We start from the raw sequence: 55,027 nt of genomic DNA on the forward strand, positions 1-55,027 counted from the left end.
TGGACCGGATTGCAGAGAGGGCGGACAAAGTGACTACGGTCTCCAATGAAACAATTGCCCAAACAGCAAAGGGAAACGATACGATTGGTCACGCCATTTCCCAAATGAAACTGATCACTGCGAATTCAGAAGAAACTTCAACGGTAATCAAGGGTCTTGAAGAGAAATCAAACGAAATTGAAAAGATCCTTTTGATGATCAACGATATTGCTGAGCAGACTAATTTGTTAGCCTTGAATGCAGCGATTGAAGCAGCAAGAGCAGGAGAACACGGAAAAGGGTTTGCGGTCGTTGCAGATGAAGTGAGGAAGCTAGCGGAACAATCCGGAGATTCTACCAAGCAGATTTCAGCGATCATCCAGGAAATTCAGGAGAACACTATGAAGGCAGTAGACTCGATCCAATCCGGCAATGATGCTGTAAGGACAGGTACTGAATTGGTGAATGAAGCTGGTGGATCGTTTGATGATATTAAACGATCAGTAGATTCCATCGCTGATCGTATGAGTGAAGCATCCCGTTCCATCGAGCAGATGAAGGCCAACACCGCCAATCTGGTTGCATCGATGGATAATGTATATGAAGTGACGGAGCGGACGTTAGGCTACTCCCAGGACGTAGCGGGAGCGGCAGAAGAACAGACGGCTTCGATTGAAGAAGTGTCATCAGCTACTACCGTACTGGCTGAGATGGCACAGGACCTTCAGGATCTGGCGAGAAAGTTCAAAATATGAAAAAAAGATGTTTCCAGGGCGACTGGAAACATCTTTTTTATTTCGGTTGGTATGCGTTAAGGATTGCTTTGATTGCCTCATCACCAAATCCCTCTGAAAATTCGAGTTCGTGAATCTGGTTGGAGATTTCAGTGTGGACGATTACATGTTCACCATGCTTGTAGCGTGTGAACGTCTGACCATTTATCTTCATACTGCCGATGGCTTCATGTTTGTGTGTCGTATGGTACTCGGGTTTCATGTTGGTAGCCAAGTCAGCTCGGTATTGATGGATATGGACCGTTCCAGTATCTCCTTCCTTATGTTCAAGGGAGGAAGCATAGACCTGGTGAACGACCTTACTTTCAGGATTGAATTCAAGTTCAGTCAGTGTCACACCCGGGACATCGTACAGCGAATAGAAAGAAGATATCTTGTAAAGGATGTTCTGATAAACTTCCTTCAGCTTTTCCTGATCGTCATGAGCGGAAAAGACGCTTGTGTGGAATGGTGTCACACCAACACTTTGTTGCTGCTCCTTGAATTCAGAAAAAGATGCCACTGTATCTTCGACTGCCTGATTAGAAAAACGGGTGGCCACCTCGACTTCGTGTTCGGCATTTTCATGAACGACCGCAAGCGGTGTATGCTTGTATAACGCTTCTGCCGTGGTCCTCGCAGGTATATCCGCAGCTGAATGAATATCAGTTCCAGCTGTGTCAGGGTAATACTGGAGTAATAACAAACTGCAGGCTGCCACTACAGGAACGGCAGTCAACCGTTTCACCCATCTCCCACGTTTTTGGGCAGGGGATGCAGCGTGGACAGCATCCATGATGTTCTGGATATTCTGCTCGTCAAAATCGACTTTGCTATATTTCACTTGTTTGTTTGATTTTTTCAGTCTTCGATCGAGTAGATCACTCATTCAAAAAGCTCCCTTCTGAGGTCAATTGATGCTGGAGTATCTGTCGGGCTCTTCGGAGTCTCGTTTTCACCGTATTTGGACTGACTTTCATCATATGTGCCAGCTCATTTATATCGAACTCTTCGTAATAATAAAGAACGATCACTTCACGGTATTTGTCTTCGAGTCTCAGTACTTGCTCCATCAATTGATGATCTTCGCTCTTATGGATGACTTCCTTTTCAGGAGTGTCGTCGGAAGAAGGTATATAGTTGAATGGGTTCGCTTTGCTGACAACCCTGCGTATGTAAGAACTTTTCAGATGATCCTTGCATGCATTGATGGCGATTTTATACAGCCAGGTTTTTATGGATGATTGGCCCATGAAAGAATCATATTTCATATGTGCTTTGATGAACGTTTCCTGCGTTATATCTTCCGCGGTTGAATGATCCTTGACATAGGAATAGGCTAGCCATTTAATGTCATGGCCGTACTGGCTGATCCATGATTCGATCAATGCTTCAGTATCATAACGTTCATTCGTATCGTAGGTGTATGGATGGTGCAGCTTTTCTTTCTTGATCATTTTGTTCCACCTCATTGATTAGACGACACTCCCTTCGTTCAGGTTTGAATGAATCTACTCTATGAAAATACTAACACGTAATGGTAAAAGTTGTAAGGTTTCCTGGGGAATCTTAAACGGATATTTTCATTCATCATATTTTCACATTTGGAAGATAAGATGGGGGGAGTAGATGCGGAGGTAGTTGATGTGATAAGTTCAATCGTTTTATCACCAGTGATCGGAATGAGGATTGGGGCTGTGATTTTTGCCATCTTATCTTTTTGGTTGTTTGACCCATCGCCGGTAAGTAGAAAGAAACAGAAGCTGGATGAATTCCTGTCAGTGATAACCACCTTCATTCTCTTGTTCTGGGCGATGAAGCTTGTAACCACATTCCCTTTGGTTCTGGAATACCCGCGTTCAGTCTTATCCTATCCAAGCGGCTCTACAGAATTGTATTTTGCTGTAGGCATCATGCTTATCCTCTCCATCAGGAATTACTTCAAAAATAAAGGTGCAACTGTCTTCACCTACGCTTGGTGGATTCTGTTTGCAGGAGCTCAGTTTTACTACCTGTTTTTTGAAGCGGTGTTCGGCGGGCATCTGGATCTGGTACATATGGCCATAGCGGTCTGCTTTTTTGTCGGCTTGGCTTTGTTCAAACGCACTTATATCATTGTCTTGTCCATGTTCTTGGTGGTAAGTGTTGTTTCTTTTTTCGGAAGTCCTTTAGAGGTAATAGGACAGCGTGTTCATGCAGGTTTCTATCTATCTCTTTTTATTGTCAGTGTCTTGATTGAAATACATAGAAGAAGGAGTGCAGGTTGATGGGTGCTGTTGCAGATTTATCGATTTGGGTGGCGTTCGGTGCCGGGGTGATTTCCTTTTTATCCCCATGCACGCTGCCGTTGTTTCCGGCGTATTTGTCGTTCATCACTGGAATGAGCGTGAAAGAAATCCAAGGGGATCAAAGGCCGGGGGTAAGGAAAAAGATACTGCTCCACTCGGTCTTCTTTCTCGTTGGAGTATCGACGATTTTCATCAGTCTCGGCATAGGTGCCTCTTACTTAGGAAGCTGGCTGCAAAGTCTGATGACCGGACAGTCCGGACTGTTATTCCAGCGGATTGCAGGAGTGTTTATCATTGCAATGGGGCTCTTCGTAGGTGGCTGGCTGAATTTCAAGTGGTTGATGAAAGAAAAACGGTTCATGAAAAAACGATCCTCTTCCATCGGTTATGCAGGTACGGTTTTCGCCGGGATGGGATTTGCAGCAGGGTGGACGCCGTGTATCGGGCCGATTTTTGCATCCATCCTAATGCTCGCAGCTTCTGAACCGACCCAGGGTATCTTCTACACCATCCTTTACGTCATCGGTTTTTCTGTACCGTTTCTTGCCTTTTCAATCTTTGTGGGATCGACGAGGCTGGTGTTGAAGTACAGCAATGTGATTATGAAAAGTGGAGGAGCCATCATGGTAGTAATGGGTGTGCTGCTCTATACCGGGCAGATGGCGCGTATCTCTAATATCCTGCTGCAGCTTGTACAAGATACGTGGCTTGCGAATCTTGGGACTTTATTTTTTTAAGGGGGAAATCCATTGAAGAAATTCATTCTATTGGTGGTAGTAGCAGCGATGTTTGCATGGGCTGTCTATGATAATATGAGTAACAAAGAAGAATCAACTTCAAGTGAAGATGATCCATCAGGAACTAAAATGGTAGCAGAAGGACCTTCCACCGGTGAAGCGGATATCGGACTGGATAAAGGACAGACCGCACCTGATTTCACGTTGGAATTGCTCTCAGGTGAAACGGTAAGCTTGTCCGATTACCGAGGAAAGAAAGTGATGGTCAACTTCTGGGCAACGTGGTGCCCACCTTGTCGTGCTGAAATGCCGGACATGGAAAAGTTCTATAATGAAACGGAAGTCGAAATCCTGGCAGTGAACCTTACTGCTACTGAGTCCGATCCATCTAACGTCGGTGCGTTTGCAGAGGAGTTCGGGTTGAGCTTCCCGATTTTACTGGATAAGAATTCAGCAGTAGCTACAACGTATCAGATTCAACCGGTACCTACATCCATTTTTATTGATGAAGAAGGAAGGATTCAGTCCATTGCTCTAGGGGCAATGAATTATGACATGATGATCCAACGTTACGAAGATCTTTAGGAGGTCTTGAGCCTTGCGTCCAACGGTAATGATTGTGGAAGATGACCAGAAAATATCGAATTTGATTAAATTATATTTGGAGAAAGACGGGTACAATGCCGTACAAGCGTATGATGGGAAAGAAGCGAAGCAGCTATTCCTCGAACATGACCCGTGCCTGGTGATTCTCGATCTGATGCTGCCTTTCATCAGCGGAGAGCAGTTTCTGGAATGGGTCAGAGGAAGAAATGCAGAGGATCCTGCTGTCATCATTTTATCTGCCAAAGCCCGTACCCACGAAAAAATCAATGGTCTCCGACTCGGTGCAGATGATTATATGACGAAACCATTCAGTCCGGAAGAATTGATGGCACATGTAGAAGCGGTTCTTCGCCGTACGGGTAGAATGTGTCAAAAAATCGCACATAAGGGGCTGGTGATCAAACCGAGAAAAGGGGAGGTCCTGCTTGACGGTGAACATGTGGAACTGACCAATTACGAGTTCAACCTGCTTTATCTTCTGATGGAACATCCTGGACAAGTGTTTACGAGAGAACAGTTATTGGCAAGGATCCACCCGAACGATGAAGCGGAAATCATGACAAGAACGATTGATGCCCATATGAAAAAACTACGCAGGAAAATTGAAAAGGATCCGTCCAAGCCTTCAAGGATCATTACAGTCAGAGGAATGGGGTACAAGTTCATTGATTCATAAATGGAAAGAATGGCTGACATCAAGAATATGGATCAGGCTGACAATCATCAACATCATGCTGCTCGCTGTTTTCATTCTGTTCAGCGGTCTCACCATCTATAATGCAGCCTGTATGCTCGCTGATGATATCGGGAATATGGAAGCGGCTAATGAATTCTCTTTCCGGTCTACATTGCTCGATTATTTTTGGGTGATCAGTGTGCTTACAGTTCTTGTCGGCAGCCTTATTTATATGCAGGTGATCCGAAGAGGATTAAAACCCATCCGGGAGCTGGTTCATTCGATGGAGCGCCTGAAATCCGGAGAGTATCCGGAAATATTGAAGAACAACTCGAAGGATGAAGTCGGTCAGCTTGTCAGTCACTTCAACCATCTAATCATACGATTACAGGAGAATGAAGAGACGAGGAACCGTCTGATCAGTGATATGTCCCACGAATTGAGGACGCCACTTTCCAATCTTCAGGGTTACCTGGAAGCGCTCAATAAAGGTGTCATTCAAGGCGATCCTGCAATTTATCAGTCTTTAAGCGAGGAAGTGGAGCGGGTCACCGGACTCGTCCAGCAGCTGGATGTCATTAAACAATGGGATGCAACCACCTTTGAATCGTTCACATCGATGGAGAACGCGGATATCAACGAGCTGTTGCATCAGGCTGTCCAGCTGTTCTCGCTGGAATTTGAAAGAAAAGGGATCACATATGATGTAGATGCGACACACGAACAGTTGTGCATTCATCGCCAGGGGATGCTCCAGGTTCTAAGTAATCTGCTAAGCAATGCAATTGAATATTACGGTGGAGAAGGACCTGTCCGGATCAAAGGAGAAAGCGAGCAGGACAGATACGTGATAACTATCTCAGGAACTGGGAAGTACATCCCGCCTGAAGACAAAAAGCGTATCTTCGATCGGTTATATAGAGTTGATCCATCACGTGCCCGTACCACTGGCGGGTCAGGGCTTGGTCTTGCCATCAGTAAAGAAATTGTCGAGCGCCATGATGGAACGATCAGCCTGATTACGGATGGAAGGTATCACCGCTTTGTCATCCGTCTTCCTTTTGGAGAGGATACTTGAAAAGAAAAGGCGTTTTTTCTCGAGGAATGAAGCATAATTGAACATTTTATGGTATGATTATGATGATATGAAAATAAGCTAAGATAGACCGCAGCTGCAACTGCGGCCTTCGATATCGATTCCCCCAGGGGATCGGCCATTCAGAATAGACCTCTCCCAATCAACTTGTCCAAGGGTTAATCGGGAGGTCTATTTTTTATTGGTCATTTTTATGACCAGGGTGAGTAACGTAATGATAAAGGTGCCGAATGCAAGCATCACCATCAGGACTTCATACGTACCCATAGGCATCACCCCCTTTTTTACAGATGTGGGGTTAGCCGACCTTGCCCGATAAGAACGATATCTATGTACAAGGATACCACATTTTACATAAAACTAGAACATGTGTTCGTAAAATGATTAAAAAAGAGTACGAACAAGGTCCAAAGTCCCTGCACGAACGATTGGATTATAAAAGAAGAAAGCCCAAACAATCCATTTGCGACTGTTCGGACTTTCTTTTTTATTTGCTCTGTTAAATGACCGCGTCTTTGGAGGATGTTTTTGCAGAACTTTTTGCATCTGGGAAGATCAGACTGAAGACGATTCCGAAAAATGCTGCAATGAAAAAGGTCGTGAACCTTGATGTGATGATGGTATCAAGTGGAGTACTGATCCATAGTGCTGTAAAGACAAATCCGGAAATGATGGTAGCGACTACTCCAATTCCCGAATATCTTTTCCAGAAAAATGTTAATATGATGGCGGGTGACAACGTACAGCCGACTCCTGCCCACGCCCAGCTCACTACAAGGTAAAGGAGTGATTCGGATACAAGCGCAATCACCATCCCAATCAAACCACAAACGACGATGACGATTCGGGAAGCGCGAACTAATTGTTTTTCACTAAGGTTCAACCCTAGAGCTTTATGGAGAATATCTTCACTGACAGAACTTGTAACGACTAGTAGCTGGGAATCTGCTGTAGTGATGATCGCTGCGAGAATTCCGGATAATAAGAGTCCTGCGATCCATGGTGGCATCAATTCCATCACCATAAATGGAAGGATCGTTTCTACATCTCCAAATGAACCTTGACTGTAAATGGTGATCGCAGTGATTCCGATCATGAATGCTCCGCCGTAAGCGAGTATGGTCCAAATGATGGCCACGATGCTTGCGGTGTTGGCTTCTTTCTCATTTTTCAATGCCATGAAACGCGCACTCAATTGTGGTTGACCACCAAGAAAGCCGAAAAACCAGGAGAAGTTATTGAAGAAGAGTACACCGATTGCAAATCCTGTTGCTCCCCCGAACCAGGCATCATGCGTGTTTCCTGCATCCGTCAGTGCTGTTGTAATCGAGAGGTCGTTGGCATTGATATAGAAGAGCGCTACGATAGGAAGGGCAACAAGGGTGATGAGCATCATGATACTTTGGATCATATCTGTCCAGACGACAGAAATGAACCCTCCAGTAAATGCGATGACGATGATGACGACAGTTGCCAGGATGATTCCGGTCGTTTGATTTAAGCCAAACGTTGTGAAAAGCATTTTACCGGCACCGGCCATTTGAGCGCTGATATAAAACATCAGGAAGCTGCTGATCAGGATGGTTGCCAACCAGCGGATCAGGTTGGCGTGGGCTCCGAATCGCACAGCCAGGTAGTCAGGAAGTGTCAATACGTCATATTTGTCCCGTTCTATCATGAATTTCTTAGCCAGGAATAACCAAGCGAAAACGATACCAAGTGCTATCCCAGCAGCAACCCATATACCAGACAATCCTGTGGTAAAAACAAAGCCCGTGTATCCTAATAACAACCAAGCCGATTCACCGGTGGCACGCTCGGAAAAAGCAAGCGTCCAGCCGGGAAGTTTCTTACCTCCCAATAAAAAAGAGGAATGATTGATATCGGTACGACTGAAATAAAAACCAATTCCTAGAATCACAAGGCAATACAACACAAATTCCACTGCAATAATTGTATTCATGATAACCTCCTCATTTTTGAAACCGCTTACAAATTAAAGGTCGACGGAATCACCTATATTCCGTTCCCTGGCAGCCTCATACACGTTACGCGCAACAAAGGCATCGAACAAAGCCATGCCCGTGGATTTAAATAGAATCGTATCCTGATTTTCGGGATGCATCAATTCACCCGTTACAATTTTTGAAAAAGGGATGATGCTATCTTTTGAAAGCCACCCTGCAGATAGTGGGGTTATGAGGTCGCCGGATTCATGGATGGCGTCCTCGCTGTCGATGTAGATGGAGGGACAAATATCATAAGCAGCTTTAGGGAATTCCTGCATCGAAGGTTGAAAAGAGCCGATTCCTACAATCAGCTTTCCTTCAAGCAAGCTTGCATCATCCGGGAGTACAGGTTCGTTGGAGGAAGTCGCGGTGATGATGATATCTGCCTGTCTGATCGCTTCTTCGGTTGTCTTTGCATGGTGGATGGCGATGTCCTTTCCCAGAGCTTCCTGTAACCTTCCGATGAAAGCGGGGACCTTTTCAGCGGAGCGATTGAACAAGTAGATATCAGTCAATGTGCGCTCTGCGCATGCAGCCAGTAATTGAAAGTATCCTTGTACTCCTGTGCCGATCAATGCTGCGGATGATGCCTCTTGTTTGGAAAGGTGACGGATGGCAGAGCCGCCAATAGCACCAGTGCGAATCCCTGTCATATAAGCGCCGTTCATCATGGCAAGAGGCGTCCCGTTTCTTCCATCATTCAATAAAACGACGCCCTGAATGACCGGTGTATCCTTGTTGTCCGGGTAGACCGTCACAAGCTTGTTGCTAAGATACTCATCGGTAAAACAGGGCATCATCAAATATGTGTTTTCTCCATGTTGCACATGAGCCCGGGTGGGCATTTGATAGGTGTTGTTTTCATAACAGCGATAGGCATCATCGACCGCATCAATGACCTCTGACATGCCGATTGCCTGTCTGATATTCTGTTCGTTCAATACCAACATGATTGTTCACCTCCATTAAACAATTGCTCCTTCGACCACAAGGTTCTTTTCTGCGAATCTCTCAATCCTGAGAGGGGAGAGATCGAGGGTGTGGTAGCGCTGATGCAGAATCAGTTCTGCCAATCCTTTTCCTACTGCCGGAGCCTGCTGCATCCCATGGCCGCTGAACCCACATGCCATGTAATAACCAGCCACTTCCGGATGCCCCCCTATAATGGCGTTTTGGTCTTCTGTATTGTGGCTGTACAGGCCAGCCCATCCGCTTGTAACTTTGGCGCGCTCAAAGTTCTTTACCCGGTGAGCGAGTATCGGCCATAGCGTTTCAAGGAAGAAAGATCGCTTCCAATCAAAGTTGAAACTAGGGGTGACGGGCTCTGAGTATCCTGCAATCAGTTCATCTCCTTCATGTCGGAAATAAACGCCTGTTGGATCGATTGTTAAAGGAAGGGGCTTGGATAAGGGCTCAGCTATGTCGAATTTGATGACCTGCCGTTTAAGTGGAATGACAGGGACCTGTACACCGAGTTGACTGCTCAATTGGGCAGCCCATGGACCTGCACAGTTGACGACGATCGGAGATTGATAGACATCCCCAGAAGTAGTCCGAACACCGGTTACCCGTGACTTGTCTTTCGTGATTTCTGCTACTCCATCGTAAATATAGGTAGCCCCAAGCTGTTTGGCTTTCTTTATGTAGCCCTGCATGACGGAGTATGGATCAAGGTACCCATCTTCATGACAGTACAGTCCGTACGTCAAATCTTCTGTGTTCAGTTCTGGTATGATGTCCAGCAAGTCTTTTTCCTCTAACAGCTGGGAGGGAACACCGTATTTCTGCTGTCTTGCTTGTTGTTCTTCAAGTGAAGTGCTGGATGGGGAGTCGGAAAGGAATAAGTATCCTCGTTGTTTGAAGTCGATCATTGCAGGTTCGCCATCTATTGCCATATCTTCAGGGAATGACTCGTATTTTTTTAAGCTGTAACGACTGATCTGGATGTTGACGTCGGTCGTGAACAGCTGACGGATCCCTCCGGCACTTCTAGGAGTGGAAGCGAATTCGTACATTTTATCCTTTTCAAAGACGAAAACGTCACCGTCATACCCCTCTTTCAACAGGTGGTAGGCAACACTCGATCCCATTACACCTCCTCCGACGATGATAATGTCTGCCTTGTGTGACATATAGACATCCTCCTTCCTTTGAGCTGCTTATTACCTTTATATACGTTGGAGGGATAGAAAGTCCATGTGCAAATTACATAAAAAGGGAATAGATAGGATTGGAATATTCAAAATAATCAGTATAATTGGAAATAGATAGACATGCAGTTAAGTTGGTGGGGAGGAGGAAGTGGCCTGTGGAGAGTTATAGGCAATTTGCACAAAACCTGATCAATGAAGCCTCAGAAATTTTATCCTTTCCGATCAGCTTGACGGATGATGAAGGGATGATTATCGGTTCAACTGTAAAAGAGAGAATAGGGACTTATCACTCTGCATCCATTGAGGTCATTAGGGAAAAACAGCCTGTCTGCTATGAAGAAGCGGATGTGGAAGGGATGCCAAACGTGTACCCGGGTGTTGCTGTTCCGTTGATTTTTGAAGAAGAAGCAATTTGTGTGCTTGGCATTGTGGGTAAACCGGCGGAAGTCCTTCCATATGCAAAGCTTGTGAAGCGGTATGCGGAGATGGTATGGCATGAAACGTACCAGAATCGATTGGAAACGCTCGAAGCGAAGAAAATCGATACCTTTGTCCAGCACCTCTTATTCGATCCAGAGCCAGATGTTGCTAGAATAGAAGATTATTGTAATTTGTTGGGTATCGAAGCGAATGTGCCGCGTTGTTGTATCATTATAGAAATCAATGGACAGCAGAAGGGGAGGGAAGTGGCGTTACATGAATCGTTGACCAGCCGCCAGGCATATCGGAATGAATGGTTGAAGGAGAACATAAGCAGGACGTTATGCAACCATGATCAAGACCTGATGACTCAGCTGAATGCAGAGCAATTACTTGTATTCAAGGGTGTTGGGGATTCAGGAAGCGGGAGGCTGAAATCAATTGAATCCGAGTGTCAGAGCCTGATCGAATCGCTTCATTCGAATGGATGGGATCAAGTGGAAGTTTCCATTGGAGATGTGAAGCGCACGATTGGAGACATCGGTTCCTCTTACCATAATGCCAAACATTTGATGGAAGTGGGGAGGAGACTGCAGGTCCCTACTATGATTTACTCTTTTCATGATTGGGGACTGCTTCTTCGCATGGTTCCTTTTTATATCGAACCTTTCCTGAAGCGGAAATTGATCAATCGTCTGGAGCATTTGGTAGGGCACGATGATTTCCAAGTCCTGGCGCAGAATTTCTTCAGCTATTGTGAAAACAATATGAATGTGAGTAAAGCGGCGCGTGAATTATATATTCATCGCAATACGCTCATCTATCGACTCGGAAAAATCGAGGCACTGACGGAACTCGATCTGAATTCGTTCGAACATTGCACCATTCTGTATCTTACTTTGAAGAATACTGGTGTACATCTCGAACATGGAAGATAACAGGGTATTAGGTCAAGTAGTAACAGCGAAGTATGTTGGCGAAGCGGAGGCGAAACAATTGATCAATAAGAAGGACCCGATACAATTCCAATGATTGTAGCGGGTCCTTTTGATATGTTCGAGATTTTTAAGTGGATTTCGTTTCTCTTGAAGATGGTTTGATCGAGTCGAGCCGGTGCAGTAGACCGACGCCGAAGTCGGCATTCACTTCCGGATAATTTTCGTTGAAAATGCTCCTGGAGGACTCATATGCAGCCGATCCATGCTCGGAAAAGTCAAGACCTGCAATCTCCTCTTCCCTGGAAACTCTGATACTTGTAAAGCGGGTGATCAGGAAGAGGGAAAGAGCTGTAGTCCCCATTGTCCACACGATGACAGCCAGTACGCCTGCAGTTTGAATTCCGAGAAGACTCAGGCCATCCCCGTAAAATAGTCCGCCCTCTACAGAGAAGAACCCGATTGCCAATGTACCCCAGATCCCGCAGATTCCATGGACGGCGATTGCGCCTACAGGGTCATCAACCTTCACTACCCGGTCAAAGAATTGAACAGCTTCAACAAGTATGAGGCCAGCGACAGCACCTATGATGATTGCGCCGATCGGAGACACGTTGGCACAACCTGCTGTAATACCTACCAAACCTGCCAATGCTCCATTTAAAGTAAGTGAAGCGTCAATTCGTTTAAACTTCAACTGAGAGTAGAGTGCTGCTGCAATGACTGCTGTTGAAGCGGAAAGCAATGTCGCTACGATAACCTGAGGCACAAGTGTTGGGTCGGCCGCCAGCGTGCTTCCGCCATTAAAACCGAACCAGCCGAACCAAAGAATGAACACACCCAACGCCCCGAGGGGGATATTGTGACCTGGAATTACGTTGACCCTTCCGTTGGTGTATTTCCCGATTCTTGGTCCGAGGAAGAGGACGGTGACCAATGCACCGAGTGCTCCGGTGAGATGGACAACTGTGGAACCTGCGAAATCGACGAAGCCTAGTTCACTCAACCATCCGCCGCCCCACACCCAATGTCCGACTACCGGATAAATGAATCCGGTAATCAACACAGTCAACAATAAATAAGCTCCGAGCTTCATGCGTTCAGCAACAGCACCTGAGATGATCGTGGCACATGTCGCGGCGAATACAGCTTGGAAAATGAAGAAGCCGATGTCTGATTCCTTACCGATCAGGAAGAAACCATCTGCACCGAACAATCCTTCAGCACTTGCTCCGAACATAATTCCATATCCAAGCACGAAAAACAAAACAGAGGCGATCGAAATCGTCATCATATTTTTCATCAGTATATTCAACGCATTTTTCGATCTCGTAAACCCTGTCTCCACCATTGCAAATCCTGCATGCATGAAAAATACCAGAAAAGCAGCGAGCATAACCCAAATCATATCCACAGAACTGATGACCGCCTCTAGTTCTGTGTTCGCCTGTGCGTGTGAAATGGTAGGAATTCCGACAAGACCAGCAAATAAAATCGCAATTTTCTTTTTCATAGATACGCATCCCTTCAAATTTTTAAATTAACGCCGTTCTTCCTTGTTCGCCAGTACGAATCCGATAGACTTCTTCAATGGAAGAAACAAAAATCTTCCCGTCACCGACTTGATCGGTACTGCATGTGGAGAGGATGATATCGATGATCGTGTCAGCCTGGTCATTATCGACGACAAGCTCTACTTTCACTTTGGGGTACAGCTTTATCTCGAATTTACTTCCTCTGAAAATTCCTTCCTGTCCTTGCTGTTGGCCACAACCAGCTACTTCAGAAACCGTCAATCCTCCGATTCCTTCATCATCCAGTCGTTGTCGCAGTGCTTGAAAAGCTTCCGGACGAATAATTGCCTCAATCTTCTTCATTACTCCAACCCCTTATGTTAGGTTTTATAACATCATATGTAATATAATAGTGAAAAGTTTCTGAAAAATCAACCTATTTAAAAATTTATGTTAGAAAACCTTACATGGCGATTCGTAAAAAAAGAAGTATTGCTCCGGAGAACAATACTTCATTATCACTTAAAGGTCATCGAATCCGTTTTCATCTGATACCTTCGTATATTGTCTTGATTTCTGTTCAAAGAAATCGGATTTACCTTCGTCAACGTCCTGATATACTTTTATCCATCTTAAAGCATTTCCTGTATGCTCAGGGAAGGGCTTTTCTGCGCCGAGCTGTTTGCACCGCTTATTTGCCATGAAATAAATATAGGATTTCAGATCTTCAAACGGAATCCCAGGAAAGGAAGTGCCGATGATGCTTTCTGACCAAAGGATTTCAAGCTCCGCCGCTTTCGAAAACGTCTTTGTTACAAAGTTATGGTAATAGTCCTTGTCCAATTCCGGATGCTCATTCAATGTCTCTTTGAAAATATTCGCAAACAATGTGACGTGCAGCTGTTCGTCGCGATTGATGTAATTGATCATCGTACTCGTGGACACCATTTTTCCGTTCCTGGCTAAATTATAGAAGAACGCAAATCCAGTATAGAAAAACAAGCCTTCCAGTACGACATCATATACGATCGATTTCAGGAAGTGATCCAAGGATGGATCGCGTACGAAGTCCTCATATCCTTCCGCTATGAAATTGTTCCGTTCCTTGATGATCGGATCATGCTTCCAAAAATCGAAGATCCGTTCCTGCTCCTGCTGTTCTACTAGGGAAGACAGTACATAAGAGTAGGATTGATTATGGATGACTTCCTGGAAAGCCAGCACCTGCATCAGCGCAGATAGACTGGAGTCCGTCAGATGATCTGCAATTTTACCGGAATAATCCGTCTGAATCGAATCAAGAAAAGCCAATAATCCTATGATTTTCTTGAATGTATCCTGCTCCATTTCCGATAACTGACTCCATTGCTTTAAATCTGTACCCATGTTGATTTCATCGGGCACCCAAAAGTTCGCCAGCATGTTTTTGTACATGGGATATGCCCAGGAGAATCGAATATCGTCCCAGTTGAGTACGTTGGAGCTCTTCCCATTTACTATTCCGGTTGATGCGTTAGGAGCATCGTAGTCGATCAGCTTACGTGTTTTCAATGATTCCATCGTTGAACCCTCCTTAAGATGAGCAGCTTTCGCATTCATAGTCCGTGTTTTGTCCAGAGGTCGATCTAGTATAATAAGTCGTCTTCAGCCCGTTTTTCCATGCGGAGAGATGCAATTCCAACAGCTCTTTGGCTTTGATTGAATTTTTCACGTAAAGATTGAATGAAATCGATTGGTCGATATACTTCTGTCTTATTCCATTCGTTTTGATACTTGCGAATTGATCTGTTTCATGAGCAGCTTTGTAGTACCAGAATGTCTCCTCATTCAAATCAGGGGCTGTGACTGGTATTTTATAATCCTTTTTCTCTTCGGCGTAAGCCTTTCTGTAAATGGGATCGATACTGGCCGTACTACCTGCAATCAACGATGTGCTCGCATTCGGGGCAATGGCCATCAAGTAACCATTCCGCAATCCGTCTGTTTGTACTTGGTCTTTCACACCTTCCCAATCCAACTTTCCTTTCTTAGTCAGCTGCCTTTTTTCGAAGTAAGCTCCAGTATGCCAATCCGATCCTTCGAACATTGGGTAGGATCCTTTTTCTCTTGCCAGATCGGCGCTCGCTTGTATCGTAAGAAAATTGATGGTTTCATAAAGTTCCTCGGTAAGCGTGTTCGCTTCATCTGACTCCCATTTGATTTTCTTCTTGGCGAGCAGGTGAGCCCAGCCGAATGTTCCAAGCCCGATTCCGCGGTATTTATGATTCGTGACTGTTGCCTGCAATACCGGGATGGTGTTTCCGTCAATGACATTATCCAGCATACGCACCTGGATAGGGATGAGTCGTTTTAGAATCTTTTCTTCAGCAGCTCTTCCGAGATTGATGCTGGAAAGGTTGCAGACGACGAAATCACCTGGTCGTTTAACCGAGTAAATCAGACCTTCCGAAGTGAAATAATCCTCCTGGATGGTTGCGGATTGATTTTGTGTGATTTCTGTACATAGATTGCTGCAGTAAATCATTCCTGCCTGATTGTTCGGATTCATTCGGTTGACTTCATCTCGATAGAACATATACGGGGTTCCCGTCTCTAACTGACTGATCATGATGCGCTTCATGATGTCGATGGCAGGAACGGTATTCCTGGAAAGGAGAGGGTGGTTCACGCAGGCCTCGTACTTTTCGCGGAAACTGCCATTCCCTTTTTGTTCATCGTAAAAGTCCTCCAGTGAAAATCCCATCACTTTCCTTACTTCATGGGGATCAAACAAATGCCAGTCTTCTCTGTTTTCCACTGCCTCCATGAATAGATCCGGGATACATACGCCTGTAAAGATATCATGTGTACGCTGCCGCTCATCGCCATTATTCAATCGGCTGTCCAGGAACGGGAAGATATCTTTGTGCCACACATCGAGGTACACAGCTACCGCACCCTGGCGCTGTCCTAACTGGTCGACACTGACAGCGGTATTGTTCAACTGTTTCATCCAAGGAAGCACACCTGAAGAAACACCTTTGAACCCTTTAATGTCACTGCCTCTGCTTCTGATTTTTCCGAGATAGACACCTATCCCGCCGCCGTGCTTGCTGAGCGTAGCGATGGAAGTGTTGCTGTCAAAGATTGATTGCAGGTCATCTTCGACCGTATCGATGAAACAGGAGCTTAGCTGCCCGTAAGTTTTACCTGCGTTCGTAAGCGTGGGTGTAGCTACTGTCATATATAGATTACTCAAAGCCCAGTAAGCTTCTTTGACGAGAGAGATTCTTTTCTCGTCATTCTCTTTTGCCATCAAGGTCATCGCGATGATCATGAAACGTTCTTGTGGAAGCTCCAGTAATGCTTTTTCTTTATTTCTGGAAAGATAACGGTCCGTTAACGTTTTCAAACCGATATAGGTGAAAAATGTATCTTTTTCGGGATCTATTACTTTTTCTAACGCTTGCACATCCTCGGTGGAGTAGGTTTCCAGAAGGAAGGGGCTGTAGATTCCTTCGTTGATCAAACGTTTGATCAACGTGTGAAATCCGGTGTACACGTATGACTGATTCCTGTTTTTCTTCGTTTCTTCATAAATCTTGGTGCGTAACAAATCCGCTGCTACGAACGTCCAATCTGCCTCCCTCTCATTTATGTAGGACAGTGTTGTAAGTGTGAGCAGATGAATTTGCTCTTCAAATTCCAGTTCCTCCAAGTTCATGTTCGTCAGTTCCTGTTTAAAGGGCGCTGTATCCAGGGAAGGAAACCTCTTTTGCTGCACGTCGATCCAATCCGACCACCTTGCTTGAGGTGCTGCTGTCAATGTATTCACAATAAATCACTCCTTGAAATGTTTTTAGGCAATAAAAAAATCCGCTCCCATTGAGCGGATGAAACCATGGAATAATAAAGATGAATCGATCATCAAATACAAACGTATTATCCCATCGTTTCACCTTCTCAATCCCCGAAGAAGTAGAAACTTCCAACGAACAGTGACAGGTCTCCTGACTCACACCTTCATCTACTTCGACCCTTCCCGTACATGTTGTGTACAGTGGTTTGTCGGTTCGGCGGTGATTACAGTTGCGGGGGCAGTTCCGGATTTGCACCGGCTTCCCTATTAAGCCTATAGGCATCACATGCTCGCTTTACTATATATAGATGTTAAATTCGAAATGATTGATATATATTGTGTCACCTATGATATATCTTTTATTGATAGACTGCAACCGTTATTTTTGAATAGAAGGGTTTTCGCTAAAAGGAGCGAATAAGGAAACAGAAGGATGACAAGGAGGAATACGGTTTGACGGATAATTTTCAATGGCATAGAGAAGCAGAACGGAAATGGGATGAACGAGCCGATTTCTGGAATCAGAAAAGTAAAGCAATGTGGGATGAAGGAAGCAGAAAAACGATCATCCCTTTTCTTGAGAAGCATGTAGCAAATGGATCGTCTGTTGCTGATATCGGCTGTGGCGATGGATACGGTTCCTATAAACTATACAAAGACGGGTATCACGTTACAGGTGTAGATATTTCGACTGAAATGGTCGAGCTTGCAAAAAAGAGACTCGAAAATGAATCGATGACATTCATTCAGGGGGATTTCGTTGATCTTCCATTTGAAGCGGAGAGCTTTGATGCGGTGATGGCGATCAATTGCATTGAATGGACGGAAGTACCCGTACAGGCGCTTAACGAGGTGAAGCGGGTGCTTAAGCCAGGTGGGAAGTTATGTATCGGAATCCTGGGACCGACCGCAATGCCGAGGACGAACAGTTACCGGAGGGTTTTTGGTGAAGAGGTAATCTGCAATACGATGATGCCTTGGGAATTCGCCTCGATGGCAGAAGAAACAGGCTGGCGGATTGTTGATGGACATGGTGTATATAAACGTGAAGTCACGGAACAGCACCTTGAAGACCTCCCGGAAGAACTGAAACAAGCACTGACATTCATGTGGGTATTCATACTTGAAAAATAATCGCCCCCGCACATTTGTCTGTTTATTCCTGCAGAGGTTAAGGGAAACTACCCATATAGTTCATATAATGAAAGGGGTAGTTGAAGTTGAATCAGCAAGAATTGAAAGATAAGATACTTGATGTGTTAAGTGGAAATAAAGTAGGAACACTGGCGACGGTGAAAAATGACAAGCCACACTCCAGGTTCATGACGTTTTTCAATGACGGGCTCACCATCCATACACCTACAAACAAAAAAACGCACAAAGCGGAAGAAATCGATGCAAATCCATACGTTCATATTCTGATCGGGTATGAAGGAGAAGGATACGGCGATGCCTACCTTGAAATCGAGGGGAAAGCGACGATCAGAGACGATGCAGAAGTGAAGGAGAAGCTCTGGAGTGACAGGATGAAACGCTGGTTCGACGGTCCGAACGATCCCGAATATATCGTTTTGGAAATTGCGCCTGAGCAGGTTCGTTTGATGAACGCAGGAGAAGATACACCTGAAACATTGGAACTTTAACTAAAGAGAGGCTTTTTTGGCCTCTCTTTTTGTGTGCAGTTTTTTTCTGGCGAAAATGAGGACTAATCTGGCGATACTCAGCGTTAATCTGGCGAAAATCTGAATTAACTGGCGATAGTCGCAACTAATCTGGCGAACGTCAAAATCCAACTAGATTCGACACATCCACCATCCGCCATCAAGCGTGAAGCGAGTGTTGGATCATTTCGTGAAGCACATTGATCACATGTTCATCATCATGCGAGTAATAAATTGACGTACCTTCCCGGCGTGACTTCACCAATCGAAGGTTTTTAAGAAAACGTAACTGGTGGGAGACAGTAGATTGGCGAAGCTCTAATCGGTCGGCGATTTCTGTCACCGGATATTCTTTCTCGAATAATAAGTTCAATATCCTAATCCTTGTAGGATCGGATAACGCTTTGAATGTCTGGGATACGAGGAATACCGTTTCCTCATCCAATTCATTGGAATGATTTTCATCCATCTTCTGTTCCCCCTTGTTTATCTTTTTCCAACATCGAACAGTATTCATCTTCATATTCAATCTCAATGGTTATATGATCGAGGTGGATGTCTTTGATGATTTCCTTTATCTGTTCTTTTACGTTGCAGACATCATCTTTACCAGCATCTCCGGAAACGACGACGTGAGTGGAAAAAGCGTGATGATCCCCGTCCAATGACCACATATGGGTATGGTGGGTAGAGATAACACTTTCCAGATTCGTCATTTTTGCGATGATATCCTCCAAATCGATGTTGTCAGGTACAGCCTCAAGGAAAAGTCGCATCGTTGAAACCAGATTTTTCACTACGTTGTACAGGATGAAGAGCGTAATACCGATGGACGCAATCGGGTCGAGGATCGGCAGGTCGGCGAAATGCATCACGATACTTACAACCAATACTGCAACCCAGCCTAATACATCTTCCAGCAGGTGCCAGGTCATGACTTTGGAGTTCATTGATGATCCTCCTCGCAAACGGAAAACAGCGGCTCCGTTCACGATGATTCCAAGGATGGCAAGAGCGATCATGCCTGATGTATTCGGCTGTTCAGGATTCAACAGACGTGGAACGGCTTCTGTCAGGATGAAGACAGAGCCGACAATGAGTACGACACTGTTGATCAAAGCTGCCAGCAGGGAAAACCGTCGATAACCGAAGGAAAATGTATCGGATTTACCTTTTTTAGAGTACTTCTCGAGGAACCAGGCTAAACCGAGGGAAAGTGAGTCTCCAAGGTCATGCAGTGCGTCAGAAAGGATCGCCATACTATTTGTCAGGATTCCTCCGACGATTTCAATGATCGTAAAGAAAAAATTCAATAGAAAAGCGACTTTGATATTGCCGCTCGTATCGTGATGATGATGGTGGTGATGAGACATAGGATTCGACCTCCTTTTCGTTATAATATGTATATATGAATATGTGTGCATATATAATGATAAATATGAGAATGTTTTTTGTCAAAAATATTCTGTCATTCCCTTTTGCAATAGCGATTCGATTCCTATATGCTGTAGATACCTTATTATTCTAGGTAGGTGAAAAGATGTTCAATCGTGAACTCGTAAAAGGGAGTACTTCATTGCTGGTACTGCACTTGCTCAATGATCGCGACATGTACGGTTATGAACTTGTCAAGCAGATGGACAGCAGGAGCAACCATACCTTTCAGGTGAAAGAGGGTACGCTTTATCCAGCGCTTCATAAACTTGAAAAACAAGGCTACATTGAATTCTATTGGCAGAAACAGGAGAAAGGACCTGCAAGAAAGTATTACAGAATCACCGATGAAGGGAAAAAGGTTCTGCAAGAGCGTACGAATGAATGGCACCGTTATGTTCAGGTAATGAATCAATTGATTGGCAGAGATTCTTCATAAATCAAGCAAAGCGCTCGATCAATCCTTGAGCAATCATTCCAATAAACAGCTCCAGTAGACTGAAAAAATTTTGTCTATATACATAAAAATACTATGTATTTTGCTGGCTATAATTATAAAGTCCCTGACATCCATGACCTTAAGAGACGACAATGGGTCTTGAATGACAAGGACTCCTGGCAGTCTTATAATGTAATAAAGCAGAGAGTGGAAGAAACAATTCGAATATCTTCCACTGGAATGAAAGCTGGGAGGTGTAAAGGATCGAAGTGAAACAGGAATACATCCAGATGGAACGAAAAATTGAACAGGGTAAGCAGCTATATCTCAAAAAGACACATGAAATCGTCATCAATGAACATGAAATCACATCAGAGAATTATCGTTTCAGCCTTCATCAAGTATATGACGTCTCATTCAAATCTACGGAAAATGAGACAGGGCTGTTATACTTGCATACTAACCAGGGAGTATTGACATACGTAATGGAAGACTACCCTGAAGCATTCATCAAGGCTTTCAACAAATTAAAGGAACGTCATTGATTTTCCTCGATCTTCAATAGGCTCTTCTCGAGATTGTAGTAGCTTTTGATCTTGTTTGTATGAAATGCCAGTGTATAAAGCCTGCTTAACAGGAAGTGGCGATCAAGGTCATAAATGAACTCGGTCGATATATGGTCGACGGTATTGCAAGCGAATTCCCAGATCCGATCGTGCTTCGACTCGTCAATATTCTGTGCGACCAAACCGAGTACTGAAATGATTTCCGTAATGATCGGATAATTATCCTGGGCGTAATGGCGAATGTAGCCGAATCCCCTGTAAAGGTAGTAACTGAAATCTTCGGACTCCATCACCACTCGTACATGGTGGTCCTGATCTCCGAGGTAAGGAGTGAAGGAAATGTAACTCTCAACGGAAACGAGCAGTTCTCCCATTTGATGAATCGTGTTGATTGCGGTTTGTGGATCATTATTCCCTAATCCTTTGATGGCAATTTCAGAAAGCTTCGTCATCCCCATCTTGATATCCTGCATTTCTGTTTCCTTATGTCCGATCTCGATCATCTTACAATACTTCATCTGATCGATGTTCTCGATCGAAGGTCCCCAGTAGGAAAACAGTCGGTTCCCTTTAAGGATGAAATCTCCGACCTTTGCATGCATCTGGATGATGATCCCATCTTTTCTTGCGCTTTCAATGATGTTCCGATAATCAATAATTTGCAGATAGCCGGATTTCACAGCTTCCGTCGTATGTTTATTTTCCATATGTTCTTCCAGGAGGCTTCCTGGCGATTCGATGCGATATCTTTCCAGTTCATTTTTCAATGATTCTTGGACGATGCGTTTGGAGGTAGTGTTCATCGAATAAGTGATATTGTGGACCTGCATCCATGTTGTTGCATGGTTGATGAAATAGATGAAGGTCATCGCAGTGAAAAATGCTAGTCCTACTGTGGTCAAAGGTATGGCCGTATAATAGGATTCCGGACGATTGGCTATGAAAAGGAATACAGCAAGCACATAAACGAAACTACCGTTAAATATGCCGAGTGCGTGCTGAGTGTTTCGGTCTGAAATGAAATTCAACAGCATCCGTGGAGAGAACTGGCCACTGAACGTAGTCAGAACCACAAGCACGGAGTTCAGCGTGAAGGCACTGAGCGTCAATATCCCGCCAATCAGTGTGCTGACCAGAACCCGGGTAGATTGTGCCTCGGATTGAAAGAAAGTGTGGGTGTACTGAAAAATCTCCACTTTCAGGTCCAGGAACAGGGTGATGGCGACCAACACTAGCGAACCAAGTACATAAACGAGCGGCATATACCATAATGTGTTCTGGATCTCATGCTTTCGCTGCCGCCTGGACATTTCAAAATATTTTCTCAATGAAATGGGGAGTAATTTAAGAATCAATAGGAAGACCTACTTTCTGATTATTATTGCTATAAAATAATCTATCTGTCACTTCCCATTTACTTTGCCCGTAAAACTGGAAAATGAAGCGGAAAGGAGTAGGAATAATGGAATGGATCATAAAACGCTTTGATGAACTGAGCACGCATGAACTCTATAAGGTACTGAAATTACGCGTTGATGTCTTTGTAGTCGAACAGGAATGCCCATACCCTGAGCTTGATGGGTGTGACGAGAGTTCTCTTCATTTGTGGGCACGTGAGGGAGAGCGGATCATTGCTTACTGCCGACTGGTTCCGGGAGGTGGAAAGTACACGTACCCTTCGATCGGCAGGGTGATCGTACACCCGCAACATCGGGGGGAAGGTGTTTCCAGAATGCTGATGGAAAAAGCGATGCAAGTACTTCAGCAAGAGTGGGGTACGGAGCAGATATTCCTTCAAGGTCAGGAACATCTGGCCGGTTTTTATCGCTCATTCGGGTTTAAGGATATTTCAGATTCTTACTTGGATGATGGTATCCCACATATTGATATGCTGTGGGAAAAAGGTGGCAGGTGAAACTTTTGTTTACCTTTAATCGTAGAATGGTATTAGAATGATAGAGGAGGAATGCACTATGGCAAACAGCGAAGGTTGTATCAAGTGTGGAAGTACCGATGCAGGCACAAAGGATGTAGCAATGACAGGCTCTGGTCTAGCGAAGATGATGGACGTCCAGAATAACAAATTCACCGTCGTCTATTGCAAGAATTGCGGTTACTCCGAGTTTTATAATAAGAAAGCTTCGACTGCAGGTAACGTCTTCGATTTCTTCTTTGGGGGATAATCTGTAAAAAAGCATAATACCTAACATTAGCCCGGACAATTTATTGTCCGGGCTTCTTCTATTGTATGAAAAAATTTAGAGGCTTTTCTTAAGCTTGTCAGGGTGAACAAAGCGCTTGCACATTTGTTGTTATTCATAAAAGTTCTTCCTGCGTGCTAGAATAGGGGTATTCAAAGACGAGAAAGGACTTCTTCCAATGTTTGAACTTCTGCTTCCCATGATCGAGCGGCTGGGCATCATTGTGATGGTCGCCTTCATCATCACGCGTTTCCGCTTTTCGAGAGCGATGGTCGATCGGAAAGATGTCGACCGCAGGCAACAATATTCTGCGATTCTGTTCTTTGGTGTGTTCGGAATCATTGGAACTTATACAGGTATTACGTTCAACACGGAATCCGCGGAGTTCGGCAACTGGGTGACCGGTCTCGCCGAATCAGAAGCAATCGCTAATTCTCGTGTTATCGGAATCATAACTGCAGGTCTACTCGGTGGTTACAAGGTTGGAATTGGAGCGGGTATCATTGCAGGGGTACACCGATATGCACTCGGTGGATTCACAGCAGTCGCCTGTGGGATTTCCGCAATAGTCGCCGGGATATTATCCGGATTTTTTCATAAAAAGACCAAGCCTCTGAAATGGAGTACGGCCTTATTTGTTGGCTCATTAGCAGAAACGGTTCAGATGGGGATCATCCTCCTTGTGGCCCGTCCGTTTTCACAGGCGATGGACCTTGTGGGAGAAATCGGCATACCGATGATCATCGCCAATGGTGTTGGATCGGCATTGTTCCTGCTGATCATCCGGAATGTATTGAATGAGGAAGAAAAGGCAGGCGCACTCCAGGCTCAAAAAGCCTTGAAGCTTGCCGAATCTACGATTGCCCATCTGAGAAAAGGCCTGAATCGAACATCTGCAAACCAAGTATGTGAAATCATTTATAAAGAGGTGAATGCCAGCGCAGTCTCCATCACCGATAAAGATCAGATCCTTGCCCATGCGGGGATGGCGGATGATCATCACAAGCCAGGCCACAGCATCCAAACGAAAGCGACGAGAGAAGTGATTGCGACAGGAGAAATGATTGTAGTGGGCCATGAAGAAATCCATTGCAATGTTTCCGGATGTCCGCTTGGCGCAGCGGTGATCGCACCATTGAAGCAACGACAGCAGGTGGTTGGGACGTTGAAGTTTTACGTCCATTCTGAAAAAGCGATCACCAACGTGATGCTCGAGCTTGTCCAGGGGCTGAGTGCCTTGCTTGGTCAGCAACTGGAAATAGCAGAAGCGGAAAAAGCGCATCAACTTGCGAAAGAAGCAGAAGTGAAAGCGCTACAGGCTCAAATCAATCCGCATTTCTTATTCAACTCTCTCAATGTGATCGTATCACTGATTCGATCGAAGCCTGATATGGCAAGGTCGCTATTGATTGCATTGTCGAAGTTTTTCCGGCAGAATCTCAGCGCAACTACAAAAACGTGGACAACCTTGGAAGAGGAGTTGAAGCATGTAAAAGCCTACTTGCTCATAGAAGAGACCCGGTTCGTCGATAAGCTTCATATCACTTATGAAGTTGATCAGGATGCACTCCATTTGAAAATCGCTCCACTCACGTTGCAACCGCTGGTGGAAAATTGTATCAAGCATGGGTTGAAAGATAAGCAGGCAGACTGTGAAATCACTATCTCCGTCAAAAAACACCAGTCAGGGGCACAGGTTGCCATTCGTGATAACGGAAGTGGCATCTCAGCTGATGTAGTTGATGTGCTTGGTAAGCAGAAAATGGATTCTGGACAAGGAACGGGGATCGGAATGTATAACGTCAATCGGCGACTGGTGCAGATGCACGGGGAACGTGCTGCACTTAATGTGGAAAGTGGAGGGCTGGAAGGAACGGAAATCTCCTTCTTCCTTCCTGAGGAAAGAGAGGATGGGCATCATGAGTGAAAAAATCACCGCACTGATAGTGGATGACGAACGGTTCAGCAGGGAGGAACTGTCTTTTTTGTTAGAGGGCTTTGAGTCGATTCAAGTGATCGGGGAGGCGGATTCCGGTGAATCGGCTGTAATGAAAACGATTCAGCTCCAGCCGGATGTACTGTTTCTCGATGTGGAAATGCCTAAAATGAATGGACTGGAAGTTGCGAAGGCAGTACGGGAATTGAAAAAAGTGCCCCGGATCATATTTGCAACCGCTTATCCCGATTTTGCAGTCGATGCCTTCCGTCACGAGGCACTGGATTACCTGCTGAAGCCGTATGAAGAAGAACAGGTGGCGGAAGCTGTTCACCGACTGATGAAGTATTTTGATCACAGTAAACAGACGATTGTATCTGCACCTTCTCCGTCAAAGCTTGCTATTGAAGGAGAAGACGAAATCATCTACCTCGAGCCGGAGGATATTTATTATGTCTTCAGGGACGACCGGATTACGAAAATCGTCGGGGAGAAAAGAGAGTATGAGACGAAGCTTCCATTGAAAGATGTTGAACAGCGCCTGGCCGGGTATTCTTTTTTCCGTATCCATAAAAGCTACCTTGTGAATCTGGATTATGTGGACAGACTGATCCCCTGGTTCAACGGTGCTTATCAGCTGCAAGTGAAAGGGAAACATGAACAGCTGTCAGTAAGCAGGAACTATGTAAAAACATTAAGGAAAAGATTGGAATTATAGCGTGCATGTGAATCGTGGATGACAACATCTTAGTTGTTTTTTTCGACATGTTACGCATGAAACCGCCTTCACAAATAGGTTCGTTGCTATTCTTAATGTAAGCGATTACAAAGAGAAGCTTTTATGTGAGGGAGGAATTCATCTTGATTACTTTTATTGTGAGTATTGCATTATTGATTGTCGGATATTTCACTTACGGTAAGTATGTCGAAAAGGTATTCGGAGTTAAAGAACGCCAAACTCCAGCCTACTCCAATGGTGATGGAGTCGACTATCTTCCAATGGGTGAGAAACGTAATGCATTGATTCAATTGTTGAACATTGCGGGTGTCGGTCCAATCTTCGGCCCAATCCTGGGTGCCTTGTATGGACCGGTTGCGTTCCTATGGATCGTACTAGGTGCGATTTTCGCAGGAGCGGTTCACGATTACTTGACTGGTATGATTTCAATCCGTAACCGTGGTGCCCATTTGCCGGAACTTGCTGGTAAGTTCCTTGGAAAAGTGATGAAACACGTCGTCAATGGTTTTGCTATTTTACTTTTAATTCTTGTAGGTACGGTGTTTGTCACAGCTCCAGCGGACCTGCTACACAACATGACGAGCAGCTGGCTGTCATTGCCGATCATTTTAGGCGCGATCTTCGTCTATTATCTGCTTGCCACTTTGCTTCCGATTGATAAGATCATCGGTCGTTTCTATCCGATTTTCGGTGCTTTACTGTTGATCAGTGCAATCGGCATCGGGGTTTCCCTGATTGTGACTGGTGCGCCGATTCCTGAGTTGTCATTCACGAATATGCATCCGGATAACGCGCCGATCTTCCCATTGTTGTTCTTGACGATTTCCTGTGGTGCACTAAGTGGATTCCACGCAACACAGACACCGATCATTTCAAGAACGACACAGAAAGAAAAGTCCGGTCGCCGCATCTTCTACGGTATGATGATTGCGGAAGGGATCATTGCGATGATCTGGGCAGCTGCCGGAATGAGCCTGTTCAACGGATCCAATGGCTTGAATGAAGTGCTTGCGGCTGGCGGTCCAGCTGCAGTTGTAAGCGAAGTTTCGATCATGATGCTTGGCGCAGTAGGTGGAACATTGGCTGTCCTTGGTGTCATCATACTTCCAATCACATCTGGCGACACAGCCTTCCGAAGCGCACGTATGATCATTGCCGACTACTTGAACATTTCTCAGAAAAAAGTAGCTAGTCGCCTTTGGATTGCAGTACCATTGTTCGCAATTTCCTTTGTGCTGACTCGAATCGATTTCACGTTGCTATGGCGTTACTTCTCATGGGCGAACCAATCGACCGCAGTCATTGCACTATGGGTCGGAGCGATGTATCTCTTCCTTTCGAGAAAGAACTACTGGATTGCGGCTATACCCGCTACGTTCATGACGATGGCTACCTTCACGTATATTCTTAATGCGCCGATCGGTTTCAGTATGCCATTGCAAGTAGCTTATATCGTAGCTGGAATCATTACGGTTGCAATCGTTACACTATTCTTTGTAGCGGCACGCAGAAGTATCGGTAAGAATATTCCACTTGAAGAAGAATTGACTGCTGCCTGATGGGCTGCTGTAGTCCGAACAACTATGAACACGCTGCGGAAAAAGAAGCGGAAGTCAACGAATCAGGAATGACAAAGGTTCCGTTGCTGGTCAAAGCTGTAAGTCTCGGTATTGTCATTACAGCGATAAGCTTATATTTCTTATGAAAGGTGTCTCCTCGGAGGCACCTTTTTTCGTTATGAAAAGAAATACCTGCCCATTTTTCAATTTCTCCTTGTAAAACGACATTAGTGTCGTTATAATAAAAATAACAAAACGACAAAAGTGTCGTTTAAATCTGAGGGGGAAATGAAATGAGCACATTGTTCAAGAACAAAGGGTATGTGACTTTGATGGTGGCGCAGGCGATTTCAGGAATAGGTGACTGGTTGAGCGTCATAGCAGTCATCACGTTGGTAGGGTTGAAGTGGGAAGCGACTCCGATGGAAGTATCGTTTATCATCCTTTGTCTTGCTGTTCCGATGGCCTTGCTTGGACCAGTAGCAGGTACGGTTGCTGACCGGTTCAACAGGAAGAATCTGATGATCCTTTCTGATGTAGTGCGTGCAGGATTGATCATGGTGCTGACATTTGCCCATGCGATTTGGGTCGTCTATCTTTGCCTGTTCTTCGTAGGAATTCTTTCGGCAGTATTCATCCCTGCCAAAAACGGTAAATTGAAAGAACTCGTCGACCAGGAACAGATGAAAGAAGCGATGTCGGTTTCAGCAATGATTGATTCAGGAACAAAAGTGATGGGGCCGATTGTGAGCGGGGTGCTGGTCATTGCTTTAGGTGCTCAGCTTGTCTTTATCATCGATTCAATGACATTCATCCTGTCCGCGATGCTGATTGCATTATTGCCAGTGCCGACTAAAATAATGGAAGCAGGAGAAACGGGGGAAGAACCGGAGCGCCCATCTTTCAAGAAAGAGCTGGTGAAAGGGGTCTCTTTTATTCGAACGGAAAGATTCATTCTTACCGGCTTGTTCTTTATGGCGATGTCATTGCTGCTTCTTCAGTTGTCGGATTCTCAGATCATCGTTTTGATACGTGAACTCACTGCAGCCTCACCGGATCTATTCGGCTATACCGTCGCCGCATCCGGGATAGGGATGTTCATAGCTGGACTGATCTTATCCAAAAAAACGGATTATAATGCACTGGTAGCAATGCTGCTTGGGGTTTGTGGCATCGGTCTCAGCTTTGGTATGATGGGGGTATTGACGAACTACGATGTAGGTCATTCGCTTGTGTGGATGATAGCACTCGGTCTATTTGCCGGATTATCGGCCAGTTTTGTGTTCATACCATTCCAAGCGACTGTTCAAGTGAACACACCGGTCGATATGACAGGGAGAGTGTTTGGCGTCATCAATAGCGTCACGACGACAGCAACAATCATCGGACCGTTATTGGGAGGCTGGCTCTCTACATGGGTCGGTGTCGTCCCCACCTTTATCTTGACAGCCTCCTTACTTATCGGCTTTGCAATTGCAGGGCTGCTTACAAGGAACAAGCTGGAACGGAGGAATCAACATGTCACCGAAAGTGAGCAGGGAGCATCTGCTGCAACGTCGGGCTGATATCATGCAGGCGGCGGAAAAGGTATTCATAGAGAATGGATACGAGCGGACTACGATGAAACATATCATGGATGAAGCTCAAGTGAGCAGAGGCGGATTATATCAGTACTTTTCCAATAAAGAAGATCTATTTCAAGCTATATTGGAAGAAGGGCTGGAAGAAGAGGCTGCAGACAGCATTCAATTGCTTGAAGGTCGGGAAGGACAGCATTGGGAATTGCTGCTTTCCACTTTGTTCGGAGAAAGTATGAAACCGGATGATCAAATGGATCCGCTTGCTCCCAGCAAATTAGAATATTTCATTACCGGAAGAAATGACGAGCGACGAAGAGAATATGGAGAAAAGCGTTACAAGATCGGTGTGAACGTTTATGCGGAAATCATCAAGGCTGGTCAGCAAAGCGGGGAGTTTCGTTCAACGTATGATCCTGAATTGCTGGCACAGTCGATCATCACGTATATCGATGGATTGGCGCTCGATCACGCCATTCTTCCCGGAAAAGTCGTCAAACTGCAACAGCAATCCGAGCTGTTTGTAGACTATTTGAAGAACATATTAGGGGTAGACGAATGAAGCTTGCAGAGCATATTGTTCTGCAGGCTTTTTGTGCATAAGAAATCGGTTCAAAGGGTATGGTTTAGGAGAAAGGATGAGTGACTATGGAAATCAAACATGAAGAGGCACGTTTTTATATAGGGGCGATCGCTCACCCTGATGCGGAGCTTACATACAGGAAAGATGAAGATGGCGATATCATCATCGATCACACGATCGTCAGCGAGAAATTACAGGGACAAGGGGTAGCGGCTAAACTGGTGGACCAGGCAGTCGAGTTTGCGCGGGAACAGAAAAAACAGATTGTCCCTCAATGTTCCTACGCGCTGAAAAAAATCGAAGCGACACCGGACTATCATGACGTCTGGAAGGGAAAGTAATGATATGGAAACGACCATCCGTAAACCCGAAAACAAAGACCTCCTTGGGTTCACGCGTTGTGCTATCGATTATCTCCAGTTCATGACAGGTGGTGCTGGAACGGAAGCGCTGCGGGAGCGGAAGTACTGGGCAGCTGACCGTCTGATGGACGAAAGTGACCAGCAACTGCTTTTAGTAGCAGAAGTTGACGGGAAGGTGATCGGGTATATCTATGGGATAGCTGAAGCTGATACAAATGTCGCTCAGCTTCTGGAAATGGAAGTAGATGCAATTTACAGGGGAGAAGGAATCGGCAGAAAACTCTTTGCCCAAGCGTTGAGGGAGTGGAAGAACCAAGGAGTGGATCGTCTCATTGCCGAGTGCAAATCTCCTTATTTAGAAACGTTAGGATTCAGTAATCATAGTTTCGAAATGAAGAATGCATGAGTTCAGCCGCTGAATGCTGCTGGAGGGGGAGTGGACCGATTGAAAAAAGCGATGATCATTGCAAATCCATCATCCGGAAAAGAAGAAGCATTGGATCATATCGATCGTATTGAAGATGTACTTTCAGAAAAAGGATATCAAGTAACTGTCAGTCAGACGGAAAAAGAACTGGATGCCACCCATTTTTGCATGGATGCCTGCAAAGATGAATTTGATATGGTGGTTTCTTTAGGAGGGGATGGCACCCTTCATGAAACCATCAATGGGATGGTCGATCAGCATCACAGGCCAAGACTGGGAATCGTCCCCCTCGGCACAGTGAACGACTTCGCGCGAGCATTGAATATCCCGTTGGATCCGGAAAAGGCGATCGATGTGCTTCATTCCGACCAAACGACTCGTGTAGATATCGGTAAATTCAATGATCGCTATTTCGTCAATATCGTAGCCATCGGTGCAATTGCGGAAGCCACCTATGAGGTGTCGCCTGAGCAGAAGACAAGACTCGGTCCTTTAGCGTATGTGCTCGAAGGAATCAAAACATTGGCATCTGACAACTCCTATCCATTAGACGTGGAGTATGATGGGAAAAAGTGGTCTGGAGAATCTTTGCTCTTTCTCGCAGCACTGACAAAGTCTACCGGAGGATTTGAGAAGCTTTCACCAGAAGCGAAAGTCGATGATGGTGTCCTGCACTGTTATATCATCAAAAAGGTGAACCTGATCAAGCTGGGACCAATTGTAACCTCCATCCTCAGAGGGGAATTGAAAGAAAATGACGCCGTCGAATACTTTACTGCCAAAAAGGTGAGGGTGTCATCGGAAGAAGCATTGGTGACCAATGTTGATGGGGAAGAAGGAGATCGCCTTCCTGTCGATTTGGAAGTGAAACAAAGTCACCTTGAAGTGATCATACCCACTTCGTAATTTACTAATCCAGGAGCAATAAAAACTAATCGCACAATAAGAAAGACCCGATCAAATTCGAATTTGATCGGGTCTTTTAAATTTATTGGTGTTGGCTGAGAATGTACAGATGAATTTTTGGTTTATGGAATACGGTCAAATTTAAGCGTAGTCAACATGCGTAGACTCCTGCGGGAATAGCACGAGTCCGATGGCCCCACAGGGAAGCGTTTTTTGCTTTCCGAGGAGACTGAGGCCGTGCCCGCGGAAAGCGAAGTATGTAGACGAAGCGGTGGGTTAAGAAAATTAAAGATGAATTATCTACTCCGTATCCTGAAGATTAGTTCTTTTCTATCGATAAAAATGATATTTTTTAGATTAGAATTAAAACTTTCTTTGACCAGATTTCGTTTTGATAGATAGAGAGGGGGGGATCAAGGTGACAGATGAAGAGCTGTTAAAGGAAATACAAGCCGGCAGTGAGGCTGCATTGGATGTGCTGATCCGCAGGTATTATAACGAAGTCTATGCGTATATCGTCAGACGCACGCGGCAGGAGCATCTTGCCTATGACCTCACCCAGGAAGTTTTTACGAAGATGCTGCATGCCATCTCCACATTGGAAATGAAGAAGTCACTTCGCGGCTGGCTGATGACGGTCGCCTTGAACCACGTCAGAGACTACTATCGATCAAAACAGGCAAAGACGATTCATAAAGAGCGGGATTTGGAAGAAGAGATTGTGAAGGACTCACATCCGAACGTTGCTTATCTTTTTGAGAAAAAAGAAACAGCGAGAGAAGTGCAGGAAGCTGTCCATACGCTTCCTGATTATCAATCGGAAGCGATCGTACTGAAATATTTCCATGAATTTAAAATAAACGAAATCGCGGCGATGACGGATACAACAGAGTCGACCGTCAAATCAAGACTGAGGCAAGGAATGAAAAAGCTGGCGAAAGTATTGCGGAAGGGGGATGAGGAAAATGAGCAACGAAGAACGTGAATTACAAGCGCTCGAGAGTGAATTGGATGAACATCTGAGTGAATGGCATGTAAAGGCACCCGATGAAGCAAAAATCAATGAAACGATTCTTGCCTTAAGGCAGCATATGCCGCAAGTGAAAGATGAACCAGAAGATATTGATGAGAGTACTTCGATCTTCAAACAAGCATTATTGGAGTTGAATCATAGCTGGAAGCGCCTTTTTGCATCCCAGCTTGTCATCCTTTTAGTCGGAGTGGCGATGATGATCAATGGGAATGCCGGGGATCTGCTGGAAACGTTATTTTCATTGGGGCCGCTTGTTCTGATGGTCGGATTATGGCACGGCGTCCAAATTCAGCGTCACCAAATGGCAGAATTGGAGCTGACATTCAAATATGCAGCCAATCAGCTGTTTTTAGCAAGGTTCATGGTAGCTGCGATGATTCATTTGATATGTGTTTTACCAGTATTAGTCGCCTCTTCTACAGAAGGGCTGCAGTTCTTCTGGCAGGCTGTGTTGAGCTGGCTCATTCCTAGTGTGTTCCTGGCAGCTGTTTTCCTCATGTTGACTACAATTCTGCCGAAACACTGGGCAGTGGCACCCGCAATCATGGCTGGGTGGGTAATGGTTTCTTTTTATCTCATCATCGATAATCAAGTGTTTTCAGCCTTTATCTATCAATCATCTTTCTTTGTGCATGTCGGTGCAATCGCGCTTGCATGTCTGAGTCTGATTGGCGGGCTGTACTTGGCGAAAAGGAGAATGACGCATGCATTTGAGCATACAATCACTGACGAAGTCTTATAAAAAACAGGAAGCATTATCCGATGTGTCGATGGATTTGGAGCCTGGCATTTACAGTTTTCTCGGAGCGAACGGCTCGGGGAAGACGACATTGATGCGCATCATCACCACTGTCCTCCGTCCGACATCCGGAAAGGTTCTTCTTGATGGGAAGGATGTGTTCGGGATGGGCGAGGAGTACCGCACGTTGATCGGTTATGTCCCTCAGCAGGTCGGATACTATCCTTCTATGAAGGTGCAGCCGTTCCTAGAATACATCGGTGCGTTGAAGGGCCTTACGCCGAAGCAATGCAAAGAAAAAGCGGAGTACTGGCTAAAGCAGGTGAACCTCTATGATGTGCGGAAAAAGAAAATCAAGAAATTATCCGGCGGGATGAAGCAGCGGGTAGGTATTGCCCAGGCGATGCTGAATGACCCGAAGATTCTGATCCTGGACGAACCTACTGCAGGACTCGACCCGAAAGAACGGATCCGATTCAGGTCTTTAATTGCCAATTTGTCAGTCAATCGGATCGTACTTTATACGACGCACATCGCCAGTGACCTTGAAGGCATGACGGATTACGTCTGTATTTTGAAAAAGGGCAAACTGGTGGACTTGGACCGTCCTGAAGAAATACTGGAAGAGCTGAAAGGAAAGGTATGGCAGGCATATGTCTCCGTTGATCAGCTTGATGAACTGGAAAAGAACTATAAAGTTGGTTCGATTGATAAGGTGAGCGGGGATATTCGCGTCAGAATCTATCATGATGAACAGCCCATTCCTGAAGCAGAAGGAATCGAGCCATCGATTGAAGATATCTATCTCTATTATTTCGGAGAAGAAGCAATGATAGAGAAAGTGTCATGATAGTAGGTGTAGAACGATGTTGAATGTACTGAAATGGGAGTTCAGAAAGCAGTTCACTCAGAAAAGAGTACTGATTTCCATTGTGGTAATAATAGGGTTTTATCTGGCAACGATGCTAGGAGGAGATTTATATACGACCGATCAGGAATATTTAGTTGAGCTCGAGGGTGAAGTTTCTCCGGAGCTAGTTGATAACCCCGATCAGTTGTTAAGCACCATTGATTATGGAGAATCGGGGGAGACGCATCAATTCAATGTCGAGCAGGCAGTATTGAGCACACTTACATCTATGGAAATGGCAGATTCCTATAATCAGCAGCGGATGATGGAAATTGATCAGAAGCTTGATGAAAGTGGACAGCGTGCTATTTTATTGAAAGAAAAAGAGATGAGAGGGGCCATAGACCCTTGGTATCTGTCGAGCGATCGTCCTTCTTTTATGGTAACTGTCGATCTTAAATCCACTGCCTTTCTATTCGTAGGTTTACTCGTGTTGATCGGTCTCTCAGGTATCTATTCCAGAGAGGAAGAGTTGAATGTCTCTCCATATATCATGACGAGCAAGCTTGGAAGAAGCAAAGGCCCAGTTGCAAAAATGATTGTAGCAATTACCTATGCAACTGGGATCGTTGTTCTGTTTGTGGGAGCTGTATGGTTGAAGATAGCGGAAGATCTGGAGGCATCATGGCTTATTTTCAAGGGGTGGCAGGCACCTATACAATTAGGGAGATTTTTAGAGTCGCCATATCCAATGACGATGATGGATTACCATCTGGCACAGATCGGATTGCTTTGGCTTGGGGCAGTGAGCTTTGCAATGCTGATAACCATGATCTCAGGTATCATTGGTAACAGTTTTGTAAGCCTGCTTGTGAGCGGTTCGATTTACGGCTTCCCGTATGTGTTATTCGAGTCTTTATTCGATCCGGAAACGACTCCTGCCTGGCTGTTGCAATGGAAGCCGTTCACGATGATCTATCAGATGCAGGCGAATATTTATTTTGAAAGGTTTCAAGGGTTTTCGGTTGGAGGATGGGCTGTCTTACTTCCGGTAGTAGTTTCAGTTGCAGCTATCATTTTCATCGTAGTTGTAGGACTGGCGGGAATCTACTATATCCGCAACCTGAAAACAGTCACAACCAGCTAGGGAGGTGCACCAATGTTCCATTTGATCAAATGGGAGCTATCCCATATCTTCAGGCAGAAAAGCCTGTATATATTACTTTTTTTGATTTTACTCCTTCAAATCAGCAGCTTATGGAATGCGGAACAGTTATCGGAAGAGTTCCAGGAAAAGGCTTCTCAATTGAAAGGGACAATCAGTGAACAGGAATTATCCAGAGCAACAAATGGTACGGAAAGTTCTGGCTTCTCTCCGGAAAATTCGATTTACGAAAACTTTGCTTATGCAGGCATCATCCAATCTAGTCAGGACGAACGCCTGCTGACCATTGAGGAAAAATTATCAGCAAGGCAAGGTAAAACAGCAGCTTTGGAACTTGAAAAAGACATGCGTGAAGAGGTTGATGTGATGTATTGGAATCAGCACGACGTTCCACAAAACATCATCGATTTCTTAGCGGTTGAAGGGTTCATCTTCCTTGCGGGGTTTTTACTGCTCGGTTTGCACGCGATGGTAAGCAGGGATGATGCACATCATGTAAGTGCCTACGTTCTTTCCAGCAAATATGGCAGGAATAAACTAGCCACTGCAAAATTGTGGAGTGCCGTCATTTACGCAACACTGATTCTATGGCTGATTGTCCTGATGGGCTGGGTCACAGAATATACTAGACTGAGTTATTGGGATAAGGGGCTTGAAGGCTGGGAAGTACCTTTCCAATATTTTTTCAAATTCATCAACTCCCCGTATTCCTACACATTTCTTGAGTATCACGTAGTTCAGGTGATGCTCATGTGGGGAGCGTCCCTTGCTCTGTCGGTGATGTTTGTACTGCTCTCAAGCGTGGTGCGATCCTCATTCGTCAGCTTTATCGCTGGCGGGTTTCTGTTTGGTTTGCCCCTTCTTTTTGCAGAAATGCTTTTCAACGAATATGGACCGAATGGATATCCTGGATGGCTTGATGCCATTTATCCGTTTACGCTTCCTTACCTGTTGAAAGTAGATGCACTATTCCAGAGTTTCAGAGTCTATGAGATTGGGAGTTTTGCGTTGACGGGGCTGGGGCTCGCAGTCATTATTCTTGTCAGCTGCTTTGTGTTGTTCGCTGGGCTGTATAAGTTGGTGATGGCGAGGCGGCATGCGGAAGTTTGATTTGTGGGCGGAAATTTGGATTTATGAGCGGAATTCTGATTTTGTGAGCGAAAACCATGGGTATATGGGCGAAATTCTATTTTTATAAGCGAAAAATCAGATTTATGAGCGAACACACAAAAAATGATCCCTCACCAGGGATCATTTTTCTATCGGCTTCAATTTCAAGAAAGGAATGAACTTACTGAGTATCATCAGCATACCGATAGCAGTCGCCGCACCACCGGCAACGTAAAACTGGATGGCGTAATGCGGAATCTTGCTCTCCGGTACACGGTCATTTATTTCAGCCCCAAGGAAATAGACACCGATTCCATCTCCATCCACGTCCGTTCCCAAAGCGGCCAAATCCATCCCTTTTTCAATCAACAACCCCGCTAAAATGAACAACAGTATGGAAAGAAACCATCGCACCAGCAATCTCCTCCTTTGTATGCTTCTCTTATGAATCAGACGATGTGACTCTCAGGAAGGTTTCAAAACAGGGGTGCTGCTTTTTCGTATTGTTCATTATTGTAGAATCCTGTAAAATCAAAGTAACAAGAAAAAAGTAGGTGCGGTCATGGATATTAAAAACATGCAGTATATGATGCAATTGCAGGCAATGAGCTCCATGCAGGGTGGTCAAAGAGATACATTTGCGACCGGGCTGATGGATATGGCTTTTCAAAGTGTGCTCGAAGCAGCGATGTCCCAGACTGGGCAGGATAAAAGCAGCACGTTACCGCTTAACACCATGAATGCTTTTCAAAGCCAGCCATTGAACATCCAATACATAAATGACATCAAGCCGGTGGCAGTGAAAGCAAGCCCGGAAGAATTGAATCCTATCATCAAGAAAGCAGCTGAACAATTCGGGGTGGATGAGGAGCTAATCCGTTCGGTCATCCATGCAGAGTCGAATTTCGATTCCACCGTCGTCAGCCATGCAGGTGCGCAGGGACTGATGCAGCTGATGCCGGGAACAGCACGGGGGCTGGGCGTTACGGATGCATTTGATCCGGAGCAGAACATCATGGGCGGAACAAAATACTTGAAGCAGATGCTGGATCGTTATCAAGGCGATACACGTCTGGCACTGGCAGCGTATAACGCTGGACCGGGTAATGTCGATAAGTACGCGGGCATCCCGCCATTTGAAGAAACGCAGAACTATGTAAAAAAGATTTTAGGATAGAAAAAAGAGCGTGCTGCTTGGGCACGCTCTTTTCCGTTATTCAGACTCTAAGTTTTTGCTCATTTCCATGTATTTTGTAAATACGTTCGCCAATGTTTTCAATCGGTTGATGACATCCTCGTCGATCAGCTCTCCCTGCGTAGAGAAATGATTCGTATGAGTGTAAACATAGTTCGGAGTCACTAGACAACGGAAGTAATTCAGGATCGGCTTCAGTTGGTTTTCGATAACAAGGTGATGCTGCAGCGTCCCGCCATTTGCTACGATGGATACCGGCTTGTTGCGCATCGCGCGTGGAGAAATCCCATCGAAAAGGTTCTTCAATGTTCCTGGAATGGACCCTTGGAAAATCGGTGTCGCGATGATATAAGCATCAGCTTCTTCGACTTCCTTGATCAATTTTTGCATGTCATCATTGTATTGATCGGCAGGGCGGCCATCGATGAACTGCAACTCGTAATCTTCAAGGTTCACGATGCTTGTTTCGTGCTCGTCAGTGATTTCCTTGATATGTTTTTCTGTTTCTTCCAATAGTACTTTCGTTTTATTACCAACAATGGTACCGTTCAATAATACGATTTTCATTCCCTTATTCAGCTCCTTTTAGCTATGATCCGATAGTAAATGCCAATAATTATTCAATCCATTGACAATGTTAAACGAAAGCAGGCCGATTCGCAACGAATGAACACCGCGTGTTCGAATCGTTGTGAAAATGGGAATAGTACCTATAGTATGACGAAAAGGAGAATGTGTGATGTGGCGATTCTGGAGACGCCTTAAGTTCATCTTTAATATAAGAAAATCCATCCCCTTCCTGAAGGATTTCTTCCTTTCAAGAGAAGTGAAGAACCGCAAAAAAATAATTTCCGTGCTGTTCATCGTCGGATATTTTCTACTGCCACTCGATTTGATCCCTGATTTCCTCGCTTTCTTCGGAATTCTGGATGATTTGACTGTATTTACACTTGTCCTGCAGCAGATCGTCAAGATGGCACCAGAGCATTTGAAGGAAAAACATGGGTTTCTAAACGTTTAAAAATGCAAAGATAGAGGAACATATAGTAACGTGAGTCAAGTATAGAATGAGGAGTGATGAGAGTGAGCGAAGTACTATTTACATCAAGTGCTACTGCACAAAATGGACGTAACGGCCATGTAAAATCCGATGATGGTCTCATCGATATGAACCTGGTCATGCCGACAGATGATACAGACGAAAAAGGGACGAACCCTGAACAGTTATTCGCAGCTACCTACTCTGCATGCTACGACGGTGCATTGAACCTTGTGGCTAAAAAGAAGAAAAAAGACATCGAGTCCACTACGACAGCAGATGTAAGCTTCATGAAAGACCCGGAGGACAACGGCTTCAAAATCGGCGTCGTCCTGAACATTGAAGTGAAGGGTGTATCACAGGAAGAAGCCGAGGAACTTGCACAAGCGGCCCATCAGGTTTGTCCTTATTCTAAAGCGACAAGAGGGAACGTGGACGTCGAATTGAAACCGAAAGCAGTATAAAGCGGATCCCCCACTTGATGGGGGATTTTTTATTGAAGGTGCACAAAGGGTATTCATTTCCTTTTTTCCAAATGATGTGATAGGTTGGGTGAAAGGAGAGATGGCATGATGCACATCACAGATGAGGCTCGGGATTTACTCGATGAATTGCTGCATGATCTTGAAGCGGGTTGTGTCCGTGTCTATTTTTCCGGATATGAGCAAGGTGAGCCACAGCTAGGGCTGGCGCTTGCAGATCCGCACGCAGATGATGAACTTCTGAATCTAAATTCGATCCCCACGGCCATCGACAGGCGCATCCTCCATCTGACCGAGGACGTCGTGCTCGAAGGCAAGTCCTCGATTGAAGGGCCGAAATTCAAATTGATCCGACCATGAAGAAGAACCTCGACCATTCATCTGCCGAGGTTCTTTTTATTTAGAAAAATTGGAGAGTTGTATAGAAAAGCAGCAAAGTTATACGAAAGCTTATGAAAGTTGTTCGAATAAATTCAAAAGTTGTACGAAAAAACCATAAAGTTGTTCAAATAACTTCTGTAAAGGTGGATCCATATGAAAAGGCTTGTACTTTTAAGTGATTGGAAGCAGCCACTTCACGACGGTGGAGAAGAAAAAATCAGCAAGCTGATCGGGAAGTCTGCACCAGTATTAGGCTACATACCTTCCCAGACTGATCCGGAGCGCCGTTACTTTCAGCCGATGAAACGCAATTTCGAACGCATCGGCGTTACTTCCTATGTCTATATGGATGTCGATCAGGAATTTGATCCATGTCTGCTATCTGAATTGGAAAAATGTGATGCGATTTTTCTTTCTGGCGGGAACACGTTTCATTTCCTTGCTTGTCTTCAAAAAAGGGATATGCTCGAGTGGTTGCGATCCTATGTGGAGAATGGCGGGGTACTGATCGGTCTTAGTGCCGGGGCGATGGTGATGGCATCCTCTATCGAAATTGCTGAACTCGTCGATGCGAAATATGTTCATACTTCCACGCTGGATAATAATGAAGCTCTGAACCTCGTTGATTTCCATTTTTATCCTCACTGGCAGGGTACGGCCGAAGAAACACAAGCCGTCCATCAGTTTGCTCAACCGGTCATTGCCTGCGAAGACGGAGGTGGAATCATCATCGATGGAAGTTATATGGAACATTTCGGGAAAACCACCACATTGAATTATACAAAAAAATAGAACCCTTTAAGGTTCGGAGGGATGATGAAATTTTCTCTGACCGAATCAAAACAGTGTGAACACCTTATTTGCTACATATAACGTAATCAACAGACAGAGGACACTGCTTATCCACATCATTTGCAGAGCGTGGGATTTCACTTGCTTGTCTTCCTTTGGCGCATGCTTGATGATATAGGCGAGCAGACTGGCTGGAAGACGGTGAAGTTTGAAAACATAACTTGTCAGTACAATCAGTATAAAGGTGAACGTGCCTGGCTCACCTTTTTCCAATAGACGGAAATAGTCGTCATCACCAAGGATTTCGAGCATCAGGTCTGTTTGTTCCGGGATTGTAGTGGATGTCTTTTTCTGGGAATGGGGTTCGTAGAATTGCTGGGAGGGTGTTGTGGAACTTTCAGAGAGCTGCTCGTAGATGAAGTAGGATCGTCCGTACTTGTCTACTTGCACTTGGAGAAATTTCAGGTTGTAGCGCTTCGGTGTTTCGATCGGTTCTTCAGAGGTGATGAGATGTCTGGAATCCTGGGAGTGATCAGTGGCATCATATGAGGCATCCACAGACTGGTGGTCGCTGCTCGTTGACGGGGTATCTGCGTGAGAGACATGGAGTGACAATCCAGACAATATGCCTGTCCCTAATCCGACAATCAGAAGAAATGTCACACGCTTCATTTTTTTAACCTCCTTGTATGGTATACCCATAATATACCACATCCAGGCAGGGCCGTTATTGGGAAAGCCGATGGGGAGAAAGGGAGAAAAATGCTGATTTCACTCAAAGGTTGAGAAAGGTCAACCATGAAGTGCACACAAGAAAAAACCGCCCCCTTCCAGACGGTTGTAAGGTAAAAGGGAGAATCAAGCCTTCAGCTTCCAATCTGGGTAATCTGCGTGATTTGCCAAGGATTTGAAGGATTTTGTATCCCAATCAGGGTAATCTGCATGATTCGCCATGAATTTTATATCCCAGTCCGGATAGTCCGCATGGTTTGCGATGATGTTCCAGTCAGGATAATCCGCATGGTTCGCATAGTCGGCAGCAAACCCCGCTCCTGCAAAAAGAATGGCAAGTACCAGTGCAGCAAACACCTTTCTCATCATTGTTCCTCCTTTCCGTAAAGATTGATGTGGCTTGCTATTTTAAAGCATTGGGAAGATGATTTATATTTTTTATTCTCGTAATAGATTTCCCCCAATAGCCTTAAAGCCTGGATATACTCTGTCCGCTCATCACTCATTTTGAAAAATGGGATGATCTCATCTACCAATTTCTCAATGAAACTTTCGGATAGGTGTGTGCCGTGAATCTGTTCGACGAGCATTGCAAAGCTGTATTGATACTTGGTATCCTGTGCTTCCAATGCTTGCTTTGCTCCTTCTTCTGCGAACTTCTCTGCTTTCTTACTGTTGCTGTTTGAAAAATGCGCTAGTGCGATCAAATAGATGGTAGGATGTGTGGCAAGCTTTTCTTTCTTTTTTATTCGAAGAGCGATATTCAAATATTCCAACCCTTCTTCGTATTTATTATTATTTATGCAGGAATACCCCATATTATGGTATACCTTTCCTCTCATTTTGTTAGTCAAATAGTCCCCTGCCGAAAGGAGTATCTTATCAAGATATTCCTGAGCCACATCAAAAATCCTCAACAGACTGTAATTGATCGCCATCAATAGGTAACAATCAATCACCTTCGAATAGTTAAGAGAGTTTTGATAGTTGTCGATCGCTTTTTGGGTGTAGATGATGGACTCTGCATAGGAATCGAGTCTGCTGTAAACAAGCGCGATATAATAGGAAAGTTCACTGTCATCCATTGGCAGCTCGGATAGCAGTGCATTTGCCTGTTTGAAATGGGAGAGCCCCTTTTTCAATTCACTTTCAGACAGATGGTAGATGCCGATGATTTTATGGTAGAAGAATTTGTACTGAAGGTTTGCATATTCATATACACTTTGCAGCAGCTTCAGTTTATTGGAGAGTTTGTCTTTTTCCATTTGGATCGTAAAGGAATAACGGAATTCGAAGATCAAATAAAGGTTGGTCAAGTCGATGTGGTAATGATTCTGCATGGATTTGGTAAGCGATTGGTATAAATCATGCATCGCTGAATCCCGGTTTTTGATGGAGTCATGCCACATGTGGAGCCGGTCATAGATGGCATTGTCAAAGGTGTCATTGACGGAGGACATGTCCAAACCAAGACGTTCCCCTAACAAATGATAAATCTCTTCACTTGGCTTGATGGAATCATGTTCGATTTTACTTAAATAGGAGACGGAACACACACCGAAAGCAAGGTCTTCCTGAGTCATCTGCTGCTTCAAACGCTCCTGACGAATAAGCAACCCTTTCAAAGGAAACAACCTCCCCTATAGTTTTAAATAGTATATCAAAAATACAGGTATACTGTCTGTTTTTCGACAAAAGTAGTGTAAAGCCTCCCAATGGCTCTCTTCCCATGACCAGCGCATCTTTACAGGGGAACGTATTTTCGGTAAGCTTGTAACCAGATTCGTATTATTTTTAAATGAGGGAAGGTTTTCATGTTAGCATCAGGTCATCAAGTATTAGGCTTCACATTTGGATTGATTGCCGTCACGGTAATGCAAACTTTCGGAATTGTACCCGTACATACACTGGATATCGTTTTGTTTTTCGTATTTGTTTTGTTCGGCTCATTGCTGCCGGATATCGATACACCGACGTCGAGACTTGGAAGCAAGTTCTGGCGGATGCTCATCTTATTTTTCTTCGTTACGCTGCTCGTTTATCTTTTCTTTCCGGATCTCCTCGATACGTATCGTGAGGATTTGAAAATATTCGTCGTATTGATGATTCCGATTCTGGTCATGATCCGTGGCCACAGGAAAATGACCCACTCGCTGTTGTTTCTTGCTGTCTTATTCCTGTACAGCACGATTATAGTAGAGGGGCTTGGTGTTCCGTGGTTTTTCATGTATGGACTCCTGGCAGGTGCCTTATCGCATTTTGTAGGGGATTTCGTGACAAAGAAAGGGATCCCGCTTTTCTATCCGCTTTCGAAAAGGTATTACCGCTTCTTCTTTACGTTCAGGACAGGGTCTTTGACGGAGAGGGGAATCGTCATTGCGTTGATGATTTGGAATGTATGGTATTTAGTGAAAGAGATTTTTTAAGATTGACGGATTTACGAATATTGGATAATATTAGAACAATTCCATATTCCGCGATGAAGAAGAGGAGTAGGTGTCCGCAAACCTGAGCAGAGAGCTGATGGTTGGTGCAAATCAGCAGGAACGGGCAGTGAATGGACTTCCGAGCGATCATTCCGAAATGCTGACAGAGTAGGAATGACGGAGTTCCCACCGATATAAGGGAGGCTATAGTGATTGCTATAGATGAAGTGCGTGCACTATGGATTGGTGCGCGAATGAAGGTGGCACCACGGGAGTTCCCGTCCTTATTTTAGGACGGGGGCTTTTTTTATTTCTAATTTTCAAAAGACAGGAGTGAATGACATTGAAGCGAAAGACCATCACAGGCGTAAAGCCGACAGGAACCCCGCATGTGGGGAATTATATCGGTGCAATCAAACCTGCACTCGATCTTACTAAAGACGATGACCGTCAAACCTTATACTTCATCGCTGATCTGCATGCATTGAATTCGATCCATAATGGAAAGGAATTGAAGCAGTTGACTTATGAGGTGGCAGCAACTTGGCTGGCGCTCGGACTAGATCCGTCCCGCTCACTGTTCTACAAACAATCCGACATCACAGAATTGGTGGAGCTTCAATGGATTCTCGGCTCTGTCACCAATAAAGGACTATTGAATCGTGCTCATGCATATAAGGCGAAAATGGATGAAAATAAAGGGAAAGACCTTGATGAGGATACAGGCGTCAATATGGGGCTGTTCAACTATCCAGTCATGATGGCAGCTGATATTCTGTTGTTCCAGTCGGATGAAGTTCCCGTTGGAAAAGATAATATCCAGCACATCGAAATGGCGCGGGATATAGCACAGTCCTTCAATCGCTATTACGGAGACACATTCAAGCTGCCAGATGCGATCGTCAGTAAGGAAACAGCGGTGATTCCAGGGTTGGATGGAAGGAAGATGAGTAAAAGCTACGGCAATACCATCCCCCTTTTCATCGATGAAAAAGAATTGGAAAAACGCGTGAAGCGTATCGTTACAGATTCCACTCCGCCTAATGAACCAAAAGCAACGGAAGACTCGATATTATTCAGTCTGTACCAATCATTCGCAGCGCCTGAGGAAACAGAACAGATGCAGCAGGCTTTCGCTGATGGAATCGGTTATGGAGAAGTGAAAAAGGAATTGTTTAACGTCATGAACCGTACGCTTGCCGGCCCACGGAAAACCTACCATGAATTACTGGAGAATAAGCAGAAAATCGATCAATTATTACGTGAAGGAGCGGAAAAAGCGAAGCCTATTGCACGCAGGCAGATGGAAATCGTAAAAGAGCGCATTGGTCTCTTATAAACGTCGGTGGTAAAAGTCCGTTCTCTGGTCAAACTATCCCTAAAGGACTTTTAGGGAGGAATTGCACATGAAATATAAACGCCTGAGAAAGCAGTTGAAAGAAAGAAAGCAGGAGATCGAACATGAATTGAATCAGAACGATGGTTACGGGTTCAACCGTGGCTTTGCCAGTGATACGTCGTCCGGGGAGCTATCCCAATACGACAATCACCCAGCCGATTCTGGAACAGAACTGTATGAAAGAGAAAAAGACCTGGCACTTCGAGGCCATTTGAAGGAAGAACTTTCGGATATTGAATATTCATTGAAACAGATGGATGCGGGAACGTACGGCATCTGTGAAGTGACCGGTGATGAAATTCCGATGAGTCGACTGAAGGCTTTACCGACAGCCCGTACGATAAAAGAAGCATCTCCGAATCAGCAGCGCTCCGAAGACCGTCCGATCGAAGAGTACGTGTTGCATGACTTGGAAGAAAATTATGCGACTAATAGTGAAGAGACGGAATACAATGAGCAGAATGCATATGATCAAGTAGCATCTTTTAACGAAAGCAGCATGACCTACGATGCTTCCTCCAACATCGATAATCAGGATGGAATGGGTTATGCAGAGGAATACGAAGGCTTCGTATCAACAGATATAGAGGGCTACACCGGCGATGCCAACGTCCAATTTCAACGCAACGTCCAATATGATCAGTACATGCACGAACAGGAAAACATCGACGAAGAAGAGCAGCAATAACCGCTGCTCTTTTTCCTTTTTAATGAGGATGCTTGGGTTGGTTGGAAAATGACTCGCTTTCCTGCGGGGATGACGGCAAGCCTCCTCGAGCTATCGCTCTGTGGGGTCTTGCCAGTCAATCCATTCCCGCGGGAGTCTCGCCATTTTCCAACCAACCCACTTAAAAATAATTAAAAAGCATCGTTATTTGCTGGACCTTCTTTTGTCTAGGGGTACAGAGGGAGATCTTGAATAAGGTTCGTGTCCTCTTATCAATCGGACGAACTGTGAGACTCCCGCGGGAGAAGGATCTAGGCGAGATCCCACAGGGCTTGTAGCCCGAGGAAGCTCGCCAGGTCCCCCGCAGGAAAGCGAGCAGTTTCCCTCGCCCCCCTGACTCTTTTTTAGGGACGAACCAAGAACATCATCTAGCGAATTTCTGCAATAGAGGAAATTGCGTGGAAAAGATAGAAATAGTATGGAAGGTCATGTCGAAAGGGGTTGTATATGGACGTAAAAGCACTACTGCAAAAGCTATGGGAGAGCCCGATCGAAGAATTGACATACATAAACAAAGGCTTCTCACCAGATGAAAAGTACCGCCTCCAACTAGCTGATGGCGAACGTTACTTCATTAAACTATGCTCCAAAGAATACGCAACACGAAAACAAGAAGAATTCACCCATATGAAAAACTTCAAAGCGATGGGAGTGCCAGTACCAGAACCGATCTTCTTCTATACGTTCGATGAAGCTCCGTACTGTGTTCAATGCTTTGAATACATCGACGGTAAAGACGGCGAAGATGCATTACCTGAAATGACAGAAGAACAGCAGTACAACGTCGGTGTGCAAGCGGGAAGGGCGCTGCGCAAAATAAACACGGTCCCTTTGGAACATGCCTCCGAGACATGGGAATCCTACCGGATGAATAAATATGATAATTACATGCTTGCCGTTAAGGATTTGAAAGATGTCCGTCTCGACTTGAAAAGCGTCGATGCATTTGTACAACAACATAAACATTTACTTAAGAATAGACCTCTCGTCTTCAACCATGATGATTTCCATCCCTGCAATCTGATGGTCTCTTCTCAAGGCCTAGAAGCGGTCATCGACTTTGATCGATTCGACTGGGAAGATCCGTATCACGAGTTTTATAAGATGGCATTATTCTCAAGGAATATAAGCGTACCTTTTTGCGTGGGGCAGGTGCATGGATACTTTGATGATGAAGTACCTGAAGATTTCTGGGATTACTATGCGTTGTACGCAGCTATGACCTTCGCTGCTGATATCGTTTGGTCAACAAGGTTTTCACAGGACCAAATTGAACATTCCTACACGCGCTTGTCGAGAATATTGGAAGATCACGATCATTTTAAACGCTGTATGCCAAAATGGTATGCCGAATATGACGCAGGTGAAATGTGATGACTGAATGGAAACCAAGCCGCTTTACAAATGCTCAGCGGTATGATGCCGCTTACGCTATCTTGGAAAAATTGAAAGATACATACGGAGAAGAGTTGCTTGCAGTGGCAGTGGAAGGGTCTACAGCGAAGCGGCTGGATCATGCTTATTCCGATTTGGAACTGCAGGTGGTGCTGGACCGGAAATCTTATCACAGGTGGCATGCCTTTTTTTATCAAGGGTTGTTCACAGGCATCAGTTATAACTCATTGGAGCGTGTGCGTGAGGATGCTGCTACGATCGACTACGAGTGGCCGGTGAGCGGAGATGGGTTTTCCGAGTCGGAAGTACTTTACGATCCAGGTTTTCTATACCATGAGCTTCGCAGGATAAACAAACATGCTGTTTCGGAAGCGGATTTTATGGCATTGATTTATGAAGCGCTGATGGACTTGTATGAACATGTGTACAAGATTTTCACGTTGAGATCAGATGAGACGATTGCACTCCATCAGGAAATAGCCTCAATCGGCTATTGGGCGGCGATAACTGTCGGCCTTGCGAATCGACATCAATTCCCATCTGCGAAACGAATGGTGATCGAAAGCACGCAGCTGGCAGATACCCCGCAGGATTACGGTCAGTTAATCGGGGAGCTGTATGAAGGGGATGCGACTCAAGCTACAGAAAAGCTGTGGCGTGCGTTCACGAAGTGGGCGGAACAGAAAGAGATAACTGTAAAAGATGATGCATTGCACTCAATCTAGGAGGTAGTTTTATGGAAGAAAAAACATTCTATCCTTTTCCTGAATTGGAGACCGAACGGTTGATGCTGAGGGAAGTGTGTCCAGATGATGCGGAAAGTATGTTCGAAACATTCGGCAACAAGGAAGCGATGGAGTATTACGGTATGCATGTTCATGAAACGGTCGAAGATACGAATCAGCTAATCGAACGGATGCAGACAAATCTTGAAGCGGGCAAATCGATTCGATGGGCAATTGTCGATAAAAAGTCGGGAAAGTGCATCGGAACATGCGGATTTCACCGTCTTGATGAACATAAAAAACGGGGGGAAGTAGGCTATGAAATTAACCCTTCGCTTTGGAGAAAAGGCTATATGAAGGAAGCGTTACACGCCATAATTTATTATGGATTCGAAGGCTTCGGGTTTCATCGTATCGAAGGAATTGTCCTTGGCAACAATGAGCCATCCAAACAGCTATTGCGGAAACTGAACTTCACACATGAAGGGTCATTGACGGACCGCTATTATTTCCGTGACCGGTTTTGGGATGAGCATTACTTTGGCTTGATCAATCCGAATGGAGGGGTAAAATGAAGGTTTTGATTCTTGGTGGCACGGTATTCGTAGGTAGGCATATTGTAGAGCAAGCGCTTGAAAGAGGACACGAAGTAACCTTATTCAATCGAGGGAAGACGAACAATGACCTATTTCCTGAAGTGGAGAAACTTATCGGAGACAGGGATGATAAACTGAAAAGTCTTGAAGGACGTCAGTGGGATGTCGTCATTGATACCACTGGCTATGTGCCGCGTATCGTTGAACAATCTGCAAAGCTGCTGAAAGACCATGTAAAGAAGTATGTGTTCGTTTCTACCATCTCTGTCTACAAGGATTATAAGGAGAAATATTTAAGTGAAGACTACCCTAAAGGGGAGTGGGATGCGACTACTGAAGAGGTAACCGGGGGAACCTATGGTCCGATGAAGTTCGAATGTGAACGCCGTCTTCAGGAAATCCTTTCACCGGGCCAGCTTACCGTTGTGCGTCCAGGTTTGATTGTCGGACCAAATGATCCAACCGACCGCTTCTCCTATTGGGTCGATCGCTACAATCGAGGTGGAGAAATACTTGTGCCGGACTTACAGGACCAGCCGATTCAGGTCATTGATGTGCGAGATTTAGCTTCATGGATGATCGCTCTTGCAGAATCTGGAGAGACTGGGACGTACAATGCCACCGGATATGACGAAAGTCCGTCATGGAACGATTTTCTGGAATCGCTTAAGAAAGCTTCCTCTTCCAATGTTACAGAAGTCAAAGTAGACCCGGAGAAATTGCTGAAGACAGATGTAAGACCGTTTGTAGATATCCCTTTATGGATTCCGAAAAGTGAGCAGTCTCCGCATGGCTATTTCCTTGTCGATAATCAAAGTGCACGAAAAAAAGGGCTTAAGTTCCGTCCATTGCTGGAAACGATCGAAGACACGAAAGCTTGGCTGGAAGAGACGGGCAGAGAAATGACAAAAGCAGGCTTGGATGCAGACCAGGAGAGGGAATTACTGAGAACGCTCAGATAGTTCCAAATTGTTCTAGTTTATGAACGGCAAAGAAAGGCAAGATGGAAGGGGATAGGCAAAAAGGAAAGAGAGGAAACAACATGAAACCAGCTTCAAATTCCACAAGAATGTGGGTATCGATGAAAGACAGCTTCTGGTTTTTACCAGCGGTGTACGGAGTGATTTCCGTTCTGGCTGTAGTTCTGGTCACAATCGTTGACTTCTTACTGCTGCCAGTCATTCAGAATGTCGTCCCTGACATCGTGCTCACAAACCAGGATATTGCAAAATCATTATACAGCGCACTGATTACAGCAATTCTTACGATGACGACCATCAGTTTTTCAACAATCATGGTCGTTTTGACCACCTACACGACCCAGTTTTCACCAAGGACGCTGCAGGATTTCATGAAAAACCGGATGACCCAGCACGTGTTGGGAGTCTATTCCTTCAGTTTCATCTTTGCATTACTCAATCTGCTGCTGTTGACTGAAGATAAAAAACGGTTGATGGTAAGTCCGTTTTTCACTGTGGTCGTTTCTATCGTCTGTCTGGCCTTTTTCATCTTGTTTATCCATCACTCTTCCAGGTTCGTTCAAGTAAATAATCTGATTGGTCAAATAAGATATAGAACAACGAAAATCATTAGAGGAACTTTCTCTAAGCGGGACTTTCAAGAAAAGACGGAGTGGGATGAAGAGGAAATCACCGCATTGAAGCGTGAGGATCCTCAGGTCATCCTGGCCAATGAGACGGGGTATATCCAGCAGCTTCAATTGAAGAATCTCATTCAATGGGCGAAAGAAGAAGGAGCAGTTCTTGAAGCGGAATTTGACATCGGTGATTATATTCAGGAAGGAATGCCGATCTTCAAGTGCTGGTGCAGCAGAGAGATGGAAGCAGAAGAGAAATGTCAGGAATATCTTCTGATCGGTAACGAACGAGTCGATAACCAGGACATTGAGTTCTCGATTCAAAAGCTGGTCGAAATCTCTGTCAAAGCTATCTCTCCTAGCATCAATGATCCCCATACCGCTATCAACTGTATCAACCGAATAGGTTTCCTGCTGTCGGAGTTAGGAAGGCACTATGTTCCGAACCGTTATTATGCTTGTGATGACGATCAGTTAAGACTGATCATGGAGCCAAAGCCTTTCAGGGAATACCTGTACAAGAGCTTTTACCAAATCCGTATTTACGGAAGTGATGACATTTCCGTAATGAATGGGGTACTAGAGGCTTTGTATAAAGTTGCTACAGTCAATGGTGAGGATGTCAAAGAAGATGTATGGAGTTTCAGCGATTACATGAGGGAAGCATTTCATGTAGACCCTAATAGCCTCGACTACATCTACTTCAAGAAACAAGTAGAAAAACTAGCCGCAGCATGTAATAAAACAGTTTCAATGTAATGATTAGATATAAAATATGCTATAGAAAAGTGAAAGGACCAAACCATATCAGATGGTTTGGTCCTCTCATTTTTTTAGCTTCTATCAATAAAATCATTCCGTCAGACGGTATTTTTTGTTCATGAGCTTGGAAGTGACCACCATCAGCACCCCTGCAACTAGAAACAGGACGCCTCCTGCTTCAATCACAAAACCCATTTGCGGAATGATGCGGGGAGCAGAAACAAACACGAGCATTCCGAGAGATCCTACAAGAGCAGGCACTCCATAGCTGATCCATTTATTCATTTCTTTGAACGTCGTGTACTGGATCCATTTCAACAGGAAAACGACGACAAGAGCCATTCCGAGACTATAAACAAGTACGGTGATCAAAGAGCTGACTACATAAAACTCCTGATCAATATCGATGAAAAAGCTTCCGATCGTTTCAATCGTTCCTTTTGCAATCGCCATCCACCCAAGGCCGATAAATCCTAAGTACAGCAGGAAGATCCCTAAGCTCTTTCCTGTTTCTTTGGGTAGCTGTTTAAGCATTTCTTTACAGTAGGCTTTCGGATCATCCCCGAATACATCCTCTGCCGAACGCCCTTCCTCCTGCGCCTCAAGTAGGTGATCGAGCAATTCCATCAACAGTTCTTCCACCTGCTGTTCTGATTTCATGATGTCGGTACGGATATAGAGCATCATGTTCGAGTAGTACTCCTCATTTTCTTCAGTCAGCAGCTTCCTTTTCTTATTGTTCTCATGGATCAAGTCCTTCGCATTCATCACACGTTCCCCCTGTCGATCAATTTATCTACCGGCTTTTTGATGCTGCTCCATTCTTTCTGGAATATCTCATAAGCGTCATAACCTGCGTCTGTCATGGTGTAATATTTACGTTTTGGACCGTTGGGGGAAACTTTCATCTCTCCTTGAATCAGTCCTTCTTTTTGCAGTCGTAACAGAATAGGATAGATCGAGCCTTCACTGACATCGTTCAGTCCATACTGCTGCAGGCGGATGGACAACTCATACCCATATACTGTTTCCGAATGGATGATGGCAAGGATGCAGCCCTCGAGAATCCCTTTCAATAATTGACTTCTTAGTGACATGAGATAACTCCTCACTATTTTGTAATACAAGATACCAAGTCTTTATAAAGCTAACTTGTTTAACAAGATAGCTAAAGTCATATTAACTGATTTTTACATTTTTGACAATAGCCTTTTATCATTATTCGAAAAGCGAATGTTTTGGTAAAATAGTAGACATGATTCAAATTGGCTTAAAAAGGAGAAAACCGGAATGTTTGAGTGGAAAAATATTTACCGCGGCATGCTGATGGGGGCAAGTGACGTCGTACCAGGTGTCAGTGGTGGAACCATCGCGGTCGTATTGGGGATCTATGATCAGCTGATCGAATCGATCAACGGATTTTTCAGCCGGGAGTGGAAGAAACATCTGAAGTTCCTGCTTCCGTTAGGGTTAGGGATTGTCACTTCGATTGTTCTCCTGAGCAGGGTGATCAATTGGCTGTTTGAAAATTATCCAGGACCGACGAAGTTCTTTTTCCTCGGATTGATCATTGGCGTGTTGCCGTACTTAGCGCATAAAGGGGACATGAAGCATAAGTTCCGAATGAAACACTATGTGCTGTTATTAATTGGTGCAGTTATTGTCGCTTCGATGGTGTTTTTCCAAGCAGGTGAGACAGAACCGATGACCGACTTTACATTAAGTACGTATCTGTTGTTGTTTGCTGCAGGATTCATTGCCAGCAGTGCGATGATTCTACCGGGTATCAGTGGCTCGTTCATCCTCTTGATCATCGGGGTGTACACAACGGTTACACATGGGATTGAGGAGTTCAAATTCGACGTCATTGCAGTGGTTGGTATCGGGATCATTTTAGGAATCATCCTGATGAGTAAGGTCGTCCGTTTCTTTTTGGAAAATTACACGACGGGCACATTTGCCGTCATCATCGGTCTCGTTGTCGGATCTGTATTTGTCATCTTTCCAGGTTGGCCGGATAGTGTCGGATTGATGATTGCGGGGATTCTCTGCTTCGCAGGTGGCTTGTTGGCAGCTTATCTATTAGGAAGAGTGGAATATAAGCAATCGTAAGAAAAGACAAAAACGCTCGAAGCTATTATCATAGATGAAGGAATCATCACGAAAGGGGATTGGACAAAATGGAATCCATTAAAACGTACGAAACATTCAATGAAATAATTGCAGGAGAGAAACCAGTGATCGTCAAATTCCATGCAGACTGGTGCCCGGACTGCCGTCGGATGGATATGTTTATCGGAGAAATCCTGGAGGAATATAAAGACTACGCTTGGTTCGATATCAACCGCGACGAGCTTCCCGATGTGGCAGACCGTTACGAGGTGATGGGCATCCCAAGTATTCTCGTTTTCCAAAAAGGTGAAAAAATTGCGCACTTGCACAGTGCCTATGCAAAAACACCAGAAGAAGTGCAGGAATTCCTGCAGAAAAGTCTTTAAGATACATTGAAATGATTGGATGTCTCATATGATCTAGGTCGCTCCTTATAGAGGCGACCATTTGAGGCATCTTTTTTAATAACTATTTTCTTTCTGAATGATAGTTAAAAAATGAATACAGTTTCGATAAACGATTACACGTATTGGGTAATGTGGGGAGGGAATTCATAAGACTCCTGCGGAAAAACGGACGAGGCGAGACCCCGCAGCGTAGCGAGGAGGCTTGATCGTTCGTCCGCGGAAAGCGAGTGAATTCCTGGACCATATTCGATCATGAATAATATCGTTTATCAATGCTGAATCGAAAGGAAGGGTGGATATGGGATCAAGAGTGATCTTAGTAGGTGGAGGACATGCGCACTTGAAAGCGGTCCAATCCATTATGGAAGAACGGCCCGCACACATCGAAGTGCTTTTGATTTCCCCGTCTTCCTATCAATATTACTCCGGGATGTTTTCTGGATATACAGAAGGCATTTATACGAAAGAGCAGATCCGCATCGATTTGAAGCAGCTCTGTGCACGTGCTGGCATACGCTTCATCGAAAAGACCGCCGTATTATTGAAAACGGCTGAGAAGAAACTGGTATGTGCGGATGGTTCTGTCTATCCTTTTGATGTGATCAGCTTCGATATCGGCTCTAAGAATGTACCTCAGGAACTGACGCAGGATGCTGTCCATTCAATCAAGCCGAACTACACGTTCATTGACCATATTGATTCATTGCGTGAGAGCCGTTTTCCGTTGATAGTAGGAGGGGGCGCGGCAGGGACGGAGCTTGCTTTATCCATTCGGGCATATAAGCGGAGGAATAACCTTGAAGGTACCGTTAGATTGATCAGTAGTGAGGATGTGCTTTCATCTGAACCGAAGCTTACTTCCCTGAAATTGAAGCGGCTACTGAAAAAAAGCGGTGTACAGGTGTGGGACCATGAACGGGCTGTTGAGGTCCATGAAGATCACGTCAGGACAGACCGGAATAATAAAGTCCGCCATACTGGAGTGCTTTGGCTTGGTGGTCCGGTAGCTCCGCCCATTTTCGAAAAGTCAGCATTACCTTTGGATGAACATGGGTTTGTATCCGTAGAAGGGACCTTGCAGGTGGAAGGGTATCCGTATATATTTGCCGCAGGAGATTGTGCCACGCTCAAAGACCACCGGGATCTTCCTAAGAACGGGGTTTACGCGGTAAGACAGGGTCCTGTACTCTGGGGAAACATCCGGAAATACATCAATAAACAGGATGACCTCGAAACATTTGAACCACAAGCGCGCTACCTCTATATCCTTTCTACAGGGTTCCAGGAAGGGTTCCTCGTTTATGGTGCGTTCAGCATGCATGGCAAACAAGCGTGGAAAATCAAGAATAAAATCGACCAGGCATTCATGGATGAATTCAAATTTTAAGTGTATAGGAAAGGAGAGGATTGCTCTATTTGTCAGAGCGGTCCTCTCCTTTTTCATCTAAGCCTAGCAGTTTCTTAACCTGTTTTCGAAAGATGAACGTAACAAGCAGCATGGCAATAAACAATCCAATGGCCGACATGATCATTGTCCGGTTTCCGGTAGCCAGACTTGAACCAAGGAAGCTGTAGACGAAAGTGCCGGGAATCATCCCGATTACGGTAGCGGGGATGAATGCACGGAAATTGACTCTTGTCACACCGGCAGAATAACTGAGGATGTCAAATCCAATGACGGGAATCAATCTTAAAATCAGGACATAGAAGAATCCACGCTCCTTCATCCGCTCGTAAATCGTTTCGGACCATTTGAATTCCCCGAACTTCACTACAGAATCTCCGAAAAATCTACCCATCACGTAGCCTGTGATGGCAGCACCGGTAGCACCTACGATGATATAAGGCATTCCCGGCCAGATTCCATACGCATAGGCAGCACCAAGCGACAGGATGGAGGTGGGAAAGACGACAATTGGCCCGATTGTATACAGAAACATGAATACAAG

64 protein-coding genes, 1 riboswitch and 1 other annotated feature (2 of these 66 only partly in view) are annotated in these 55,027 nt (G+C 44.8%); of the genes, 43 read left to right on the forward strand and 21 right to left on the reverse strand.

Annotation, left to right across the window (positions count from 1 at the left end):
• Positions 1-734, forward strand: the 3' portion of a protein-coding gene (locus tag ACFQ2J_RS08460; protein ID WP_386058710.1) for a methyl-accepting chemotaxis protein. The gene continues 1,054 nt to the left of window position 1, outside the view; 734 of the gene's 1,788 nt are visible here — the last part of the coding sequence; its start codon lies beyond the left edge, outside the window; its stop codon occupies positions 732-734.
• Between the two features lie 37 nt (positions 735-771).
• Here ACFQ2J_RS08460 and ACFQ2J_RS08465 read toward each other — a convergent pair whose 3' ends face one another.
• Together ACFQ2J_RS08465 and ACFQ2J_RS08470 are read right to left on the reverse strand one after the other, a co-directional pair.
• The gene (locus tag ACFQ2J_RS08465; protein ID WP_386058713.1) at positions 772-1,641 is read right to left on the reverse strand and encodes a hypothetical protein; all 870 of its coding nucleotides are present in this window, start codon (positions 1,639-1,641) and stop codon (positions 772-774) included.
• Entirely contained in the window at positions 1,634-2,209 is a 576-nt protein-coding gene (locus tag ACFQ2J_RS08470) for a sigma-70 family RNA polymerase sigma factor (RefSeq protein WP_386058715.1), read from the reverse strand. Before ACFQ2J_RS08470 ends, ACFQ2J_RS08465 begins: the two co-directional genes overlap by 8 nt.
• 189 nt (positions 2,210-2,398) lie before the next feature.
• Between ACFQ2J_RS08470 and ACFQ2J_RS08475 the strand changes: the two genes are divergently transcribed.
• Genes ACFQ2J_RS08475 through ACFQ2J_RS08495 form a run of 5 tightly spaced genes read left to right on the forward strand, consistent with a single transcriptional unit; the run spans position 2,399 to position 6,137 of the window.
• Entirely contained in the window at positions 2,399-3,019 is a 621-nt protein-coding gene (locus ACFQ2J_RS08475; protein ID WP_386058717.1) for a hypothetical protein, read from the forward strand.
• The gene (locus ACFQ2J_RS08480) at positions 3,019-3,777 is read left to right on the forward strand and encodes a cytochrome c biogenesis CcdA family protein (protein ID WP_386058719.1); all 759 of its coding nucleotides are present in this window, start codon (positions 3,019-3,021) and stop codon (positions 3,775-3,777) included. The genes ACFQ2J_RS08475 and ACFQ2J_RS08480 overlap by 1 nt, the downstream gene beginning before the upstream one ends.
• Positions 3,778-3,789: 12 nt before the next feature.
• Entirely contained in the window at positions 3,790-4,362 is a 573-nt protein-coding gene (locus ACFQ2J_RS08485) for a redoxin domain-containing protein (protein WP_386058722.1), read from the forward strand.
• A gap of 13 nt (positions 4,363-4,375) precedes the next feature.
• Complete coding sequence (locus ACFQ2J_RS08490) at positions 4,376-5,059, forward strand: response regulator transcription factor (protein WP_386058725.1); 684 nt, start codon at positions 4,376-4,378, stop codon at positions 5,057-5,059.
• Positions 5,049-6,137, forward strand: a complete 1,089-nt coding sequence (locus tag ACFQ2J_RS08495) for a sensor histidine kinase (protein ID WP_386058727.1) — start codon at positions 5,049-5,051, stop codon at positions 6,135-6,137. Before ACFQ2J_RS08490 ends, ACFQ2J_RS08495 begins: the two co-directional genes overlap by 11 nt.
• Before the next feature lie 189 nt (positions 6,138-6,326).
• Here ACFQ2J_RS08495 and ACFQ2J_RS08500 read toward each other — a convergent pair whose 3' ends face one another.
• From ACFQ2J_RS08500 to ACFQ2J_RS08515, 4 genes are all read right to left on the reverse strand, one after another.
• Positions 6,327-6,422, reverse strand: coding sequence for a putative holin-like toxin (locus tag ACFQ2J_RS08500; protein WP_386058730.1), 96 nt, complete (start codon positions 6,420-6,422; stop codon positions 6,327-6,329).
• A 232-nt stretch (positions 6,423-6,654) separates the two neighbouring features.
• Positions 6,655-8,118: a sodium/proline symporter gene (locus ACFQ2J_RS08505; protein ID WP_386058732.1), complete on the reverse strand. Its 1,464-nt coding sequence runs from the start codon at positions 8,116-8,118 to the stop codon at positions 6,655-6,657.
• A 33-nt stretch (positions 8,119-8,151) separates the two neighbouring features.
• Positions 8,152-9,114: an ornithine cyclodeaminase family protein gene (locus ACFQ2J_RS08510; RefSeq protein WP_386058735.1), complete on the reverse strand. Its 963-nt coding sequence runs from the start codon at positions 9,112-9,114 to the stop codon at positions 8,152-8,154.
• A 15-nt stretch (positions 9,115-9,129) separates the two neighbouring features.
• Positions 9,130-10,296 carry an NAD(P)/FAD-dependent oxidoreductase gene (locus tag ACFQ2J_RS08515; protein WP_386058738.1) on the reverse strand — a complete coding sequence of 389 codons (1,167 nt, stop codon included), beginning with the start codon at positions 10,294-10,296 and terminating at the stop codon, positions 9,130-9,132.
• 176 nt (positions 10,297-10,472) lie between these two features.
• Between ACFQ2J_RS08515 and ACFQ2J_RS08520 the strand changes: the two genes are divergently transcribed.
• Complete coding sequence (locus ACFQ2J_RS08520; protein WP_386058741.1) at positions 10,473-11,675, forward strand: CdaR family transcriptional regulator; 1,203 nt, start codon at positions 10,473-10,475, stop codon at positions 11,673-11,675.
• Positions 11,676-11,802: 127 nt separating this feature from the next.
• Here the strand turns inward: ACFQ2J_RS08520 and ACFQ2J_RS08525 are convergent, their stop codons facing one another.
• The 4 genes from ACFQ2J_RS08525 to ACFQ2J_RS08540 form a co-directional block, all read right to left on the reverse strand.
• Positions 11,803-13,185, reverse strand: a complete 1,383-nt coding sequence (locus ACFQ2J_RS08525) for an ammonium transporter (protein ID WP_386058744.1) — start codon at positions 13,183-13,185, stop codon at positions 11,803-11,805.
• Positions 13,186-13,207: 22 nt separating this feature from the next.
• Positions 13,208-13,549: a P-II family nitrogen regulator gene (locus ACFQ2J_RS08530; protein ID WP_386058747.1), complete on the reverse strand. Its 342-nt coding sequence runs from the start codon at positions 13,547-13,549 to the stop codon at positions 13,208-13,210.
• Between the two features lie 159 nt (positions 13,550-13,708).
• Positions 13,709-14,746 carry a ribonucleotide-diphosphate reductase subunit beta gene (locus ACFQ2J_RS08535; RefSeq protein WP_386058750.1) on the reverse strand — a complete coding sequence of 346 codons (1,038 nt, stop codon included), beginning with the start codon at positions 14,744-14,746 and terminating at the stop codon, positions 13,709-13,711.
• A 13-nt stretch (positions 14,747-14,759) separates the two neighbouring features.
• Positions 14,760-16,991, reverse strand: coding sequence for a ribonucleoside-diphosphate reductase subunit alpha (locus ACFQ2J_RS08540; RefSeq protein WP_386059046.1), 2,232 nt, complete (start codon positions 16,989-16,991; stop codon positions 14,760-14,762).
• Between the two features lie 157 nt (positions 16,992-17,148).
• Positions 17,149-17,327: riboswitch (cobalamin riboswitch) on the reverse strand.
• A gap of 114 nt (positions 17,328-17,441) precedes the next feature.
• Here ACFQ2J_RS08540 and ACFQ2J_RS08545 point away from each other — a divergent pair.
• Positions 17,442-18,158 carry a class I SAM-dependent methyltransferase gene (locus ACFQ2J_RS08545; RefSeq protein ID WP_386059049.1) on the forward strand — a complete coding sequence of 239 codons (717 nt, stop codon included), beginning with the start codon at positions 17,442-17,444 and terminating at the stop codon, positions 18,156-18,158.
• 86 nt (positions 18,159-18,244) lie between these two features.
• Positions 18,245-18,667, forward strand: a complete 423-nt coding sequence (locus ACFQ2J_RS08550; RefSeq protein WP_386058753.1) for a pyridoxamine 5'-phosphate oxidase family protein — start codon at positions 18,245-18,247, stop codon at positions 18,665-18,667.
• 178 nt (positions 18,668-18,845) lie between these two features.
• Here ACFQ2J_RS08550 and ACFQ2J_RS08555 read toward each other — a convergent pair whose 3' ends face one another.
• Positions 18,846-19,154 carry an ArsR/SmtB family transcription factor gene (locus ACFQ2J_RS08555; protein ID WP_386058756.1) on the reverse strand — a complete coding sequence of 103 codons (309 nt, stop codon included), beginning with the start codon at positions 19,152-19,154 and terminating at the stop codon, positions 18,846-18,848.
• Positions 19,147-20,058, reverse strand: a complete 912-nt coding sequence (locus ACFQ2J_RS08560; RefSeq protein ID WP_386058759.1) for a cation diffusion facilitator family transporter — start codon at positions 20,056-20,058, stop codon at positions 19,147-19,149. Before ACFQ2J_RS08560 ends, ACFQ2J_RS08555 begins: the two co-directional genes overlap by 8 nt.
• Before the next feature lie 167 nt (positions 20,059-20,225).
• Between ACFQ2J_RS08560 and ACFQ2J_RS08565 the strand changes: the two genes are divergently transcribed.
• Positions 20,226-20,558: a PadR family transcriptional regulator gene (locus tag ACFQ2J_RS08565; RefSeq protein WP_386058762.1), complete on the forward strand. Its 333-nt coding sequence runs from the start codon at positions 20,226-20,228 to the stop codon at positions 20,556-20,558.
• 290 nt (positions 20,559-20,848) lie between these two features.
• The gene (locus ACFQ2J_RS08570) at positions 20,849-21,103 is read left to right on the forward strand and encodes a hypothetical protein (protein WP_386058765.1); all 255 of its coding nucleotides are present in this window, start codon (positions 20,849-20,851) and stop codon (positions 21,101-21,103) included.
• Here ACFQ2J_RS08570 and ACFQ2J_RS08575 read toward each other — a convergent pair.
• Complete coding sequence (locus ACFQ2J_RS08575; RefSeq protein WP_386058768.1) at positions 21,097-22,479, reverse strand: DUF2254 domain-containing protein; 1,383 nt, start codon at positions 22,477-22,479, stop codon at positions 21,097-21,099. The two genes, ACFQ2J_RS08570 and ACFQ2J_RS08575, sit on opposite strands and share 7 nt — an antisense overlap.
• A 107-nt stretch (positions 22,480-22,586) precedes the next feature.
• Between ACFQ2J_RS08575 and ACFQ2J_RS08580 the strand changes: the two genes are divergently transcribed.
• The 16 genes from ACFQ2J_RS08580 to ACFQ2J_RS08655 all read left to right on the forward strand — a co-directional run bounded on the left by ACFQ2J_RS08580 (position 22,587) and on the right by ACFQ2J_RS08655 (position 36,311).
• Positions 22,587-23,039 (forward strand): GNAT family N-acetyltransferase, encoded by a 453-nt coding sequence (locus tag ACFQ2J_RS08580; protein WP_386058770.1) that lies wholly within the window; start codon positions 22,587-22,589, stop codon positions 23,037-23,039.
• A gap of 58 nt (positions 23,040-23,097) precedes the next feature.
• The gene (locus ACFQ2J_RS08585; RefSeq protein ID WP_386058772.1) at positions 23,098-23,307 is read left to right on the forward strand and encodes a zinc ribbon domain-containing protein; all 210 of its coding nucleotides are present in this window, start codon (positions 23,098-23,100) and stop codon (positions 23,305-23,307) included.
• A gap of 196 nt (positions 23,308-23,503) precedes the next feature.
• Positions 23,504-25,252 (forward strand): LytS/YhcK type 5TM receptor domain-containing protein, encoded by a 1,749-nt coding sequence (locus tag ACFQ2J_RS08590; protein ID WP_386058775.1) that lies wholly within the window; start codon positions 23,504-23,506, stop codon positions 25,250-25,252.
• On the forward strand, positions 25,245-25,979 hold the full coding sequence (locus ACFQ2J_RS08595) for a LytR/AlgR family response regulator transcription factor (protein WP_386058777.1): 735 nt from the start codon (positions 25,245-25,247) through the stop codon (positions 25,977-25,979). The genes ACFQ2J_RS08590 and ACFQ2J_RS08595 overlap by 8 nt, the downstream gene beginning before the upstream one ends.
• Before the next feature lie 143 nt (positions 25,980-26,122).
• Positions 26,123-27,559: a carbon starvation CstA family protein gene (locus tag ACFQ2J_RS08600; protein WP_386058780.1), complete on the forward strand. Its 1,437-nt coding sequence runs from the start codon at positions 26,123-26,125 to the stop codon at positions 27,557-27,559.
• Positions 27,559-27,705: a hypothetical protein gene (locus ACFQ2J_RS08605; protein ID WP_386058783.1), complete on the forward strand. Its 147-nt coding sequence runs from the start codon at positions 27,559-27,561 to the stop codon at positions 27,703-27,705. The genes ACFQ2J_RS08600 and ACFQ2J_RS08605 overlap by 1 nt, the downstream gene beginning before the upstream one ends.
• Before the next feature lie 147 nt (positions 27,706-27,852).
• A complete protein-coding gene (locus tag ACFQ2J_RS08610) occupies positions 27,853-29,124 on the forward strand; it encodes an MFS transporter (protein WP_386058786.1) in 1,272 nt (423 codons plus the stop codon).
• Complete coding sequence (locus tag ACFQ2J_RS08615) at positions 29,078-29,698, forward strand: TetR/AcrR family transcriptional regulator (protein WP_386058789.1); 621 nt, start codon at positions 29,078-29,080, stop codon at positions 29,696-29,698. Before ACFQ2J_RS08610 ends, ACFQ2J_RS08615 begins: the two co-directional genes overlap by 47 nt.
• Positions 29,699-29,784: 86 nt before the next feature.
• Positions 29,785-30,060, forward strand: coding sequence for a GNAT family N-acetyltransferase (locus ACFQ2J_RS08620; protein WP_386058792.1), 276 nt, complete (start codon positions 29,785-29,787; stop codon positions 30,058-30,060).
• 4 nt (positions 30,061-30,064) lie between these two features.
• Positions 30,065-30,487 carry a GNAT family N-acetyltransferase gene (locus tag ACFQ2J_RS08625; protein WP_386058795.1) on the forward strand — a complete coding sequence of 141 codons (423 nt, stop codon included), beginning with the start codon at positions 30,065-30,067 and terminating at the stop codon, positions 30,485-30,487.
• 30 nt (positions 30,488-30,517) lie between these two features.
• The gene (locus ACFQ2J_RS08630) at positions 30,518-31,414 is read left to right on the forward strand and encodes a diacylglycerol/lipid kinase family protein (RefSeq protein WP_386058798.1); all 897 of its coding nucleotides are present in this window, start codon (positions 30,518-30,520) and stop codon (positions 31,412-31,414) included.
• A 418-nt stretch (positions 31,415-31,832) separates the two neighbouring features.
• On the forward strand, positions 31,833-32,399 hold the full coding sequence (locus tag ACFQ2J_RS08635) for an RNA polymerase sigma factor (RefSeq protein WP_386058802.1): 567 nt from the start codon (positions 31,833-31,835) through the stop codon (positions 32,397-32,399).
• Complete coding sequence (locus ACFQ2J_RS08640; RefSeq protein ID WP_386058804.1) at positions 32,380-33,189, forward strand: hypothetical protein; 810 nt, start codon at positions 32,380-32,382, stop codon at positions 33,187-33,189. The genes ACFQ2J_RS08635 and ACFQ2J_RS08640 overlap by 20 nt, the downstream gene beginning before the upstream one ends.
• On the forward strand, positions 33,152-34,036 hold the full coding sequence (locus tag ACFQ2J_RS08645) for an ABC transporter ATP-binding protein (RefSeq protein WP_386058807.1): 885 nt from the start codon (positions 33,152-33,154) through the stop codon (positions 34,034-34,036). The genes ACFQ2J_RS08640 and ACFQ2J_RS08645 overlap by 38 nt, the downstream gene beginning before the upstream one ends.
• Positions 34,037-34,052: 16 nt before the next feature.
• Positions 34,053-35,183 (forward strand): hypothetical protein, encoded by a 1,131-nt coding sequence (locus ACFQ2J_RS08650; RefSeq protein WP_386058810.1) that lies wholly within the window; start codon positions 34,053-34,055, stop codon positions 35,181-35,183.
• 12 nt (positions 35,184-35,195) lie between these two features.
• Positions 35,196-36,311, forward strand: a complete 1,116-nt coding sequence (locus ACFQ2J_RS08655; RefSeq protein WP_386058813.1) for a hypothetical protein — start codon at positions 35,196-35,198, stop codon at positions 36,309-36,311.
• 141 nt (positions 36,312-36,452) lie between these two features.
• On the opposite strand, the gene ACFQ2J_RS08660 is transcribed toward ACFQ2J_RS08655, so the two are convergent.
• Positions 36,453-36,725: a hypothetical protein gene (locus ACFQ2J_RS08660; RefSeq protein ID WP_386058815.1), complete on the reverse strand. Its 273-nt coding sequence runs from the start codon at positions 36,723-36,725 to the stop codon at positions 36,453-36,455.
• 148 nt (positions 36,726-36,873) lie between these two features.
• On the opposite strand from ACFQ2J_RS08660, the gene ACFQ2J_RS08665 reads away from it, so the two are divergent.
• Entirely contained in the window at positions 36,874-37,488 is a 615-nt protein-coding gene (locus ACFQ2J_RS08665; protein ID WP_386058818.1) for a lytic transglycosylase domain-containing protein, read from the forward strand.
• A gap of 36 nt (positions 37,489-37,524) precedes the next feature.
• Here the strand turns inward: ACFQ2J_RS08665 and ACFQ2J_RS08670 are convergent, their stop codons facing one another.
• Complete coding sequence (locus ACFQ2J_RS08670) at positions 37,525-38,073, reverse strand: NADPH-dependent FMN reductase (protein WP_386058821.1); 549 nt, start codon at positions 38,071-38,073, stop codon at positions 37,525-37,527.
• A 172-nt stretch (positions 38,074-38,245) separates the two neighbouring features.
• Here ACFQ2J_RS08670 and ACFQ2J_RS08675 point away from each other — a divergent pair, with 172 nt between their 5' ends.
• The 4 genes from ACFQ2J_RS08675 to ACFQ2J_RS08690 all read left to right on the forward strand — a co-directional run bounded on the left by ACFQ2J_RS08675 (position 38,246) and on the right by ACFQ2J_RS08690 (position 40,200).
• On the forward strand, positions 38,246-38,527 hold the full coding sequence (locus ACFQ2J_RS08675) for a YkvA family protein (protein ID WP_386058824.1): 282 nt from the start codon (positions 38,246-38,248) through the stop codon (positions 38,525-38,527).
• A 62-nt stretch (positions 38,528-38,589) separates the two neighbouring features.
• Complete coding sequence (locus tag ACFQ2J_RS08680; RefSeq protein WP_386058827.1) at positions 38,590-39,009, forward strand: organic hydroperoxide resistance protein; 420 nt, start codon at positions 38,590-38,592, stop codon at positions 39,007-39,009.
• A gap of 84 nt (positions 39,010-39,093) precedes the next feature.
• Complete coding sequence (locus tag ACFQ2J_RS08685) at positions 39,094-39,387, forward strand: hypothetical protein (RefSeq protein WP_386058830.1); 294 nt, start codon at positions 39,094-39,096, stop codon at positions 39,385-39,387.
• Between the two features lie 174 nt (positions 39,388-39,561).
• Positions 39,562-40,200, forward strand: a complete 639-nt coding sequence (locus ACFQ2J_RS08690; protein WP_386058833.1) for a Type 1 glutamine amidotransferase-like domain-containing protein — start codon at positions 39,562-39,564, stop codon at positions 40,198-40,200.
• 45 nt (positions 40,201-40,245) lie between these two features.
• Here ACFQ2J_RS08690 and ACFQ2J_RS08695 read toward each other — a convergent pair whose 3' ends face one another.
• From ACFQ2J_RS08695 to ACFQ2J_RS08705, 3 genes are all read right to left on the reverse strand, one after another.
• Positions 40,246-40,872, reverse strand: a complete 627-nt coding sequence (locus ACFQ2J_RS08695; RefSeq protein ID WP_386058836.1) for a hypothetical protein — start codon at positions 40,870-40,872, stop codon at positions 40,246-40,248.
• 186 nt (positions 40,873-41,058) lie between these two features.
• Positions 41,059-41,298, reverse strand: a complete 240-nt coding sequence (locus ACFQ2J_RS08700; protein ID WP_386058838.1) for a hypothetical protein — start codon at positions 41,296-41,298, stop codon at positions 41,059-41,061.
• Complete coding sequence (locus tag ACFQ2J_RS08705) at positions 41,298-42,557, reverse strand: helix-turn-helix domain-containing protein (protein ID WP_386058841.1); 1,260 nt, start codon at positions 42,555-42,557, stop codon at positions 41,298-41,300. The genes ACFQ2J_RS08700 and ACFQ2J_RS08705 overlap by 1 nt, the downstream gene beginning before the upstream one ends.
• Before the next feature lie 189 nt (positions 42,558-42,746).
• On the opposite strand from ACFQ2J_RS08705, the gene ACFQ2J_RS08710 reads away from it, so the two are divergent.
• From ACFQ2J_RS08710 to ACFQ2J_RS08745, 8 genes are all read left to right on the forward strand, one after another.
• Positions 42,747-43,358 carry a metal-dependent hydrolase gene (locus ACFQ2J_RS08710; RefSeq protein WP_386058844.1) on the forward strand — a complete coding sequence of 204 codons (612 nt, stop codon included), beginning with the start codon at positions 42,747-42,749 and terminating at the stop codon, positions 43,356-43,358.
• Between the two features lie 44 nt (positions 43,359-43,402).
• Positions 43,403-43,647: a binding site (T-box leader), on the forward strand.
• A 48-nt stretch (positions 43,648-43,695) separates the two neighbouring features.
• Positions 43,696-44,697, forward strand: coding sequence for a tryptophan--tRNA ligase (locus ACFQ2J_RS08715; RefSeq protein WP_386058847.1), 1,002 nt, complete (start codon positions 43,696-43,698; stop codon positions 44,695-44,697).
• A 67-nt stretch (positions 44,698-44,764) separates the two neighbouring features.
• Positions 44,765-45,445 carry a TraR/DksA C4-type zinc finger protein gene (locus ACFQ2J_RS08720; protein ID WP_386058849.1) on the forward strand — a complete coding sequence of 227 codons (681 nt, stop codon included), beginning with the start codon at positions 44,765-44,767 and terminating at the stop codon, positions 45,443-45,445.
• 486 nt (positions 45,446-45,931) lie between these two features.
• Positions 45,932-46,858: an aminoglycoside phosphotransferase family protein gene (locus ACFQ2J_RS08725; RefSeq protein WP_386058852.1), complete on the forward strand. Its 927-nt coding sequence runs from the start codon at positions 45,932-45,934 to the stop codon at positions 46,856-46,858.
• Complete coding sequence (locus ACFQ2J_RS08730) at positions 46,858-47,604, forward strand: kanamycin nucleotidyltransferase C-terminal domain-containing protein (RefSeq protein WP_386058855.1); 747 nt, start codon at positions 46,858-46,860, stop codon at positions 47,602-47,604. Before ACFQ2J_RS08725 ends, ACFQ2J_RS08730 begins: the two co-directional genes overlap by 1 nt.
• Before the next feature lie 11 nt (positions 47,605-47,615).
• Positions 47,616-48,179, forward strand: coding sequence for a GNAT family N-acetyltransferase (locus ACFQ2J_RS08735; protein ID WP_386058858.1), 564 nt, complete (start codon positions 47,616-47,618; stop codon positions 48,177-48,179).
• Positions 48,176-49,162: an SDR family oxidoreductase gene (locus ACFQ2J_RS08740; protein ID WP_386058861.1), complete on the forward strand. Its 987-nt coding sequence runs from the start codon at positions 48,176-48,178 to the stop codon at positions 49,160-49,162. Before ACFQ2J_RS08735 ends, ACFQ2J_RS08740 begins: the two co-directional genes overlap by 4 nt.
• A gap of 80 nt (positions 49,163-49,242) precedes the next feature.
• Positions 49,243-50,556, forward strand: coding sequence for a DUF2254 domain-containing protein (locus tag ACFQ2J_RS08745; protein WP_386058864.1), 1,314 nt, complete (start codon positions 49,243-49,245; stop codon positions 50,554-50,556).
• A 93-nt stretch (positions 50,557-50,649) separates the two neighbouring features.
• Here the strand turns inward: ACFQ2J_RS08745 and ACFQ2J_RS08750 are convergent, their stop codons facing one another.
• Together ACFQ2J_RS08750 and ACFQ2J_RS08755 are read right to left on the reverse strand one after the other, a co-directional pair.
• Positions 50,650-51,327, reverse strand: a complete 678-nt coding sequence (locus ACFQ2J_RS08750) for a DUF1129 family protein (RefSeq protein WP_386058867.1) — start codon at positions 51,325-51,327, stop codon at positions 50,650-50,652.
• On the reverse strand, positions 51,327-51,656 hold the full coding sequence (locus tag ACFQ2J_RS08755; protein WP_386058870.1) for a PadR family transcriptional regulator: 330 nt from the start codon (positions 51,654-51,656) through the stop codon (positions 51,327-51,329). The genes ACFQ2J_RS08750 and ACFQ2J_RS08755 overlap by 1 nt, the downstream gene beginning before the upstream one ends.
• Positions 51,657-51,849: 193 nt before the next feature.
• On the opposite strand from ACFQ2J_RS08755, the gene ACFQ2J_RS08760 reads away from it, so the two are divergent.
• The 3 genes from ACFQ2J_RS08760 to ACFQ2J_RS08770 all read left to right on the forward strand — a co-directional run bounded on the left by ACFQ2J_RS08760 (position 51,850) and on the right by ACFQ2J_RS08770 (position 54,465).
• On the forward strand, positions 51,850-52,671 hold the full coding sequence (locus ACFQ2J_RS08760; RefSeq protein WP_386058872.1) for a DUF368 domain-containing protein: 822 nt from the start codon (positions 51,850-51,852) through the stop codon (positions 52,669-52,671).
• Positions 52,672-52,739: 68 nt separating this feature from the next.
• Entirely contained in the window at positions 52,740-53,057 is a 318-nt protein-coding gene (locus ACFQ2J_RS08765) for a thioredoxin family protein (RefSeq protein WP_386058874.1), read from the forward strand.
• A 319-nt stretch (positions 53,058-53,376) separates the two neighbouring features.
• The gene (locus tag ACFQ2J_RS08770; RefSeq protein ID WP_386058877.1) at positions 53,377-54,465 is read left to right on the forward strand and encodes an FAD-dependent oxidoreductase; all 1,089 of its coding nucleotides are present in this window, start codon (positions 53,377-53,379) and stop codon (positions 54,463-54,465) included.
• 25 nt (positions 54,466-54,490) lie between these two features.
• On the opposite strand, the gene ACFQ2J_RS08775 is transcribed toward ACFQ2J_RS08770, so the two are convergent.
• Positions 54,491-55,027 carry the 3' portion of a TVP38/TMEM64 family protein gene (locus ACFQ2J_RS08775; RefSeq protein ID WP_386058880.1) on the reverse strand. 138 nt of this gene lie beyond the right edge of the window, so the window shows 537 of its 675 coding nt (coding positions 139-675); the start codon falls outside the window, past its right edge; its stop codon occupies positions 54,491-54,493.

Source organism: Thalassobacillus hwangdonensis, assembly GCF_042675915.1.
Taxonomy (GTDB): domain Bacteria; phylum Bacillota; class Bacilli; order Bacillales; family Halobacillaceae; genus Thalassobacillus_A; species Thalassobacillus_A hwangdonensis.

What these genes read in the sequence shown, in the direction of transcription:
- ACFQ2J_RS08465 (WP_386058713.1), bottom strand. Translation starts at nt 1,641, where the DNA reads ATGAGTGATCTACTCGATCGAAGACTGAAAAAATCAAACAAACAAGTG.
- ACFQ2J_RS08470 (WP_386058715.1), bottom strand. Translation starts at nt 2,209, where the DNA reads ATGATCAAGAAAGAAAAGCTGCACCATCCATACACCTACGATACGAAT.
- ACFQ2J_RS08480 (WP_386058719.1), top strand. Translation starts at nt 3,019, where the DNA reads ATGGGTGCTGTTGCAGATTTATCGATTTGGGTGGCGTTCGGTGCCGGG.
- ACFQ2J_RS08500 (WP_386058730.1), bottom strand. Translation starts at nt 6,422, where the DNA reads ATGGGTACGTATGAAGTCCTGATGGTGATGCTTGCATTCGGCACCTTT.
- ACFQ2J_RS08505 (WP_386058732.1), bottom strand. Translation starts at nt 8,118, where the DNA reads ATGAATACAATTATTGCAGTGGAATTTGTGTTGTATTGCCTTGTGATT.
- ACFQ2J_RS08510 (WP_386058735.1), bottom strand. Translation starts at nt 9,114, where the DNA reads ATGTTGGTATTGAACGAACAGAATATCAGACAGGCAATCGGCATGTCA.
- ACFQ2J_RS08515 (WP_386058738.1), bottom strand. Translation starts at nt 10,296, where the DNA reads ATGTCACACAAGGCAGACATTATCATCGTCGGAGGAGGTGTAATGGGA.
- ACFQ2J_RS08525 (WP_386058744.1), bottom strand. Translation starts at nt 13,185, where the DNA reads ATGAAAAAGAAAATTGCGATTTTATTTGCTGGTCTTGTCGGAATTCCT.
- ACFQ2J_RS08530 (WP_386058747.1), bottom strand. Translation starts at nt 13,549, where the DNA reads ATGAAGAAGATTGAGGCAATTATTCGTCCGGAAGCTTTTCAAGCACTG.
- ACFQ2J_RS08535 (WP_386058750.1), bottom strand. Translation starts at nt 14,746, where the DNA reads ATGGAATCATTGAAAACACGTAAGCTGATCGACTACGATGCTCCTAAC.
- ACFQ2J_RS08555 (WP_386058756.1), bottom strand. Translation starts at nt 19,154, where the DNA reads ATGGATGAAAATCATTCCAATGAATTGGATGAGGAAACGGTATTCCTC.
- ACFQ2J_RS08560 (WP_386058759.1), bottom strand. Translation starts at nt 20,058, where the DNA reads ATGTCTCATCACCACCATCATCATCACGATACGAGCGGCAATATCAAA.
- ACFQ2J_RS08565 (WP_386058762.1), top strand. Translation starts at nt 20,226, where the DNA reads ATGTTCAATCGTGAACTCGTAAAAGGGAGTACTTCATTGCTGGTACTG.
- ACFQ2J_RS08570 (WP_386058765.1), top strand. Translation starts at nt 20,849, where the DNA reads ATGGAACGAAAAATTGAACAGGGTAAGCAGCTATATCTCAAAAAGACA.
- ACFQ2J_RS08580 (WP_386058770.1), top strand. Translation starts at nt 22,587, where the DNA reads ATGGAATGGATCATAAAACGCTTTGATGAACTGAGCACGCATGAACTC.
- ACFQ2J_RS08585 (WP_386058772.1), top strand. Translation starts at nt 23,098, where the DNA reads ATGGCAAACAGCGAAGGTTGTATCAAGTGTGGAAGTACCGATGCAGGC.
- ACFQ2J_RS08590 (WP_386058775.1), top strand. Translation starts at nt 23,504, where the DNA reads ATGTTTGAACTTCTGCTTCCCATGATCGAGCGGCTGGGCATCATTGTG.
- ACFQ2J_RS08595 (WP_386058777.1), top strand. Translation starts at nt 25,245, where the DNA reads ATGAGTGAAAAAATCACCGCACTGATAGTGGATGACGAACGGTTCAGC.
- ACFQ2J_RS08605 (WP_386058783.1), top strand. Translation starts at nt 27,559, where the DNA reads ATGGGCTGCTGTAGTCCGAACAACTATGAACACGCTGCGGAAAAAGAA.
- ACFQ2J_RS08610 (WP_386058786.1), top strand. Translation starts at nt 27,853, where the DNA reads ATGAGCACATTGTTCAAGAACAAAGGGTATGTGACTTTGATGGTGGCG.
- ACFQ2J_RS08615 (WP_386058789.1), top strand. Translation starts at nt 29,078, where the DNA reads ATGTCACCGAAAGTGAGCAGGGAGCATCTGCTGCAACGTCGGGCTGAT.
- ACFQ2J_RS08620 (WP_386058792.1), top strand. Translation starts at nt 29,785, where the DNA reads ATGGAAATCAAACATGAAGAGGCACGTTTTTATATAGGGGCGATCGCT.
- ACFQ2J_RS08625 (WP_386058795.1), top strand. Translation starts at nt 30,065, where the DNA reads ATGGAAACGACCATCCGTAAACCCGAAAACAAAGACCTCCTTGGGTTC.
- ACFQ2J_RS08640 (WP_386058804.1), top strand. Translation starts at nt 32,380, where the DNA reads ATGAGCAACGAAGAACGTGAATTACAAGCGCTCGAGAGTGAATTGGAT.
- ACFQ2J_RS08645 (WP_386058807.1), top strand. Translation starts at nt 33,152, where the DNA reads ATGCATTTGAGCATACAATCACTGACGAAGTCTTATAAAAAACAGGAA.
- ACFQ2J_RS08650 (WP_386058810.1), top strand. Translation starts at nt 34,053, where the DNA reads ATGTTGAATGTACTGAAATGGGAGTTCAGAAAGCAGTTCACTCAGAAA.
- ACFQ2J_RS08655 (WP_386058813.1), top strand. Translation starts at nt 35,196, where the DNA reads ATGTTCCATTTGATCAAATGGGAGCTATCCCATATCTTCAGGCAGAAA.
- ACFQ2J_RS08665 (WP_386058818.1), top strand. Translation starts at nt 36,874, where the DNA reads ATGGATATTAAAAACATGCAGTATATGATGCAATTGCAGGCAATGAGC.
- ACFQ2J_RS08670 (WP_386058821.1), bottom strand. Translation starts at nt 38,073, where the DNA reads ATGAAAATCGTATTATTGAACGGTACCATTGTTGGTAATAAAACGAAA.
- ACFQ2J_RS08675 (WP_386058824.1), top strand. Translation starts at nt 38,246, where the DNA reads ATGTGGCGATTCTGGAGACGCCTTAAGTTCATCTTTAATATAAGAAAA.
- ACFQ2J_RS08690 (WP_386058833.1), top strand. Translation starts at nt 39,562, where the DNA reads ATGAAAAGGCTTGTACTTTTAAGTGATTGGAAGCAGCCACTTCACGAC.
- ACFQ2J_RS08695 (WP_386058836.1), bottom strand. Translation starts at nt 40,872, where the DNA reads ATGAAGCGTGTGACATTTCTTCTGATTGTCGGATTAGGGACAGGCATA.
- ACFQ2J_RS08700 (WP_386058838.1), bottom strand. Translation starts at nt 41,298, where the DNA reads ATGAGAAAGGTGTTTGCTGCACTGGTACTTGCCATTCTTTTTGCAGGA.
- ACFQ2J_RS08710 (WP_386058844.1), top strand. Translation starts at nt 42,747, where the DNA reads ATGTTAGCATCAGGTCATCAAGTATTAGGCTTCACATTTGGATTGATT.
- ACFQ2J_RS08715 (WP_386058847.1), top strand. Translation starts at nt 43,696, where the DNA reads ATGACATTGAAGCGAAAGACCATCACAGGCGTAAAGCCGACAGGAACC.
- ACFQ2J_RS08720 (WP_386058849.1), top strand. Translation starts at nt 44,765, where the DNA reads ATGAAATATAAACGCCTGAGAAAGCAGTTGAAAGAAAGAAAGCAGGAG.
- ACFQ2J_RS08725 (WP_386058852.1), top strand. Translation starts at nt 45,932, where the DNA reads ATGGACGTAAAAGCACTACTGCAAAAGCTATGGGAGAGCCCGATCGAA.
- ACFQ2J_RS08730 (WP_386058855.1), top strand. Translation starts at nt 46,858, where the DNA reads ATGACTGAATGGAAACCAAGCCGCTTTACAAATGCTCAGCGGTATGAT.
- ACFQ2J_RS08735 (WP_386058858.1), top strand. Translation starts at nt 47,616, where the DNA reads ATGGAAGAAAAAACATTCTATCCTTTTCCTGAATTGGAGACCGAACGG.
- ACFQ2J_RS08740 (WP_386058861.1), top strand. Translation starts at nt 48,176, where the DNA reads ATGAAGGTTTTGATTCTTGGTGGCACGGTATTCGTAGGTAGGCATATT.
- ACFQ2J_RS08745 (WP_386058864.1), top strand. Translation starts at nt 49,243, where the DNA reads ATGAAACCAGCTTCAAATTCCACAAGAATGTGGGTATCGATGAAAGAC.
- ACFQ2J_RS08750 (WP_386058867.1), bottom strand. Translation starts at nt 51,327, where the DNA reads ATGAATGCGAAGGACTTGATCCATGAGAACAATAAGAAAAGGAAGCTG.
- ACFQ2J_RS08755 (WP_386058870.1), bottom strand. Translation starts at nt 51,656, where the DNA reads ATGTCACTAAGAAGTCAATTATTGAAAGGGATTCTCGAGGGCTGCATC.
- ACFQ2J_RS08760 (WP_386058872.1), top strand. Translation starts at nt 51,850, where the DNA reads ATGTTTGAGTGGAAAAATATTTACCGCGGCATGCTGATGGGGGCAAGT.
- ACFQ2J_RS08765 (WP_386058874.1), top strand. Translation starts at nt 52,740, where the DNA reads ATGGAATCCATTAAAACGTACGAAACATTCAATGAAATAATTGCAGGA.
- ACFQ2J_RS08770 (WP_386058877.1), top strand. Translation starts at nt 53,377, where the DNA reads ATGGGATCAAGAGTGATCTTAGTAGGTGGAGGACATGCGCACTTGAAA.